Source organism: Rhodoferax sp., assembly GCF_010365055.1.
Lineage (GTDB): Bacteria > Pseudomonadota > Gammaproteobacteria > Burkholderiales > Burkholderiaceae_C > Rhodoferax.
Window position 1 is genome coordinate 1 of the sequence record NZ_JAAFHA010000024.1, and the last position, 42,057, is coordinate 42,057.

The following is a 42,057-nucleotide window of genomic DNA, read 5'->3' on the forward strand; positions in this document are numbered from 1 at the left end:
CGGCGGCCTGCGCGTGCTCAGTCTGGCGGCACTGCGCTCCCAGATATTTTTATAACAAATCAGCCTCTAGCCCACGTAGAATAAGCGCTTACAGCTACTATATATATAGCATCATGACAGACTCAAAAGCCCCTCCCCTTTTTCGCCGCGCAGCGGCGCCCGCGCCCCGGGCGCCACTTCCCGCCGGCCAGAGCAATACCGCTGCCATTGGCGCCAACGGGACCTTGCGCCTGAACAAGCGCATGGCCGAGCTTGGCCTGGCGTCACGCCGCGAGGCGGACGAATGGATTGGCAAAGGCTGGGTCAGGGTCAACGGCGTCGTTGCAGAGATGGGCATGCAGGTGAAGCCCGATGTGCGCATCGAGATCGACAAGCAAGCCCAGGGCCAGCAAGCCAAGCAAGTGACGATCCTGGTGCACAAGCCGATTGGCCTGGTCAGCGGTCAGGCCGAAGACGGCCACGTGCCCGCGATCACCCTGGTGCAGCCACAAAACCGCTGGCGCGAAGACAACGCCCGTTTTTTCTTCCACCCGAGCCAGCTCAAAAGCCTGGTGCCCGCCGGGCGCCTTGACATTGACTCGACCGGGCTGCTGGTGCTGACGCAAGACGGCCGCGTGGCGCGCCAATTGATTGGCGAAGACGCCGTGATGGAAAAGGAATACCTGGTGCGCGTGATTTACCAAGGGGATCAAGGCACCCCGGGGAGCACCGGCCAGCTCAGCCGCATTGACGAGGACGACCCCGTCAGCACCGATGTGCAGTCGGTGTTCCCGCGCGAAAAGCTCGCGCTCTTACGCCACGGCCTGAGTCTGGACGGACAAGCGCTGCAAGCCGCCAAGGTGGACTGGCAAAACCCCGAGCAACTGCGTTTTGTCCTGACCGAGGGCAAGAAACGCCAGATTCGCCGCATGTGCGAGCTGGTCGGCCTGAAGGTGGTCGGCCTCAAGCGCGTGCGCATTGGCAACGTGATGCTGGGCAATCTGCCGCTGGGCCAGTGGCGCTACCTGGCGCCGCATGAGAAGTTCTAAATATTGTGGGACAGACCAACGCTACACGCAGTGAGCGTGCTCTGTCCTCAAGTGATCGTCGGATGCAGGGAGTTCCGTCATGACCAAGCCGCCGTCCAAAAACCCTCCTAAACACCTCCACGCCTCGGACCTTCGCGGTGTAGCCCAACTGGCCACCCAGGCCACCCTGGGCGTGGCCCGCATTGCTGAAGGCGTGCACCAGTCGGTATGGAGCAGCCTCGGCGTGCCCGGCGGCAAGACGCCTGGAAAAACCCGCGGCGTCACGGGACTGGTCTACAAGAGTGTGCATGGCGTGACCCGGTTGGTGGGCAAAGGCGTGGACACCCTGTTGGCCCGGTTGCAGCCCGCGCTGGACTCGGCAACAGACGCCCCGGCTGGCAGCCCCCAACGCGCAGCGGTGCTGGCAGCGTTGAATGGCGTGATGGGCGATCACCTGCTGGAGACCCATAGCCCGTTTGCGCTCCCCATGACCCTGCGCTATCAAGGCGAGGCGCTGAACTGGCAGGCTCTGCCACCCATGCCGAACGCGACCGGCAAGGTCTTGCTGCTGATTCACGGCCTGTGCATGAACGACCTGCAGTGGCACACGCAACAGGGCGGCCAGGTGGTCGATCATGGCGCGACGCTGGCAACCAAACTGGGCTACACGCCGGTTCACCTGCGCTACAACACCGGTCTGCATACCTCGCAAAACGGGCACGCGCTCGCTGCCCTGCTGGAACAACTGCTCGCACATTGGCCCACCCCGATTAAAGAAATCACGGTACTCGCCCACAGCATGGGCGGCTTGCTGATCCGCAGCGCGTTCCATTACGCGCAACAGGCGGGTCTGCATTGGCCAGGTCGCCTGAAAAACATCGTGTTCCTGGGGACGCCGCACCATGGGGCACCGCTGGAGCGCGCCGGCAACTGGGTGGACTCCATCCTGGCCAGTACGCCCTACAGCGCGCCGCTTGCCAAACTGGGCCATCTGCGCAGCGCCGGCATCACCGATCTGCGTTGGGGCAATGTGCTCGACGTTGACTGGCAGGGCCACGACCGCTTTCAGCGCAAACCCGATGACCGCCAGCCGCTACCCTTGCCGGATGGCGTGGCCTGCTACTTTGTTGCCGCCACTGCGGCCGCCAAGCGCAGCGCCCTGGCAGACCGCCTGATTGGCGACGGCCTGGTGCCTCTGCACAGCGCGCTGGGGCAGCATGATGACCCCAAAAGAACCTTGTCGTTTGCCAAGACGTCGCAGTGGATTGTCTACCGGACCAGCCACATGGCCCTGCTCAGCAGTCCCGAGGTGACCGAAAAAATAGTGCAATGGTTGACGCCAGCGCCATCGGCGACTTCCGCCTGAGGCCTGGGGCTGCCAGCGCGCCGAGCTACGCCGCCCGATGCTGGGCAACGTCGTGCATGATCGAACTGACGTCCCGGCCCACACCCCGGTAGCCGGTAAAGCGGCCCGACACGTCAAACATCGGCTCCCCGCTGACCTGAAAATACTGGCGCTCGCCCGCATCATCAATCCGACTGAAGACAAAATCCAGAAACGGCCGCCGTGCCGCCACATTCGCTTTGAGGACCGCGCGCTCGGCCTCGTTCCAGCGCAGGGCCTGCTCTTGTTTGATTTCCCCCAGCAAGCTCTCCATCGAAATGCCCAGCATGTCCAGCACCGGGCCGTACACCTTGGTGAAGTGCCCTTGCGCGTCCTGCTCCCAGTACCAGTCGGACGCCAGTTCCGTCAAGCGGCGAAAGCGCGCCTCACTGTCGCTCAATTCGGCGGTCCGCTCCAGCACGGTCTGTTCCAGCATCCGGTTGTAATTTTGCAGTTTCTTGTACAACAGGCGCACTTCCAGCATGTTGTGAATCCGCGTCTTGACTTCGACCAGATCAAACGGCTTGGCGACAAAATCCTTGGCCCCCGAGGCCAGCGCCCGCAACTTGTGGCCTGGCTGCGCCGTGATCACCAGGATTGGTACATAGCCTTCTGGATCAATCTCCTTGAGCCCGTCCATCACCTGGAAACCGTCCATGCCCGGCATCTGCAGATCGAGCAAAATCAGGTCGTAGTGGTTAGTGCGATGCAACTCGCACACGGCAAACGGATCCATCGTCGAGGTCAGGCGCTGGTAACCGGCACCCCGCAGCATTTGCTCCAGCAACTGCACGTTGGCCTCCTGATCGTCCACGATCAGGATACGGGCATTGAGAATATCGGCAGTACTAACCATAAAAATTCGCTTTCTTGTCAATTTGCACTGAGACTAAGGTCCTATCACGACAGGTTACGTCAACTCTGGGTCACCGTCACAGGTCGGCGAGCCCTGAGATGCGATAGTCGTTCTTTCCTGCGTTTTTGGCCTCATACAAGGCCATATCCGCGCTCTTCATCAGCGTCTCCACGCTGTCACCATGCACTGGGTAAACACTGACACCGACGCTGGCCGTCACGGTCACGCTGCAGCCTTGAAGGCTGTAGGGCTGTGACACGGCTTGTAGCACTTTGGACACCAGCTCGGCCACATCGTCACCGTGACTCACTTCCGCCAACGCGATCACAAATTCATCGCCCCCCACCCGCGCCACCGTGTCCTCTTGACGCACGGCACCCACCAGACGGGTGGCCACCATTTTTAGCAGGGTGTCGCCCCCATCGTGGCCCAGGTTGTCGTTGATCTCTTTGAACCCGTCGAGATCCAGATACACGACCGCCATGTTGCCCTTGTTCCTGCGCGCATGGGCAATGCCAGACGACAGTCTGTCCATTAAGAGTCGTCTATTGGGCAGCCCGGTCAACGGGTCATGCAGCGCCAGGGATTCCAGCGCACGGTTCTGCTGTTCGAGTTGTTTGTACAACAAGCGCACTTCCAGCATATTGTGAATGCGCGTCCTGACTTCCATCAGGTCAAATGGCTTGCTGATGAAGTCTTTCGCGCCGGAGGCCAATGCCCGCAGCTTATGGTCCGGCTGGGCCGTGATCACAAGTATCGGAAAGTAGCCATCGGCATCGGCATCGGTTTCGTCTTCCTTCAGCGCTTCCATCACCTCAAAGCCATCCATGCCGGGCATCTGCAGATCGAGCAGTATCAGGTCGTAATGGTTGGCGCGATGCAGATTGCACACGGCATACGGATCCATGGTCGACGTCAGGCACCGATAGCCGGCTTCACGCAGTATTTGCTCCAGCAACCGCACATTCACCTCCTGATCGTCCACGATCAGAATGCTGGCACCAAGAATATCGGCGGCGTCGACCATCACTTGGCGCCTTCCACCGCCAAGTTGTCCAATCCGGTCTGCGCGAATTCCAGCGCCGTATCCAGCGCCGCCATGAATTCATTGACTTTAATCGGCTTGGTGAGATACGAGAAAAATCCGGCCTCCAGACCTCTTTCAATATCGCGGGGCATGGCGTTGGCACTGATGGCCAGCACCGGAATGTGCCGGGTCGCAGGGTCTTCACGCAGAATTTGCAGGGCCTGAAGCCCGCTGATTCCAGGCAAATTGATGTCCATCAAAATGACTTTGGGCAGATGAATGCGCGCCAGCGTAATACCTTGCATGCCATCCGTGGCACTCAACAAACGCATATCCGGACGCCGCGCGATGAGTTGCCGAACCAACTCCATGTTGGCCCGGTTGTCTTCGACATAAAGCAATGTGCTCAGCGCCGCGCCAGGCACAACCTGTGCCTGCAGCAACACCAGCGGCGCATCAGAATCGACGGCAAATTGCGGTGCCGCCACCAGATTCAACTCAAACCAGAACACGCTACCGGTCCCGACGATACTTTGCGCACCGATTGCACCCCCCATCAACTCGACCAGCCGCTTGCTCACCACCAAGCCAATGCCCGTGCCCTCTTCGGCGCCAACCTCTTGCCCCAGCCGATTGAAGGGTTGGAACAGTTGCGCCACTTTTTCTGCGGACAGTCCCTCGCCGGTGTCGCGCACGCTGATGCGCAGACGTTGCGGCGAAACCACCTTGCACGTCACAGCAACCGTTCCGCCTACGCGGTTGTACTTGATGGCGTTGGACATCAGATTCACGATCACCTGCTTGACACGCGTGCGATCGGCATTGACAAAGCACGGGCCACTGAACTTTGGAAAGCTGATGTTGATGGCACTCTTTTGGGCCTGCGGGTCGATCATGGCTTGACAGTCCAGCAACACGTCTGGCAGCGCGATCGGCTCCATTGACAGCGACAGCTTGCCGGACTCGATCAAGGCCAGATCGAGGATCTCGTTAATCAGCTCCAGCAGGTACCAGCCGCCATGCAGAATCTGGTCGATGCTGGCCCGCTGCGTGGCCGTGGGCGGCGGTGTGCCAGATTCCATCAGTTGCGCAAAGCCCAGGATGGCGTTGAGCGGCGAGCGCAGTTCATGGCTCATGCTGGACAAGAAATCCGATTTGGCCAGGTTGGCTTTGTCGGCCGCTTGCCGGGCGATCTCCAGCTCGACGTTCTTGTCGCGCAGCGCCTGATCGAGCACGGCGCGCTCGGCCTCGACGCGCTGGCGCGCGGTGTTATCGGTGCCAATCAACAGGTAGCCGATGATGGCGCCTTGGGCGTCGCGCAAGGCCGTGACCGACACCACCGCCGGGAAACGGCTGCCGTCTTTGCGGATGTAGCTCAGCTCATAAATATCTTCAATGCCACGCGAAGCCTTGAACACCAGGGCTTCAAAGCCCGGCTCAATCTGGGTGCCGAGTTCAAGACTGAGCGCTTTAGCACGCGCAACTACTTCCAGCGGATCAGAAATGTCGGCCGGGGTCACCTGGTTCATCACTTCCGAAGCGGTGTAGCCCAGCATGCGTTCGGCGCCGACGTTGAAAATCTGAATCACACCCTTGGCGTCGGTGGCGATGCTGGAAAAATTGGCGCTGTTGAAAATCGCGCTCTGCAAAGCTCCTGCCTGGAGCAAGGCTTCTTCGGCCTGTTTGCGCGCCGTGTTATCGGTGCCGATCAGCAGATAACCAATGATGGTGTTTTGATCATCGCGCAGCGCCGTGACCGACACCACCGCCGGGAAACGGCTGCCGTCTTTGCGGATGTAGGTCAACTCGTAGATGTCTTCGATGCCGCGCGCGGCCTTGAAAACCAAGGCCTCAAATCCCGGCGCAATCGGCGTGTCGAGCTCCTCGCTCAACGCCTTGGCACGTGCAATCACTTCCTGCGGATCAGAAATAATGGCTGGCGTAATTTTGTTCACGACCTCGTCCGCGGTGTAGCCCAGCATGCGCTCGGCACCCACGTTGAAAATCTGAATCACGCCTTGGGCGTCCGTGGCGACGCTGGCGAAGACAGCGCTGTTGAAAATCGCGTTTTGCAGGGCACCGGCCTGGAGCAGTGCCTCTTCAGCCTGTTTGCGTGCTGTGTTGTCGGTACCGATCAACAGGTAACCAATGATGGCTTCTTGCGCGTCGCGTAGCGCCGTGACTGACACCACCGCCGGAAAACGGCTGCCGTCTTTGCGGATGTAGGTCAGCTCATAAATGTCTTCAATGCCACGCGAGGCCTTGAACACCAGGGCTTCAAAGCCCGGTTCGATCTGGGTGCCGAGTTCAAGACTCAGCGCCTTGGCGCGGGCAATCACTTCCTGCGGATCGGAAATGTCGGCCGGCGTCACCTGGTTCATGACCTCCAGCGCGGTGTAACCCAGCATGCGCTCTGCGCCCACGTTGAAAATCTGAATCACACCCTTGGCGTCGGTGGCGATGCTGGAAAAATTGGCGCTGTTGAAAATCGCGCTCTGCAAGGCCCCGGCCTTGAGCAGCTCTTCTTCAACTTGTTTGCGCGTGGTGATATCGCGCAAGATGCCGGTGAAATAGCGCTCGCCGCCCAGCCACATCTCGCTGACCGCCATTTCCATCGGAAAGACACTGCCATCCTGGCGCAGGCCCAGCACCTCGCGCCCCAATCCGACGGCACGCGCTTCGTCGCTGGCACTGTAGTACTCCAGAGAGCCATTACGCTGGTCTTGATCCAGCTCAGGAATGAGCAGGCTGAAGTTTTGCCCGACCAGCTCGGCCGCGCTGTAGCCAAACATGCGCTCGGCCGCCGGGTTCACGGTCTTGACCATACCGCCGCGGGCGTAAATAGTGATGATGCCGTCCTCCACGGTATTGAGCACCGTCTGGATCAGGGCGTTGCTGTCACGCAGGGCTTGCTGCGCCGCATATTCTTCGGTGACATCACGAAACACCAGCACGGCACCGATCACGTCGCCATCGCGGTCACGGATCGGCGCGCAACTGTCGGCAATATCGCATTCGCTGCCATCACGCGCAATCACCACCGTGTGGTTGGCCAGTCCCTGAACCGTGCCGTGCATCAAGGTTTCTGCCACGGGAATGGTGGCGCTTTGCCGAGTTTCCTTGTTGATGATCGTAAAAATCTCGTCCACCGGACGACCAACGGCATCCTGCTGCGTCCAGCCGGTGAGGCGTTCCGCAAGCGGATTCAAGATCGTCACGCGCGCTGCCGCATCGGTGGCGATGACGGCGTCGCCGATGGAATGCAGGGTGACGGCAAATTTTTCTTCGCTTTCGCGCAAGGTCAAGTTGGCCTGATGCAATTGTTGATTGGTTCGGGCCTGAATCTCGATCAAGTGCTGCCGTTCGGCCTCCACCTGCTTGCGCGCGGTGTTGTCGGTGCCGATCAACAGGTAGCCAATGATGGCGTCCTGCGCATCGCGCAACGCCGTCACCGACACGATGGCGGCAAAGCGGCTGCCGTCCTTGCGGATGTAGGTCAGCTCGTAGATGTCTTCGATGCCGCGCGAGGCCTTGAACACCAGCGCCTCGAAACCCGGGTTGATCTGGGTGCCGAGCTCCTGGCTCAAAGCCTTGGCGCGGGCGACCACTTCGTCTGGATCGGAAATGTTGGCCGGCGTGATCTTGTTCAGGACGTCAACCGCCGCGTAGCCCAGCATGCGCTCGGCGCCAACGTTGAAAATCTGAATGACGCCGTTCGCATCGGTGGCAATGCTGGAGAAATTGGCGCTGTTGAGAATGGCGTTCTGCAAGGCCCCGGTTTTGAGCAAGGCCTCCTGTCGCCTGAACTCGGTGAGGCCTTCCGGCGTGCCTGCAACAGGCGTGGGAGAGACGGAGGCGGGGTCAATTTTCAACATGGTGGGGTTTTATTACAACGGGAACGAGGATATCGACCCAGCTCGCGCTGATCCGTGCGTTAACGCACATAGATCGACTTTCTTCATGAAACGGGGGCAATGGGGACTTCCTAGCGCTGACGACCAGCGCCCAGCAAACGGTCATGTTCATTTTTAACCACACCGTAGCATTCACACACGCGCGATTCCAGCCCGTGGCGATCCAGCACGGTGATGTGGCCCCGGCGGTAGCGGATGCACTGCGCTTGCTGCAAGTGCCCGGCGGCCGCGGTAATGCCTTCACGACGCACGCCAATCATGCTGGCGATCAGTTCCTGCGTCATGGTCAGTTCTGTCGACGGCAAACGGTCCAACGTTGCCAACAGCCAGCGGCACAGCTGCTGCTCCACCGAATGGTGCCGATTGCAGACGGCGGTTTGGGACATCTGGGTCATCAAGGCCTGGGTGTAACGCAGCAGCAGACGCATCGTCGGCCCGGCGCGATTGAATTCGTCCATCAGCAGATGGGCTTTGAGCCGGTAGCCGCTGCCGCCCGTCTGCACCGTGGCCGCGCTGGGCGTGCTGTTACCGCCCAAGAACAGCGAAACGCCGAGCATGCCCTCATTGCCGACACCCGCAATTTCGGCCGAAGCGCCATCCTCTGTCATATATTGAAGCGAGACGATGGCCGTGGTTGGAAAATAGACATGCGGCAGCTGGCCGCCGGACTCATAAAGTACGTCACCCAGCAGCATGGGAACCAACTCCAATTGGGGCGAGAGGCGCTCGAACTCAGCCGCGGGCAGAGCAGCCAGTAGAAAATTTTGTTTGGGGCCCTGCGGCGAATCCATATGCAGTCTCCGAAAGAGCGCCAAAGCGGCTGCGCATAACCGGTGCAGCATACACGCTTTGCCAGCGGCACTGGCTTTCGCCTTTACCGCCATCGGGCAGCGGACCGAGCAACCGCGGCATTTGCGGCTCAGCCCCTTGAAACTCCGCACCATCGCCCATAATTGAAGCCTTCAAGCATTGCGACTCGTCTCATCAGGCGCGCAATTTCATTTTTTCAGACAAATCTAATCCCATGACCAAACAAACCCTTTCCTTCCAGGCCGAAGTGGCCCAGTTGCTGCACCTGGTCACCCACTCGCTGTACTCGAACAAAGAGATCTTTCTGCGCGAGTTGATCTCCAACGCGTCGGACGCCTGCGACAAGCTGCGCTATGAGGCCATCAACGACAGCGGCCTGTATGAAGACGCGCCCAACCTTGAGGTGCGCGTGTCGTTCGACCCGGCGGCCAAAACGCTCACGATCTCCGACAACGGCATCGGCATGAGCGCACAGGAAGCCATTGACCACCTGGGCACGATTGCCAAGAGCGGCACCAAAGACTTTGTGAGCAAGCTCAGCGGCGACCAGAAGGCCGACTCGCAGCTCATCGGCCAGTTCGGCGTGGGTTTCTACTCCGGCTTCATCGTGGCCGACAAGATCACGGTCGAGTCGCGCCGCGCCGGCATGAAAGCCTCCGAGGGTGTGCGCTGGATCAGCGGCGGCGCCGGTGACTTTGAAGTTGAAACCATCGAGCGCCCGGCACGCGGCACCAGCGTCATCCTGCACCTGCGCGACGACGCCATGGACTACGCCAGCGCCTGGAAGCTCAAAAGCATCATCAACAAGTATTCAGACCACATCAGCCTGCCGATTCTGATGGAAAAAGAAGAGTGGAAAGACGGCGAGCTGATCAACCCGAGTGACGAAAAGGGCGGCCGCCAGCCCGGTGGCATGCTCAAGACCGGCGAGTGGGAAACCGTCAACAAGGGCAACGCCATCTGGGCGCGCGCCAAGAAAGACATCACGCCCGAGCAGTACACCGAGTTCTACAAACAGATCAGCCATGATTTCGAGGCGCCGCTGGCCTACACCCACAACCGGGTCGAAGGCAGCACCGAGTACACGCAACTGCTCTACCTGCCCAGCAAAGCGCCGATGGACTTGTTCAACCGCGAGAAGTCTGCGGGCGTCAAACTCTATGTCAAGCGCGTTTTCATCATGGACGACGCCGAGGCGCTGCTGCCCACCTACCTGCGCTTTGTCAAGGGCGTGGTCGACTCGGCCGACCTGCCGCTGAACGTCAGCCGGGAGTTGCTGCAGGAAAGCCGCGACGTCAAGGCCATCCGTGAAGGCTGCACCAAACGCGTGCTGGGCATGCTGGAAGATCTGGCCAAACATGACAAGCTGCCGGCACCTTCTGCTGACGGCGGGACGGACACCACCGCAGGGGTTTCCGATGTATTGAGTGAAGAAGACAAGGCCAACGAGGGCAAGTACAGCAAGTTCTACGCCGAATTTGGCGCCGTGCTGAAAGAAGGCCTGGGCGAAGACTATGCCAACAAAGACCGTCTGGCCAAGCTCTTGCGTTTTGCCTCCAGCACCACCGACACGGTGAGCGTGAGCTTCGCCGACTACAAGGCGCGCATGAAAGAAGGCCAGGAGGCCATCTACTACATCACCGCCGATACCCCGGCGGCGGCCAAGAACAGCCCACAACTGGAAGTGTTCAAGAAAAAGGGCATTGAAGTGCTCTTGATGACCGATCGCGTGGACGAATGGGCGCTGAACTACCTGCAGGACTTTGACGGCACGCCGCTGCAATCCGTGGCCAAAGGCGCGGTTGACCTGGGCAAGCTGCAAGACGAGGCCGAGAAAAAAGCGGCCGAAGAAGCGGCTGAAACCTTCAAGCCCTTGCTGGCCAAGCTGAAAGAAGCGCTCAAAGACAAAGCCGAAGACGTGCGCGTGACGACCCGGCTGGTCGACTCGCCCGCCTGCCTGGTGGTGCAAGACCACGGCATGAGCACGCAACTGGCGCGCATGCTCAAGCAAGCGGGTCAGGCCGCACCGGATGTCAAGCCGGTGCTGGAAGTGAATGCCGAGCACCCGCTGGTGAAAAAGCTCGACGGCTCGGTGCACTTCAACGATCTGGCGCACATCCTGTTTGATCAGGCCCTGCTGGCCGAAGGCGGTATGCCGGCTGACCCGGCGGCTTATGTCAAACGGGTGAACGCCTTGCTGGTGTGATTTTTATATGACAAATCAGGCTCTAGCCCCCGTCATCACTGCGTTATATACTACTTAAATAGTAGCGCCTCAAGCGCAAAATGCCCCGCAGGCAAAGCGACTGACGGGGCTTTTTCATGGGCGCTTGCGTCTCAGCGAGAATCTGCTGCCGTGTGACTCACTTCAACCCAGCTCAAATCTATGAAAACCATGCTCCCCCTTGCCGTTCTGGCCACCGCCCTGTCTTTCTTCAGCGCCGCTCACGCTGCCGATGCCACCCTGGAGGCCGCAGCCAAGGAAGCGGGCGCCGTGGTGACCTCCAGCGGGCTGGTGTACCGCTCGCTCCAAGACGGCGCCGGCGCCAGCCCCAAGGCCAGCGACACCGTCAAAGTCAATTACCGGGGTACCTTTCCCGATGGCAAGGAATTTGACAGTTCTTACAAGCGCAACCAGGCGATTGAATTCCCCCTGGGCAACGTCATCAAGTGCTGGACCGAAGGCGTGCAGCGCATGAAGGTCGGTGGCAAAGCCAAGCTGACCTGCCCGGCAGCCATCGCCTATGGTGAGCGTGGTGCCGGGGGTGTGATCCCGCCGAACGCCACGCTGCTGTTTGAAGTCGAGTTGCTGGCCATCAGCGGCAAGTAGCCTGACGCGGCATTGGCGCCGGCTTGTTTGGCGTGCGCTCGGCTACGCCACCAACAGCGTGCCCGGGCATTCCAGGTAGCCGCGCATCTTCTGGATAAATTCAGCCGCGTACATGCCATCGACCACCCGGTGGTCGAACGATGACGACAGGTTCATCATCTTGCGCGCCACGACCAACCCGCCTCTGATCATGGGCCGCTCCACGATGCGGTTGGTTCCCACAATGCCCACTTCGGGGTGATTGATCACCGGGGTGCTGACAATGCCACCCAGGGCGCCCAGGCTGGTCAGGGTGATGGTGGAGCCGCTCAAATCCTCGCGCGCAGCCTTGCCGCTGCGGGCGGCTTCGCTGGCGCGCAGCACGGCGCTGGCGGTGGCCCACAGGTCTAGCGTCTCGGCGTGGCGGATCACCGGCACCATCAGACCGCCGCTGGTTTGGGTCGCCATGCCCAGATGCACGGCGCCGTAGCGGGTGACCACACCGGCATCGTCGTCATAGCGGGCATTCACCTCGGGGTGCTCGCGCACCGCCAGCACCATGGCGCGGATCAAAAACGGCAACAGCGTCAGGCGACCGCGCGTCGCGCCGTACTGGGTGTTCAGCCGCGCGCGCAGGTCTTCGAGTTCGGTGACGTCGATTTCTTCAACATAGGTGAAGTGCGGGATGCGACGTTTCGCATCCTGCATTTTTTGCGCGATCTTGCGGCGCAGACCAATCACCGGGATGACTTCTTCGGCGTCGCGTTGCGCGTAGCGCTGGTCAGAGCCCGCGCTGGCAGGCGCGTGGCCCCCACGCTTGGCGTGGGCGTCCAGATCGTCTTGCGTGATGCGGCCGGCCGGGCCGGTGCCCGTGACGGTGCCCAGGTCAATGCCCAGTTCCCAGGCCTGTCGCCGTACCGCGGGGGAAGCGATGGACAACGCGCCACGTGGTCGGCTGGCCTGCGCTGGCGCTGTCAGCGCAGACTTGGGCCCTGCTGCGGTTGCAGCCGCCGCTGGCGCTGGCGCCGTGGTGGCCTTGGCCGCAGGGGCTGCTGCGGCCACGGGGGCAGCCACCGCAGGAGCTGCAGAAACTGCAGAAACTGCAGCAGCTGCAGGCGCTGGCACGACTGCCGCGCCGGCGGCGGGCTGAGCCGATCCCTGCACCTCAATGTGAATGATCTCCGTGCCTACCGCCACCACTTGCCCGGCGGTGACGTTGAGCGATACCACGGTGCCCGCCACCGAGGACGGGATCTCGACCGTGGCTTTGTCGGTCATCACGTCGGCCAGAATCTGGTCTTCAGCGACCACGTCCCCCACCTTCACATGCCAGGCCACCAGTTCGACCTCGGCAATACCTTCACCAATATCGGGCATCTTGATTGTTTGAATGCTCATCTCAGGCCTCCATCACACGTTTGAACGCCGCTGCAACCCGCGCTGGCCCGGGAAAATACGCCCACTCCTGCGCGTGCGGGTACGGCGTGTCCCAGCCCGCCACGCGCTCGATCGGCGCTTGCAGGTGGTAGAAGCAATGCTCCTGAATCAGCGCCGAGAGTTCAGCGCCCAGGCCGTTGGTGCGGGTGGCCTCATGCACGATCACGCAGCGGCCGGTCTTTTTCACCGACGCCACGAGCGTGTCGAGGTCGAGCGGCCACAGGCTGCGCAGGTCGATGATTTCGGCGTCCACCCCGCTCTCATTCGCCGCCGCCTCGGCCACATAAACCATGGTGCCGTAGGCGATGACCGTCACGGCCGACCCCGGCCGAAACACCGCCGCCGAGTCCAGCGGCACGGTGTAGTAGCCCTCGGGCACCAGGCCCAGCGGATGCTTGGACCAGGGCACCACCGGCTTCTCGTGGTGGCCATCAAAGGGCCCGTTGTAGAGCCGCTTAGGTTCCAGAAAGATGACCGGGTCGTCGTTCTCGATCGAGGCGATCAGCAACCCTTTGGCGTCATAGGGGTTGGACGGCATCACAGTGCGCAGACCGCAGACCTGCGTGAACATGGCCTCCGGGCTCTGGCTGTGGGTTTGCCCGCCGTAGATACCGCCGCCACACGGCATGCGAATCGTCATCGGGCAGGTAAAGTCGCCGGCCGAGCGGTAACGCAGGCGCGCCGCCTCAGACACAATCTGGTCGGTGGCGGGGTAAACGTAGTCGGCAAACTGGATCTCGACCACCGGGCGCAGCCCGTAGGCGGCCATGCCGACGGCGGTGCCGACGATGCCGCCCTCAGAAATGGGGGCATCGAACACGCGCTGGTTGCCATACTTCTGCTGTAGACCTTCGGTGCAGCGAAACACGCCGCCGAAATAGCCCACGTCCTGGCCGTACACGACCACATTGGGGTCACGCGCGAGCATCACATCCATGGCGGAGCGCAGCGCCTGGATCATGGTCATGGGGGTTTTGTTGGGAGTGGTGTTGTCGGTCATGATCAGGCTCCCAATTCCTGGCGCTGCGCGCGCAGGTGCGCGGGCATCTCTTTGTAAACATCTTCAAACATCGCCTCCAGGCGTTGCGGGCGGCCGTCGGCCAGGGTGCCGTAGCGCTCGGCCTCCTTTTGCGCCGCCGCCACCTGCGCTTCCAGCTCAATTTTTGCCGTGTCGTGTTCGGCCTCCGACCAGGCACCCAGTTTGATCAAATGCTGTTTCAGGCGCGCAATCGGGTCGCCCAACGGAAAGCGCGCCGCGTCATTGGCCGGGCGGTACTTGCTGGGGTCGTCCGAGGTTGAATGCGGGCCAGCGCGGTAGGTGACCCACTCAATCAGCGTCGGGCCGAAGTTGCTGCGGGCGCGCTCCAGCGCCCATTGGGAGGCCGCATAGGCGGCCAGAAAATCATTGCCGTCCACGCGCAGCGAGGCGATGCCATTGCCAACGCCACGCGCAGCGAAGGTCGTCCCCTCGCCCCCGGCGATGGCCTGAAAGGTGGAAATCGCCCACTGGTTGTTGACGACATTGAAGATCACCGGCGCGCGGTACACATGGGCGAAGGTCAGTCCGGTGTGAAAGTCAGCCTCGGCGGTAGCGCCGTCGCCAATCCAGGCGGAAGCCACCTTGTCATCGCCCTTGATGGCCGAGGCCATGGCCCAGCCTACGGCCTGAATCACCTGCGTCGCCAGGTTGCCGGAAATTGAGAAAAAGCCCTGCTTCTTGCTGGAATACATCACCGGCAGCTGGCGCCCCTTCATCGGGTCACGTTCATTGGAATAGAGTTGGCAGATCATGTCCACCATGTTGTTGTCCTCGCGCGCCAGTAGCAGGCCTTGCTGGCGGTAGGTCGGAAAGCACATGTCGCCCTCGCCCAACGCCATGGCTTGGGCGGTGGCAATGGCTTCTTCACCCAGACACTGCATGTAGAACGACATTTTTTTCTGCCGCTGCGCGATCAGCATGCGGGCATCGAATGCGCGCGTAAGCATCATGGCGCGCAGGCCCCGGCGCCACAGCGCCACATCGACTGGCGGCGCCCACGGCCCCACCGCCTGCCCCGCATCATCGAGCACGCGGATCAGCGCAAACGCCAGATCACTGGTTTGCGCCGCCGCCACATCCACGGGGGGGCGGCGCTTGGCGCCGGCGGCTGACAGGGGAAGGTAAGAAAAGTCGGTGTCATGGCCAGGTCGCCCGGTGGGCTCTGGCACATGCAGATGAAGGGTTTCGCGCTTGGGCATTGGTTTGTCTCCTTGCAAGATTGTGTCCGGCATTAGATTCTCTAGGGGTCAGCTCAAAGCCTGGCGGGTGGCCGCAGCATTGAGCCAACAATGCTGCAATGCTTGCAGGATCACCGCGGGCATTGCTTGGGATTCGAAGCATAACGGATTTATTTCACCGCCCTTTGCGCCTCGACAATATTTTCCTGCGTCTGATTTGAGCGCCTTCAGCCGCGAAAGCGCTTGCGCGTGAGCGCCAGCGCGATCCAGAAACCAGCCACCGTATACGCCACCAGCACCAGCGTATGACGCAGCCAATGCGTCGGCCACTGATCCATAAACAGCGGGCGTACCAGTTCCACCGCGTTGGTCAGCGGCAGCCACTGCGAGATCGTTCGAACCACGGCGGGCAACTGCTCCAGCGGAAAGAAGATGCCGCTCAAGAACATCATCGGTGTCAGAAACAATGTGAAGTAGTAGGTGAAAAAGTCGTAGCCCTTGGCCAGCGCATTGAAGATCAGCGCCAGGCAACTGAAGGTGATGCCCACGCCCAGCAGCACCGGCCAGGCCACCAGCAGCTTCGGGCTGTAGCTGATGCCCAGGGCCAGCATCACGCCCAGAATGGCCGTGACGGTGAACAGCGCCTTGAACGCCGCCCACAGCATCTCGGCCAGCACGATGTCGTCCAGGTTGACCGGCGCGTTCATGATGCCGTCCCAGGTTTTTTGCACATGCATGCGCGAAAAGGCCGAGTACAGCGCTTCAAAACTGGCCGCCTGCATGGCGCTCATGCAGATCGAGCCACTGGCCAGGAACAGGATGTAGGGCACCGGCGTGCCGTCGACGCTGATTCTCCCCACCAGCGCGCCCATGCCGTAGCCAAACGCCACCAGCCACATCAGAGGTTCGGCAATATTGCCCACCAGACTGGGAATGGCCAGCTTGCGCCAGACCAGCAGGTTGCGCAGAAAGACCGGCCACCAGCGCATGGAGAGCTCGGGCGCACGCCAGACGCTGCGGGATTTGACTATTTCCATTTGAATTTGAGTGCTCATCTGAGTGCTTTCAGAAATTCAGATTTTCGGGATGAAGTGCAAGGCGCCCGGAGCGCAGCCACCGCAGCGTACTTCGGTACGTGAGGATGGCGAGCACCGCGCAACGCGGCAATTCGCCCGAAAAATGGATTTATGAAGGCACTCATGCGTCCTCCCTGATCTGGCGGCCTGTCAGTTTGAGGAACAGGTCTTCCAGATTGGCTGGGCGGTGCAGCGTGCGCAGCTGCGGATAAGCCACCAGGGCTTGCATCAGCGGCTTGGCATCTAGCGTGTAGAAAAACACCGTCTCGCCACTGACTTCAACCCGCGCCGCCAGGGCTTTCAGGGGCGACTCCACCAGCCCCAGAGCGCCCGTGCCGAAGACCTCGACGACATCGGGCTCCAGATGCTGGGCGATCAAATCACGCGGCGATCCTTCGGCAATCTTCTTGCCATGGTCGACCACCAGCAGCCGGTGGCACAGGCGCTCGGCCTCGTCCATGAAGTGCGTGGTCAACAAGATGGATTTGCCCTCACTCAGCAACATCTGCAGGCGCTCCCACATCAGGTGGCGCGCCTGCGGGTCCAGCCCCGTGGTGGGCTCGTCCAGCAGCAACAGGCGCGGGTTGTTGACCAGCGCGCGCGCCAGGCTCAAGCGCCGTTTCATGCCGCCCGAGAGCTCCCCTGGTTTGGCATTGGCCTTGTGGGTCAGCGACGCAAATTGCAGCAGAGCCGGGATGCGCTCCTTGATCTGCGCGTCTCTCATGCCGAAATAACGGCCGTAGACCAGCAGGTTTTCAGCACACGAAAAGTCGGGGTCGAGCGTGTCCATCTGGCTCACCACGCCCAGCTGCGCCTTGATGGCCAGCGCGTCACGCGGCATGTGCAGGCCAAACGCCGTGACCAGCCCCGCGTCGGGCACCGTTAGCCCCAGGCACATGCGGATGGTGGTGGTTTTGCCCGCACCGTTGGGGCCGATCACGCCCAGGCACTCGCCCGGTGCGATGTCAAAGGACATGTCGCTCACTACCGTGGCATCACCGTAGCGTTTGACCAGGTGTTGTGCAGACAGGATGGATTCACTCATGGGCGGCATTGTCGCCCAGCTGTCGCGGGCGGCGGACGCCTGCGGCAAATCCACGGCGGCCATGGCCACAAGGCCAGAGCCTTGGCTACGCATAGAAGCACCCGGTTCATTGATGATGACAGGCCTTGATAAAAGCCGTGCTCGGCCGGGCCGCTGCCTCGATAGAATTTGAGCGTCAGCCCTCATTGATTCCCAAAACGGACGCCCCCACGCGCAAACCCCATGACCACCATCGGCACCCCCCTGTCCCACCACGCCACCAAAGTCATGCTGCTGGGCAGTGGGGAGCTCGGCAAAGAAGTCATCATTGCGCTGCAGCGCCTGGGCGTGGAGACCATGGCCGTGGACCGCTACAACCACGCGCCCGGCCAGCAGGTGGCGCACCACGCGCGCACCATCGTCATGAGCGACCCGGCGCTGCTCAGAGAGCTCATCGAACACGAAAAGCCCGACCTCGTGGTGCCCGAGATTGAGGCCATTGCCACCCCGATGCTCGAAGTACTGGAAGCCACCGGCGTCGTGCGCGTGATACCAACCGCGCGCGCCGCCCGCCTGACGATGGACCGCGAAGGCATTCGCCGCCTGGCCGCCGAGACGCTGGGCTTGCCGACCAGCCCGTACCGGTTCTGCGACTCGCTGGCCGAGTTGCAAGCCGCCATTGACGGCGAGAACGGACAAACCGGCGTGGGCTACCCCTGCATCGTCAAGCCGGTGATGAGTTCGTCGGGCAAGGGCCAAAGCAAGATCAGTGGCGCCGCCGATGTACTGAAAGCCTGGGATGACGCCATGGCCGGTGGCCGCGTCAGCCACGGCCGCGTCATCGTCGAAGGCTTCATTGACTTTGACTACGAGATCACCCTGCTCACGGTGCGCGCCAAGGGTCTTGAGGGCCAGATCGAAACCCATTTTTGCGAGCCCGTGGGCCACTTGCAGGTCAACGGCGACTATGTCGAAAGCTGGCAGCCGCACCCGATGCACCCGGCGGCCCTGGAAAAGGCCCGCCAGATTGCCAAGACCGTCACCGATGACCTGGGGCTGGGTGTGGACGGCCAGCCCTCGGGCCTGGGGATTTTTGGCGTGGAACTGTTCGTCAAGGGCGATCAGGTGTGGTTCAGCGAGGTGTCACCGCGCCCGCACGACACCGGCCTGGTGACGCTCACCACCCAGTGGCAAAGCGAATTTGAGCTGCACGCCCGCGCCATTCTGGGCTTGCCGGTGAACACCGCGCTGCGCAACCCCGGTGCCAGCGCCGTGATCTACGGCGGTGTTGATGCCAAGGGCATCGTGTTCGACGGCGTCGCCGACGCCCTGCGCGTGCCCGGTACCGACCTGCGCCTGTTCGGCAAGCCCGAGAGCTACGTCAAGCGCCGCATGGGCGTGGCGCTGGCCGCGCATGCGGACGTGCAGCAGGCCCGGGTCAACGCGAAGCTGTCGGCGTCAATGGTGAAACCGCGCGCAGCGTGAGTTTTATGCTTCTTTATCAGTAGCTAGTCGCGCTTATTTGACGTGGGTTAGAGCCTGATTTCTTATAAATTTAAACAGGTAATCACCCGGCTTTGCCGTTGAGACCGTAGACGTTTTACTTATTCGAGGTAGGGGGGCCTCTCATGGAAACTCTCAATCGTGTGCCGCCAAGCAAACGAAAGGAGAAGCCAGATGGACAAGCCAGGAGGCCTAAACCACACGAAATCGGATTGCAGCTACCACGTTGTGTTCATACCGGCAAGCAATTACTTGCTGGGCTGTAGGTCTGTGACGATCATCTGCCCATTTTCGTGAATGACCATGAAGCGCACCTTGTCGCCAGCCTTGATTTTGTCGAGCATGGACTTGTCCTTGGCCACAAAGACCATGGTCATGGGCGGCATCTCCAGGTGTTTGATCTCGCCATGCCTGATGGTGAGTTTGCCCGCTTCTTTGTCTATTTTTCGTACCTCCCCGTCGGTCAAGCCAGGCTTGGAAGACATCTCCATCGTTTTTTGGTCAGAGGACGCTTGCGCAAAAACTGCCCCTGAAAACAGGGACGACAAGGCGATGGCTGTTGCCACCAGCATGGGATTGGTTTGTTTCATAAATTTTTTCCTGAGAAAAGTAACAGTTAGGGACTAATGGCGGCTTGCGCCTACTTGGCGGCTACGATGACTTGGCCCTTCATGCCGGCGTCGAAGTGACCTGGGTGCAGACACGCAAAGTTGACCTCGTTCGCTTTGGTGAATTGCCAGATGATTTCTCCCCGCTTACCTGGCGCCAGACTGATCTTGTTCGGCTCGTCATGTTCCATGTCGGGAAACTTCTTCATCACTTCGTAGTGTTCCAGCAATTCCTTTTCTGTCCCCAGGCTGAATTCATGTTTGACGCGATCGGTGTTTTTTAAGACAAAGCGGATCGTTTCGCCCTTTCTGACCTGAATTTCAGAGGGTTTGAAGCGCATGCCGTTCGCCATTTCCACATGGATCGTGCGACTGACCTTGGACGCGACGCCGGGCTTGCCAATGGGCGAGTCACCATGCCCGCCATCGTGAGCGCCTGCGGCCGATGCGGCAGAAGATACCGCAAGCAATGCGATAGAAACTAGTGTCGATGACTTCGAGACGAGAGATTTTTGGAATTTCATGTTTGCTTTTTGATGGAAGGTTGATAACGCGAACGGGATTGGGTTGAAGACGGCTGCCGCGGTGTTTGACAGTCAGTGCGACATGCCTTTGCCACTGGGTTTGATGGCGCTTGCTGCAGCAGGCGCAGTCTCGGTGCCGCCAGTTGGGCGCGTGGTCTGGGGTGTGGACCCATGCCACTCGTAGGCCACGGTACCGGCTGGAAACTTGTAGGGTCCGGGGTCGCTGTAGTCCCCCGGTTTCTGGTCTTTGCGGACCTTGAACACGGTGAACATGCCGCCCATTTCCAGTGGGCCAAACTGGCCTGTGCCGGTCATCATGGGGGCGGTGTTGTCGGGGATGGGCATCTGCATGTCACCCATATCTGCCATGCCGCGTTCGCCCATCAACATGTAGTCGGGCACAACTTTCTGGATTTTTTTGACCAGTCCGCGGTGATCCACGCCGATCATCGTGGGTACCGCGTGCCCCATGGCGTTCATGGTGTGGTGGCTCTTGTGGCAGTGCATGGCCCAGTCGCCTTCTTCATCAGCAATCAGTTCGATTTGGCGCATCTGCCCCACCGCCACATCCGTGGTGACCTCATACCAGCGTGTGCTGGGCGGTGTCGGACCACCGTCTGTGCCGGTGACCAGAAATTCATGGCCATGCAGGTGAATCGGATGGTTGGTCATGGTGAGATTGCCAATCCGAATGCGAACGCGGTCATTCAGACGGACGTTCAAGGTGTCGATTGCCGGAAAGACACGGCTGTTCCAGCACCAGATGTTGAAGTCCGTCATGGTGTTGATCTTGGGCGTTTTGCTGCCAGGCTCCACGTCAAAGGCGTTGAGTAAAAAGCAGAAATCCCGGTCCACGTCGCTGATGTGGGGGTGTTTGGCCTTGGGGTGGGTCACCCACATGCCCATCATGCCCATGGCCATTTGCACCATCTCATCCGCGTGGGGGTGGTACATGAAAGTGCCTGGGCGACGCGCCTCGAACTCGTAGACAAAGGTCTTACCCACCGGAATGGCAGGTTGCGTAAGCCCGCCGACACCGTCCATGCCGTTGGGCAGGCGCTGGCCGTGCCAGTGGATGGTGGTGTGCTCGGGCAACTTGTTGGTGACAAAAATGCGCACGCGGTCACCTTCAACCACCTCGATGGTCGGGCCCGGGCTTTGGCCGTTGTAGCCCCACATATTGACCTTGAATCCCGGGGACACCTCGCGCACCACCGGTTCGGCCACCAGGTGGAATTCCTTGACGCCGTTGTTCATGCGCCAGGGCAAGGTCCAACCGTTGAGGGTGACTACCGGGTTGTAAGGCCGACCCGTGGTGGGGACCAGCGGCGGCGCGGTTGCCACCGAGGTCTGGATCACCGGCTCCGGCAGGCCCGCCAGTGCCGACCGCGCGACGGCCAAACCAGCCACCGAGACGGCAGCACCGGCAAAAAATTGTCGACGTGAATTGAAATTCATTTTCTTATTCCTTATGCCAGTCAGTGCGCCGCAGAGGCAGCGGCCTCACCACCACCTCCCAGTGATACAAGACTGTCGGGCTCGCCACCTTGCAGCACCCACTGCAGGTCGGCCTCGGCGATCCAGAAGTCACGCTGCGCACCGATGGCATCAATCAAGGCCTGTGACTGACTGCGCGCTGCATCCAGCACATCCCACACACTGCTCAACATGCCGTTGTAGTGCAATACCGTTTCCTCATTGATGAATGCGCGCGTCTTCAGCGCATCGCGGCTGCCTTTGACCAGCGCGTGGCTGGCCTGATAAGCCGCCAGCGCCATAGTTATGTTGGCTTGGTTGCGCAGGCCTTCAGCCCCAGGCAGTTGCGCCTGGAGCGCCAGCGCTTTGTTCTGCCATGCATCAAGCGGGACAATTTGGGGGGGAACCTCTGGCAAGGACTCGGGCAGCGTCACGCTGGCGACTTGGCCCGTTAACCCCAGTGTCTTGATCAGACGGGCCTGGGCCTGAGTTGCCGCATGCTGCGCTCGCGTCAGGTTCATTTGGGCCGATGACTGCACCAATTGCACGCGGGCTTGTTGCAGCGCGCTCCAGTTGCCCACATTCACCATGCGCTGACCCAGCTCGCTCGCGGCTTCGGCTGCGTCCAGAATGGACCGGTACTGCGCCAAAGCCTGGCGTGCAGCAAGCGCCTGTAACCACGCTTTTCTGGCTTGCACGGCCACGCTCAACACCTCGTCCATGCCGTCCACCCGGCGCTGCAGGCCTGAATCAATTTCTGTCCAGCGCCCCGCAGCGATAAGTGCCACATTGGCCGCGCCAAGGCGAGCCAACGAACCAGCCAAATCGCGATGATTACGCCAAGCCTGACGAGTGACATCCTCGATCGTCAACAGTTTGAGCCCCTCTGCGACCGTGTCTTGCACCGCCGGGGGCGGCACATTTGCTTGCTCCCATTTGAGTACGTCCGCATGGCCGCGTTTGAGTGAGCCAACTGCATCGTTGGCATTTCGCCAGGTTTGCGCCGCACCAGATGAGCTGGTCTGTGCTGACAATGTCAATGGGATCGACAGGAAGCCGAAAACGATAACCTGCCACACGTGTTGTAGTCTAAATTTGACAGTCACTATTTAACTTTCTTTTGATATGGGTCAAACAGGTTTTATTGTGCAGGTTGACGAATGTCATTTGAATGTCTCCAAAATTACAAAACCGTAATCTTGATTAGTGATGTGTTGGGCAGCCACCAGAATTCTTGCCAAGGTAGGGTGCGGTCTGCACGCACCGTTGCCACGACCGATATCTGACGGAAAAACTTGCTATGAATTGGCGCGTTAGATTTGATCTCCCGACAGCGGTCGTTCGTGACCGACAGGAGTTGGCGCTGCATTGCGGGAAAAGAACGCCCTCCAAGCCGTCCTTCTGATTCAAGCATTTGCTCTCGCATTTTGGCCGAAAACCTTTGAAGAATTTCCCTCGCTGCGCCCGTCACCAACTGTGATCCCTATTGCCAATGAGATTTTTTTTGATCACACGCACAGCACCAATTGCCCCATTCAATTGCCGACTGTCGAACAAGCCCGCGTCAATGCCAAGCTGGCGGCATCGAAGGTGAAGCTGCGGGTTGCCTGAGTTTGTTGCTATTTAAAAGTTAGCTACTCAGTCTTATTCGACGGGGGCTAGAGCCTTATTTCTCATAAATTTAAACAGTCGTTGCGCAGCGCTTGGGCATGATTTTTAACGCCTGAACTGTCCGGCGCGGATTCTTGCGCCCGCACCAGTCAATGGGTCGGCGGCCTGAGCATCGGAGTGCTGCCTGCGGAGGGTCATTTCAGGTGGCGGAATCCGCCGACTCGCTCAAGGCCTGACTTACGGATTGGTAGCGATCTTCCACCCTTTTGCGGTCCTCTCGTTCAGGCAGTCCCTCACGAGCGCCCCGGGCGATCATTTTGGCGTGACGCAAGAGCGCGTCGCGGTCCTCTGGCCGATGTGCAAATCGCGCTACGACGGCGATGGTTTCCAGCTGACGGATGGTCAACGCAGCGCTGGAACGGCCATATTGCCGGATCTGGTTGAACGCTGCGTCCATGGCATCTGGAAAAGTGACGACGAGCGCAATGACCCGAAGCTGTTCCTGAGTGTCATAGCGAAAAGGCGACGGCATGTCTTGCTGAACCAAACGGCACAGAGCAGACCCCAGGTGGTCCACACAGGTCACCGCCGTGAAGGGGTCATTCACCCCAGGGGAGAGGGCTCGTACCGCGATTTCGACGAGTTGGTTGATCACGAACTCAATGTCCTGACCAGACGTTCGCTGGCTACCCATGACGAACGCGGAATTGATCCGCTCCGCAATGGGGTCGGTCATCCGGGTTGCTGGCCAGACCAGCGCCAGTGGGCTCCCGGCGACAACATAGTGTCCGGGTCCTCCCGTCAGCCGAATAATGACATCCTCTTGCATTGCCAACGCCATCAAGGCGTCGCCATCGATGAACTGGATGTAGCCATCCCCGGTCGCGTCAACAGGACAGGCATCCCGCTCCAACGCGTCAAGAAAACTGGCGTCGGGTGGCTCTATCGGAGCCCGTCGTTCTCCCTGTCCAAGGTCTTTCGGGAAAAGATGGTTGATCTCCCCGATCAACTCCTTTGCGACCCGCGCCACGATCTCGTTGGCCTGGATGGAAATGGACACGTGATGGATGAAGTAGATCAACACCCCCACACTCAGGACCGCGAGCAGCACGCCGAGGCTGACCGAGAGATGCGGGACGAAGGTAACCTCATCAGCGCGGCGGATGGTGCGCAGGACGATCAAGCAGTACAGGAAGGTGGCGACGAAGACGCCGAGTACCACTTGGGTTGTTGTGTCGCGCATGAAAGTGCGAAGCAGACGGGGTCCGAGCTGTGACGAGGCCAGCGACAGCGCGACCAGCGTCATCGAAAAAACCACCCCGGCGATGGTGATCATTGATCCGGCGATGACCCCCAACAAGGAACTCGCTCCTTCCGCGCCACCGGTGAACGTCCAGCCCCAGTTGGCCGTCAACCAGTCCGTTGCCCGCTGATCCAGTGCGACGGTTGTGAAGGCTAGCGCCACCACCCCGGCGATCATGACTGCCGGGAGAAACCAGAAACTGTAACGAACATAGTTCCATGTTTTGAAAATCTGTACTTTCATGATCGTGGTAACTCAGTCATTCGCACGTCCTGCGCAGCCGAATTCCATATAGGGAGACACGCCTTTGTCTCCCTACCTTCGCAATTGCCGCCCTGACACGGGCAAGCGATATCCTTGCAAACCCGCTTGCAACAAGGCTTGCAATAAGGCTTGCAGACGGTATTCTGTATAAATGAACACTCATAAAAATCCCGGAAAAAACCAGCATGCCGGTTTTCAAGTCAACCCGGCGGCTGGATCAGTTATGTGAGCAGATTCGCTACCTGCACTATAGACTCAGAACCGACGAGGCTTAGGTCTACTGGGTCAAGACCTACATGCGGTTTCACGGCCTGAAGCCTCCGCGCCACAGGGGGCAACCCGAGATTGCAGCGTTTTTGTCATACCTGGCCACTCAACGCAAGGTGAAGGATGTGGACTTCGCCCGCCATGTGATCATCGTGCGTGCATTAAAAGTGAATCCGCGCGCAGCCTTAATATTTTGCTATTTAATATATAGCTACTCAAGCTTATCCGACGGGGGCTAGAGCCATATTTAATAAATTCAAGCAGTCGCTACTGACGAATCAAACACGAAGCGATGGAGCGATAGAGTCGACTTCTCGTCGACTCCAAGAGACTGGGAAGCGACATCAAGTTATCCAAACTGCTCGTCCCAAACGCGACGATGGCATCGACCTGTCGACGCATCATCAAGCCAACCCCATACTGATGCAAGAAGCGTTTCTTTCAAGACTGGCCCGATTCACCCTGCGCGTCGCGCCGCTCCACCACCTTGAGCACGAACAGCAGTCCGACGCCCAGCACCATGACACTGGCCGCCACATACAGGCCAGCGTTGTAACTGCCAAACTGCGCCCCAATCATGCCGGTGATGGCCGGGCCCATGATTTGTGCCACACCGTAGGACAGCGTCATCTTGCCCATCATCTTGGCGGGCATGGTGGGGTAGTAACGCCCGGCCATGCTCAGCACCAGGCTGACCATGCCGATGAAGGTGCCGCCAAACAGCAAGGCACCCAGCATGGCCGCCCACACGCCAGGCACCAGCACCGGCAACAAAATACCGACAATCTGCAGCACGGCGGCCAAAATGAGCGCGTTCAAGTCACCGGTGCGCCGCGCGATCAAATCCCAATTGATGCAGGCCGGTGCCGCGCCGATGCCAATGGCCAGAAACGCCAGATTGCCCCATCCCGCCAAGCCAGGCAAATGGTTCACGATGGCCACGATAAAAGTCACGCTCACCACGTAGCCAAAGCCGGCACAAAAATAGGCCGCCATGAACACACGCAAATACAAGGGGCTCGGAGGCTTGTCTTGCAGCTTCTGGCCGCTGTTGGTGAGGCCACTGGTGTCTGGTGGGGGCAACCAGCGCAGCGCAGGCACAAGCAGCACGCAGCCCAAAGCAGCAAACGCAAACCATTGCTCGCGCCAGTCGAGCCAGGGCGTGAACAACATCACTGCACCCGCACAACCCGCAATGCCCAGCCCAATGCCGGCAAAGTGGATGCCCATCTCGCTGCGGTGGTTGTGGCGGATGAGCCAGTTCATGATGAGCCCGGTGCCCAGCAGAATGGCCGCCGCGCTGGTCAGTCCCGCCACATATCGCGACAGCGCCCACACCACCACATTGGTGCTCAAGCCCATCACCAGCGTGCTGACGATGGCCAGCACCATGCCGATGCGGTAAAGCCGATCTTTGAGAACCAAGCTGCTGATGCGCGATGCAATCAACGCACCGGTCAAATACCCCGCGTAGTTAACGGCTGCCAGCCAACCGGCTGCGGCCACTCCCAGGCCGGCTTGTTGCTGCATCAGTGGCAGTAGCGGAGTGTAGGAAAAGCGGGCCACGCCCAGCGCCAGGATCAAGCTGAAAATGCCGGCACTTAGCACCTTGAGGCGGGTGACGTGGTGAGTCATGGACGAACTTGTCTGGAGTTGAGCGGGTAGGCATCGTACATGTAAGGCATGTTGCCTTGGGGACCAGGCTGCACTGGCGACACCCACACTCGAACATAGACCGGTACAGTTCAATGGATGCTCTATGGCTTGCAATGACGGTTTCACACCGGAGTGGATGATCTACGCCTGAAGTTGAAGCTGCCAAACTTGGCATACGATTGCCTCGGGAATCCGTTGATTCCACGGTTGACGCGGCCATCTTGGTAAGGAGACGATACATGTTTATTCTAGAAATTGGGCACCTTGCATCCAGACTTCTCTTGACCTTCACACTGGCAGCCTTGTCAGTATCTATGGCCTGGGCCCATCAAACCGTGCCTGCGGCACAAAGGCCGACCAACGAAAAAACGCTGGACAAACTGCAAACCTTCCCTTCTGAGGGCAGATATCACCTGGAACCGGGAGAGAAGTGGGAATATGGTCAGACTCCGCCCACGTCAGGCCCTCACGATCCGGTGCCGATCAAGCCAGGGTTCTATCAAACCAGACAAGCGCCAGAGAAGTTGGTGCACTCGCTAGAACATGGCAGTGTTGTCATCTACTATGAAACACTCACACCATCGGCGCTACGGCAACTCAAAGGGTGGGCAAAACGGTATCACGGCAAATGGGACGGAATCATTGTCACCAAACTGCCCGGCCTTGGAGGCGCGGTAATTCTCACCGCATGGACCAAGCTGTTCCGTTTGGATTTCTTCGATCCGGACAAGGCCTTGGCATTTATTGACACCTTTCGCGGCCATGGCCCCGAGAACGGCCAGGATGACATGTAGATGGCCTCAGGCGGCGCGCCTGAGTTCTCCCTTGAGCTGCACTGTCAAGCGGCTGACTTCATTGGAGGCTTGAGAAAAGCCGGTGCCACTCTCCAGCATTTGTGTTGCCAGCGCCCCATCACCCTGGTTGATCGTTTGGGCGACTTTGCCCGCTTCGGCGTGGAAGTCCTGATGCGCATTGATCAGGTTCACAAACGTGGGTTTGCCGCCAACTTTCGAGGCGCCCGCACCATGCAGCCAATTGCCCATCTCGCAACAGTTGTCCCGGCTGATGGTTTCGGCATTGAGCTGTTCATGCCGGGGGGCTGCTGCCTTCAGTTTGGTGCGTCAAACCGCGCCGCTCTTCGCTCTTGTACCCGACCGCCGAAGTCTGACGGGATCGCGCCGGCACCGCCATCCCGATGCCTGATTGACCATCATTGGCGCCAAGCTTGAACACCGCCACCGTCTGCACCAGTTCCTGTGCCTGCGATTTGAGGCTACTTGCTGCCGCTGCCATTTCTTCAACCAGCGCCGCGTTTTGCTGCGTGGCCTGGTCCATTTGCGTGACCGCCTCGCCCACCTGGCTCACGCCCTGGCTTTGCTGGTTGCTCGCCGCGCTGATCTCTCCCATCAGGTCGGTCACGCGCTTGATGGAGCTCACCACTTCGGTCATGGTCACGCCGGCCTGATCGACCAGGGTGGTGCCTTGTTCGACCCGCTCCACGCTAGTGTTGATCAGGGTCTTGATTTCCTTGGCCGCATCGGCCGAGCGACCGGCCAGCGAGCGCACTTCACTCGCCACGACAGCAAAACCGCGCCCGTGTTCACCGGCGCGCGCCGCCTCCACTGCAGCATTCAAGGCCAGGATGTTGGTCTGGAAGGCGATGCCGTCGATCACGCTGATGATGTCCGAGATCTTTCTGGAGGCATCGTTGATGCCTTTCATGGTCTCTACCACCTGGCCCACGACTTCACCTCCCTTGACGGCCACGGTGGAGGCGCTCTGGGCGAACTGGTTGGCCTGTTTGGCGTTGTCGGCGTTTTGCTTGACGGTGGCGCTGAGTTCCTCCATGGAAGCGGCGGTTTCTTCCAGGGCGCTGGCCTGCTGTTCGGTGCGGGCCGAGAGGTCGTGGTTGCCTTGAGCGATCTCGGAAGAGGCGGTGGCTACGCTCTCGGAGCCCTGACGCACGGAGCCGACAACTTGGGCCAGGTTTGACTGCATCTCCTTGAGAGCGGTCAGCAGCTGTGCGGTTTCATTTTTTCCTTCTGCATCGAACTCCACACTCAAATCGCCTGCGGCCACAGCACGCGAAATGCCGACAGCACGGTTGATGGGGCGTGTGATGGCGCGAACAATCCACAGGGACATCAAAATGCCAACGGCCAGCGCGACGGCAATGACGATCCAGATTACCCTCTGCAGATCATTGGCGGCGGTCTGGGTAGCTAAAGCGTTTTCCGTCACCACTTTGTCCTGAAACCAGAACAACTCGTCCAGCGCATCCACATAATCCTGCTGGGCTGGTCCGATACCGAGCTGAACAGCAGTCTTAGCTTCAGTCATCTGGTCCTTGGTGGCCAACTCAACCGCTTCGTTCAACGTCGCTTCGTATTTGGTGCGCGCTTCCATCACGGCAGCCAGGACCGTCTTGCCTTCCTCCTGTGTCAACCGTTTTTGCAGGTTTTCCATCCGTTTGCCAGTATTCCCCTTGGCCACCTCAATCATCTGGGCTTGCTTGGCCACGAGATCCTTGTCCTGCAGGATGACCATGTTGCGCACCGCCACGGCGGTCACGTTGATATCGTTCTTGATATCGGTAATCGTCACAATTTTTGGGAAGTTGTCGTCCTGAAGCTGTCTGAAGCTGCGAGCCATAACATCGACCTTGAACAGCGAAATCCCACCCATGAATATGATCAGGAGCACAAGGATTCCAAATCCAAGATTCAGCCGGTTGGCGATTTTCATGTCTTTGAGGTTCATCATGGTGCGTATGTCAAGTGAAAACATCGTCAATTTCCTCGCAAAATTGATCGCTCGGCACCCTCAGGGCCGCTAGAAAAAACCGGGAAGGTGCCAAGAAATCGGGCCTTGGCGGTATAGAAAAACCGCGATCCTTCGCAGACCCGGTCACTCACATCGTCAAGGGTATACGCTAGTATTTCATGCTCATTGAGGGAGGAGAATCATTGAGCGAGGAGACTCTTGATCCAAGTCAGTCAAACGTGCATCTTGGCGCAGCCGCAGCGTTGTGCACGCCTAAAAATGCTCCCAATCTCCATCGGATCGTGGTGTAGCCTGGGCCGTGGGCCGCCCAGCGTCGGGCCTGGTCGCGAGTTGCTTGACCTGTACATGTGCGCGGGGCCTTACAGATGCCTGGCATGCAACATCATGCGGCTAGGTCACACGCACAGCACCAATTGCCCCCTTCAAATACCAACTGTCGAACAAGCCTGCGTCAACGCGAAGCTGGCAGCATCGAAGCTGAAGCCGCGCACAGCCTGAGTTTTTTGCTATTTAATAAAGAGCAACTTAGGCTTATTCGACGTGGGCTAGAGCCTGATTTGATCTAAATTTCTGCGAATACCCCTGGCGTCTGCCGCGTCCCAGTCATGGCGCCTCATGGCGCACAAAACGCGCCATCTGGGTCGAACTCCCCCGCGCCGGGTCGGGCGGGCCGAGGTCGGCAAAGCTGACGGTGTAGCCGTGGCGCTGGGCCACGCCAGCGGCCCACTTCTGAAACTGCGTGCGGGTCCACTCAAAGCGGTGGCCCGGGTGGCGTTTGCGCCCGGCCTGCATGCCGTGCAGCACGTTGTATTCCTGATTCGGCGTGGTCACCAGCACCAGGCCCGGGTGCATGCTGGCGAAGACGGCGCGCTCCACCCGGGGCAAGTGGCCAGGGTCGATGTGCTCGATGGTTTCCAGCAGCACGGCGGCGTCGAAGCCCGTCAAATCCCGATCAACGTCCTCGAAGGAACCCAGGCGTACCGCCAGCCGCGGGTCGGGTCGCAGCCAGTCCAGGTCCAGCGCAAAACGCGCATCGGCCAGTGCGCGCTCGTCGATGTCGATGCCTAGCAAGCGCACAAACTGCGCATGCGTGCGCAGGCGCAGCAGCAGCACGCCAGGTCCGCAGCCCAGGTCCAGCACACTGGTGGCGCCGCTGGCCAGCAGCGCGCACACCACCGCGTCCAGCCGCTCGTCATGCAAGGGCGTCGTCACTGTCTTCTACTGAAACGCCACCTCGGCAAAGCTGCGCAGCTTGCGGCTGTGCAGCTGGTCGACGCGCTGCTCACGCAGCAATTCGATCGCCCGGATGCCGATGCGCAGATGCTGGTCCACGCGTTCGCGGTAGAAATGATCGGCCATGCCCGGCAACTTGATCTCGCCGTGCAGCGGCTTGTCGCTCACGCACAAGAGCGTGCCGTAGGGCACCCGAAAGCGAAAGCCGTTGGCGGCGATGGTGGCGCTTTCCATGTCGAGCGCCACCGCGCGGCTCTGGCTGAAGCGGCGCTGTGGGCCGTTGTCGGGCAGCAGTTCCCAGTTACGGTTGTCGGTACTGGCCACGGTGCCGGTGCGCATGATGCGTTTGAGCTCTGGCCCGGTGAGTTGCGTGACATCTGACACCGCCGTGGTCAGGGCGACCTGAATCTCGGCCAGCGCCGGCACCGGCACCCACAGCGGCAGCTCTTCGTCGAGCACATGGTCTTCACGCACATAGCCGTGCGCCAGCACGTAGTCGCCGAGCTGCTGGGTGTTGCGCAAACCCGCGCAGTGGCCCAGCATGATCCAGGCGTGCGGGCGCAGCACGGCAATGTGGTCGGTGATGGTCTTGGCGTTGGCCGGGCCGACGCCGATGTTGACCATGCTGATGCCGGCGTGGTCAGCGCGCAGCAGGTGGTAGCCCGGCATTTGCGGCAGCCGGGGCGGCACCTTGCCCAGTTCATCACCCGTGAACGGGGCGATTCCCACACGGCGCGTCACCACGTTGCCGGGCTCGACAAAAGCGATGTAGTCGCTGGCCGGGTCGGCCATGGCCGCGTGGCCGAGCCGCACAAATTCATCAATGTAGAACTGGTAATTGGTGAAAAGCACAAAGTTCTGAAAATGCTCAGGGCCCGTGCCGGTGTAGTGGCGCAGGCGGTGCAGCGAATAGTCGACCCGCGGCGCCGTGAACAGGGACAAGGGTTGCGGCTCACCCGGTCGCGGCTCATAGGTGCCGTTGGCGATGCTGTCGTCCATGGCGGCCAGGTCGGGCAGGTCGAACACATCGCGCATGAACTGGCGGCGTTGCGGGCTCAAAGTGCCTTCGACGTGGTCATGCTCGGCAAACGAGAAATGCACCGGAATCGGCTGCGCGCTGGTCCCCACCTCCAGCTCGACCTGGTGGTTTTGCAGCAGCAGCGTGAACTGCTCCAGGTAGTAGCCAGCATACAAGTCCGGGCGTGTGAGCGTGGTCTCAAAGCGGCCCGGCCCGGCCACAAAGCCAAAGCTCAGGCGAGAACTCTCCGGCGAGCTCTGACGCGACACGGTGTCGGTCTGCACCCGCACAAAGGGGTAGCAGGCGCGCACATGCCCGGGCAGGTCCTCCCCCGCGACGAAGCGCTGCATGGCCTCGCGCAAATGGCTGATGTTGGTGTCATAGATTTCACGCACCCGGGCCAGCGCGCTAGCCGGGTCGGTGAAACGGGCGGGGGCAATAAAGGCAGGCAGATAGGGCATGCAGCTATTGTCCACGCTCTGCAAGCTCGCCCTGTGGACCTGCCCAAATGGGGCGATACTGCGTGCCTCTCCACGTGTTGGGGGCTGCCCCACCCGGTTTCAGAAAGACAAGATTTATGTTGAAGTTCACCTGCTGCGATGCGGTCAAACAGTTTTCCGGCCACGTCACGGCGCCGTTACTGCGCGGCATCACGCGCGGCTACGAGCGCGAGTGCCTGCGCGTGGACCGCAACGGCACGCTGGCGCAAACCCCCCATCCGCTGGCGCTGGGCTCCAAGCTCACGCACCCCTGGATCACCACCGACTATTCGGAGGCGCTACTCGAATTCATCACGCCGCCATCGCAAGACCCGGCCTTTCCGCTGCAGTTCCTGCGTGACATTCATCGCTACAGCGCCCGGCAGTTGCAGGGCGAGTACCTGTGGGCCGGCTCCATGCCCTGCGTGCTCAGCAGCGGCCAGGAGATTCCGATTGCCGACTACGGCCCCTCGAATGCCGCGCGCTTCAAATACGTCTACCGCGAAGGGCTGGGACTGCGCTACGGCCGCCAGATGCAGACCATTGCCGGGGCGCACTACAACTGGTCCCTGCCGGCTGATTTCTGGCTGGCGCTGCAAGACTGCTGTAGCGCGGGCAGCTGCGGCCAGGACTTTGTGAGCGAGCGCTATTTCGGCCTGATCCGCAATTTTCTGCGCTTTGGCTGGCTGATTCCCTACCTGTTTGGCGCCTCGCCTGCCATCTGCGAGTCCTTTCTGCAAGGACATCCGTCCGATTTGCCGGAACTGGTCCCGGGAACCCGCTACGGGCCTTATGCCACGAGCCTGCGCATGAGCGACCTGGGCTACCAGAACCGCGCCCAGGACAATCTGCACGTCAGCGTCAACTCACTGCTTGAATACACGCAGGCGCTGGAAGCCGCCATTCGCACGCCCGACCCGTTCTACGCGCAACTTGGCGTACGCGACGGCGAGCACTGGAAGCAGCTCAATGCCAACCTGCTGCAGACCGAGAGCGAGTACTACGCCGGCATGCGGCCCAAGCGCGTGGGCAAGCTCGGCGAGCGTCCGGCCAAGGCGCTGCAGACCTACGGCGTGGAGTACGTCGAGATGCGCCTGTTTGACCTCAACCCCTTCATCGACATCGGCATTGCCCCGGAGCAAAGCACTTTTGCCGACGTGCTGCTGCTGATGTGCCTGTTTCGCGACAGCCCGCCGATTACCAGCCGCGAGCAAAGCGAAAACGACGAGAACAAGCACCGCGTCGTCAACCGGGGCCGCGAGCCCGGCTTGCAGCTGCTGGTGTACAACCGCGAGCAACCGTTTCGCGCGCTGGCGCACGAGCTGTTCGACGACATGCAGCCTTTTGCCGAGATGCTTGACGCCGCCTATGGCGGCCAGCGCTACAGCAGCACGATGCAGGGTTTGCGCACGCGCATTGACCAGCCCGACAGCACACCGTCAGCGCAGGTGCTCGACGCTGCCCGCACCCAGGGCGGGTTTTTCAACTTCGGCATGCAGATGGCGCGCCAGCACACCCAAGCCCTGCAGGCGCAGACGCTGGATGCGGCAACGCTGGCCAAGTTTGCCGCCAGCGTGAAGGACTCGCTGCAAGCGCAGCAAAAGATCGACGGCGCCGAGCAAGGCAGCTTTGAAGACTTTGTGGCGCAGTACTACGCCTGACGCAAGCCATACGGCTTTTCTTGCCTAGCATCAAGATTCACAGGCAACATTGGCAGCTAGACTGCCATTGCTGAATGCCAGATCAATGAGGCCGCATCGGCAGCGATAGCGCACAGCCATCACCGATGAAAGCCCGCATGAACTTGAATCCTTTTCAGTGGCAGTCACTCAAGACCAGAGTGACCCTGTTCACGCTGGCGATTTTCCTGATCAGCATCTGGTCGCTGACGTTCTACATCAGCCGGATGCTGCGCGAAGATATGCAGCGCCTGTTGGGCGAACAGCAGTTCTCGACGGTGTCTTACATCGCGGCGGAGGTCAATGATGCGTTGGGCGAGCGGCTGAAGGCGCTGGAAGCGGTTAGCAGAGACCTTGCCCCGACCCTGCGGGGCAATCCAACGGCCTTGCAGGCAGAATTGGAGAAGCAAACGGTGTTCCAGAGCCTGTTCAATGGTGGCACCTTTGTCACCGGGCTTGAGGGCAGCGCGATTGCCTCTATTCCGCTCGCGGCGAAACGGGAAGGCACCAACTACATGGACAGAGATTTGGTCGCCGCCGCGCTCAAGGCCGGGAAGTCGACGGTCGGCAAGCCGGTCATCGGCAAGAATCTGAACGCGCCCATTATCAGCATGGCGGCGCCAATTCGCGATACCCGGGGCAAAGTGATTGGTGCGCTGATGGGGGTGACTAACCTGGGCCGGCCCAATTTTCTGGACAAAATTACGCAGCATCGTTACGGCAGGACCGGCGGCTATCTGCTGATCGCACCGCAGTACCGACTGATTGTCACCGCCAGCGACAAGAGCCGCATCATGCAACCGCTCCCGCCTTCCGGCGTCAATGCGCAAATCGACCGTTTTGTGCATGGCGACCAAGGCACCGTCCTTTACATCAACGCCCTTGGTGTGGAAATACTCAATTCGGTCAAGGCCGTTCCGGTGGCGGCCTGGTACTTGGCGGCCAATCTGCCCACGGCAGAGGCCTTTGCCCCGATTCGTGCCTTGCAGCAGCGCATATTGGTCGCCACGCTCTTTCTTACCCTGCTGGCGGGCGTCCTGACGTGGTGGATTTTGAAACGCCAACTGGCACCGATGTTTGATGCCGTCAAGATGATGACCACCCGCTCGGCGTCAGACCAGCCTGCGCAGCCCCTGCCCATCACCCGTCAAGATGAAATCGGCGAACTGATCGGCAGCTTCAATCGTCTGCTGGGAACCTTGGCGCAACGGGGAGAAGCCTTGAAGGAGAGCGAAACCTTCAAGAACATCATCCTCAATTCCATGCCCGCCGAAGTCGCCGTGCTGGACCGCGACGGACTCATCGTGGCGGTTAACCAACCGTGGCGGCAGTTCTCTTTGAAGAACGGCCTCACACCCGGCCAGTCGACGCCGCATACCGGCGTGGGGACCAATTACCTGGCGATCTGTGAGACCGGAGCGCATGCCGCAGTGGACGATGATCCATCCAAGGTCAGCCAGGGCATCCGGGCCGTGCTGGCGGGCAGCTTACCCAGCTTCACCCTGGAATACCCCTGCGATTCACCAGAGCAACAGCACTGGTATAGCCTGGTCGTCACCCCGCTGGGCCCGGACCGCCAGGGCGTGGTGGTCTGCCATAGCAACATCACCCAGCGCAAGCAGGTGGAGGCGGCGCTGAGTTTGACCCGCATCAGCGTCGAAGCAACGTCCGAAGCCCTCTTCTGGGTGACACGGGACGCCCGCATCGTCGATGTCAATGCCGCGGCCTGCCGCCTGCTCGGTTATTCCCGGGAGGAGTTGCTTCAGCTGCACGTGGCGGACGTGAATGTCAACCCGCAATTCGACGTGGATCAATGGTCGCAGTATTTTGCCGAACTCCGCCAGCGCGGATCAAAGAAATTTGAGACCGAGCATCGCGCCAAGGACGGCCGACAGATCCCGGTGGAAGTGGTCTCCAATTACGTTCAATTTAACGGCCAGGAGCTCAACTGTGCTTTTATTCGGGACATCACCGACCACAAGCAAATCGAAGCGGCACTGAGGGCCGCCAGGGCCGAAGCCGAAAATGCCAACCACGCCAAGTCGCGCTTTCTGGCGGCGGCCAGCCACGACCTGCGCCAGCCGCTGGCAGCGCTCGCGCTGTACGTCGGCGTGTTGAAGAGCCGGGTCATGCCGGAGAACGTTGATTTGGTGGTCAGAATTCAGGACTGCTGCGATAGCCTGAGCGAACTGCTCACGGATCTGCTGGACGTGAGCAAGCTCGACGCGGGCATCGTCACGCCCAAGTTGTCTGACTTTGCCGTCGATGACTTCCTGAGCGCCCTCGTTGCGATGCATTCGGCGGAGGCGGCACTCAAAGGCATGCGCCTGCATTGGCGACGCAGCGGCATGGTCACACGCACCGATCACCAACTGCTGACTCGGATCGTCCGAAATCTCGTCGCCAACGCCATTCGCTATACGGACCAGGGTGGCGTTCTGATTGCGTGCCGGCGCCATGCGGGCACGCAGTGGATCGAGGTTTGGGATACGGGCGTAGGCATTCCTGCGGACAAGACCGAGCTTGTTTTTGAAGAGTTCAGGCAGCTCGGCAGCGGTTCACGCAGCCGGGGCAGCGGCCTGGGTCTGGCCATCGTGGCCAGAACGGCCGCCTTGCTGGGCCTGCAAATCCGCCTGCGCTCGCGGCCGGGCCGTGGCTCCATGTTTGCCATAGAGCTACCGGCAGGCCGGGCCATGGTGCCCGCCGAGCCGCCGCCCCAACCTGAGGCAAGACATCTCAGAATTGGCCTGGCTGAAGACAATACGCAAGTCCTGCGGGCGTTTGTCCTGGCCCTGGAAAACGCCGGCCATGAGGTCATCTCGGCCACCAGCGCGAAAGAGCTCCTCGAACGCCTGGGCCAGGACACGCCGGATATTGTCATTTCGGATTACCGTCTTGGCGCCGCTGAGACCGGCTTCAATGTGATCGAGCTGCTCAGAACCGCTTTTGGGGCCGATCTGCCGGCAATCATCCTCACCGGCGATACCGATCCGGCGCTGATCCGCAGCATGGCCAACCGCGGCATTGCCGTGTACTTCAAGCCGGTGCAGATTGACACTTTGCAGACCTTCATCCGACACGCCACCGAACGGAGGTCAACATGAAGGTGCGCGTCATGCTGGCCGATGACCATGCGGTGTTTCGCGAGGCGCTGCGCATGTACCTGGAACTGGCCCCTGACATTGAGGTGGTGGCCGAGGCAACCGACGGCCGCAACGTCCTTCAGAGCGTCGATCGGGCCAGGCCGGATGTCGTGTGCATGGACTTGAACATGCCTGGGCTCAGTGGCATTGAAACGACGCGACAACTGCTGATCATCCAGCCCACTGCGAAGGTCATCGGTCTGTCGGCCTCGGTCGACCTGGTCCGGGTGGCCGAAATGTTCAGTGCCGGTGCCCTTGGCTATGTGCTCAAGGGGAGTGCTGGCGAGGAACTGCTTGCGGCCATTCTCAGCGTTAGCAACAACCAGAGCTATCTCAGCCCGGAACTCGGCCTCAAGGACGTGGCTGAACTGGCGCGGTATGCGATGCGCACGCCTACCCCTCTCGTTCCGCCGGCACCGATTTGTCCTGAGGGCTAGCGAGTGCTATTTTGCGCTCGGTGATGTCGCAGACGCTGATCACGTAGCCGGATGTTGGTCCCAGTTGATGGGGGCCGAGCGCAACTTGGCCCAGGTCGATGGAAAGCTCCGCCACGATGACCACCAGCATTAGCCGGATGTGCACGCCGAGCGGGGTCAGACCTGATGTATCGAGAACAATTTTGACCATCGGCGGCGCCGGATGATTGCCCAAGAGTTTATATAAAAATAGGCTGTAGACCCCTTATTTCCTGCATATACTGCTATTAAATATATAGCTATTGGCGACGACTCCGGGACGGCCAGATTGGTGCGGTGGCCCAGGTCCGCGTCAAAACAAGGTGCCTAGCGCAGCTGGTGAGAAATCCAGCAACTCACCCTGACGACCGTCGCGAATCTTTTGCACCCACTGCGGGTCGTTGATCAAGGCGCGGCCGACCGCGACCAGATCAAAGTCACCACGGTCGAGTCGGCGCAGCAGTTCATCGAGCGAAGCGGGTTGGGACGACTCGCCGCCAAAGGCCGCGATGAATTCACCCGTCAAACCAACCGAGCCAACCGTGATGGTGGGCTTGCCAATCAGCTTCTTGGCCCAACCGGCAAAGTTCAGGTCCGAGCCGTCAAATTCCGGTTCCCAGAAACGCCGCTGCGAGCAATGAAAGATGTCAGCACCGGCGTCGGCCAGCGGGCGCAGCCAGGCTTCCATCTCTTGCGGGGTTTTGGCGATCCGGGCCGTGAAATCTTGTTGCTTCCACTGCGACAAACGAATGATCACCGGATAGTCGGGGCCGACCGCGGCGCGCACGGCGCGCAAAATTTCGGCCGCAAACTGGCCGCGCTGCACCAGCGTGCCACCAAAACGGTCGGTGCGCGCATTGGTGCCATCCCAGAAGAACTGGTCAATCAGGTAACCGTGCGCGCCGTGCAATTCAATCGCATCAAAGCCGAGCCTTTTCGCGTCCAGGGCGGCCTGCGCAAAGGCGGCGATGGTGTCGGCAATGGCGGCGTCAGTCATCGGTTCGCCAAACTGCTTGCCCGGTGACGACAGGCCCGAGGGGCTGTCCACCGGCCCCGGTGCCACCCAGTTGGAGCGCCGGTTGCGCGCCGCGCCCACATGCCAGAGCTGCGGCGCCATCACGCCACCGGCGGCGTGCACGCCGTCAATCACCTGCTTCCAGGCCGCCAAGGCGTCCTCGCCCCAGAAACGCGGCACGGCCGGGTCGTTCGACGCGGAGGGCCGGTTCACCACCGTGCCCTCCGAAATGATCAGCCCGACAGCGGCCTCAGCGCGGCGCCGGTAGTAGTCAGCCACCTTGGCCGTAGGCACGCCCCCGGGCGAGAACGAACGCGTCATCGGCGCCATCACCACCCGGTTGGGCAGTTTCAGGGTCTTGACTTGAAATGGTTGAAACAGGGAATCGAGTGACATGAAAGTCCTTTGCAGCGTCGGTCAGAATAAGGGTTCTGGATTGTAGGATTCGCGGCTGGCGCTGCGGCCACCGACCAAGCGGCCCGGGTCGCGCAGGCGTCCCGGCCTGATTTGAAACAGCTGCTTGCCAGTCAGCGCACCGTTTGCTTTGCCACCTGAATGACCCAATATTTGTACGTTTTTGGCCTGTAGCCCGCATGAAATATGCGTCATCAGCTATTAAATTTGAGTCAATGCCGCGGCGACCGCCAGCCAGGCGCGTCAGCGCAATTGGTCCAGCAACGCCAAGATCGGCAGCAGCACGCTGGCGCCCAGCCGCTTCGAACGCTCGCCGTTCCAGCCGACCCACAGGTCCGGCAGATCGGCGTTGTCCTTGAACGGCATCTCGATGGTGAAGGAGAGACAGTCAAAGTGTTGACCGACCCACTTGGTGGCCAGCGTCAGGTTGGACTCGCCCGGTGGCGTGCGGCCGTAGCCGTGCGCGGTCTGAAAATCAGGGCAAGTGGCAAGCCAGGCCGCTTTGAAGCTGTTTTCCAGGGCTTCGAGGCGCGGCGTGTAACCGGGGTTGCCTTCGCAGCCGGCCACAAAGTTGTAGGGCAGGCCCTCGTCGCCATGGGCATCCAGACACAGATCGACGCCGACCTGCTGCATCTTCTGGCGCACCAGGAACACCTCGGGCGACTTGTCCAGGCTCGGCGTGGCCCACTCGCGGTTCAGGTTGGCACCGGCCGCATTGGTGCGCAGGTTGCCGCGCACGGCGCCATCGGGGTTCATGTTCGGCACGACGTAAAACACGCATTGGGTGAGCAAGACCCGCGCCACCGGGTCGGCGCCATCGAGCAGACGCTGCAAAAAGCCCTCGGCAAACCACTCGGCCATGCTCTCCCCGGGGTGCTGGCGCGCAATCAGCCAGACCTTCTTTTTCTGCGCCAGGGGCATGGCGCTCTGCGCATCCGTCACGACCAGCAGCGTCATGTCGCGACCGTCCAGCGTGCTGCCCAGGCGCTCTTGCGTGACCAGCCTGGAGCGCGTCAGCGAGGCCAGCAGGTCCAGATGTCGCTCGTAAGAATAAGGCTCAAAATAGGCGAAATAGACGCAGGGCGCCTCGGGCGTGAACTCACAAGACATGACCTGGCCGTCAAACCCGGTGTCGATGCGAAACCAGTGTTGGCGGTCATAACTGGCGACCACGCGGTAGCCCTCCCAGCCTTTGGGGTAGGCCGATTGACCGGCATTGAGAAAGCGCAGCCGCACCGCGAGGCCGCAAGCGCCTTGCAGCGAAAAATGAAACCACTGCGCAAAGTCGCTGGCGCTGTCGCTGCGGATATGGAGTTGAATATCCTGCGGGTCCGCCAGGCTCAGCACCTCGATGGCGCCGGAGTCGAACCGGGTTGAAATGTAAAGGGGGGTCATGGTCTGGGCCTGTGGCGTTGCGTCATTTCATTTTGACACGGCCCAGTCTCAAGTCGCGCAGCCAGCGCCTGCCCAGACCGGGGTCCAACGGCAGGCTGCCGAGGCCCCGTGGCAAGCCTCAGATCAAGCCGTAGGCAGAGGCCAGCAAATATCCCACCAGGCAGGAGGTGGAGACACCGATCAGGCCGGGCAAGATGAAGCTGTGGTTGATCACATACTTGCCGATGCGCGTGGTGCCGGAACGGTCAAACTGGATCGCGGCCAGGTCACTCGGGTAGGTCGGCAAGATGTAGTAGCCATAGGAGGCGGCGGCAAAGGCGACAATGTAGCCCGGGGGCACGCCAATCGCCAAGCCCACCGGCACCATCGCGCTGATGGCAGCGGCTTGCGAGTTGACCAGTTTGGACACCAGCAGTAGCGCAATCGCGTAGGTCCAGGGTTGCGTCTTGACCAGCTCGGTCAGTGCTGCCTTGAGTTCGGGCAGGTGCGCCTCGAACACGGTGTCGGCCATCCAGGCGATACCAAACACCGCCACCACGGCGATCATGCCGGCGCGAAACACCTCGGTCTTGCCAATGATGGACGGGTCCGTCTTGGTGAACATGATCATCAGGGCGCCGGCCAGCAGCATGAACATCTGGATCGTGAGCACCATCGACATCGGCTTGCCGTCGAACATGGGACGCAAGGAAGGAAAGGCGCCCAGAAAGGCTACGACCGCAATGGAGCCCAGAAAGATCCACATCGCCGTCCATTGGCTGCGGGTCAGGGTTTTGCCCATCAAGGTGGTGCCTTCGCCATAAATCAGCTGACGCTGCTCCGGGTCGGCAATGCGCTTCTGGAATTCGACGTCATCAATCAGGTCCTTGCCGCGGAACCAGCTGAAGATGCCGATCAACAGCACACCGGCCAGCGTCGAGGGAATGGTGATGGACAGCACCTGGATGAAGTCAATGACCTGGCCATTGACCGGCACTTTCGCCAGAAAGGCCACCAGGGCCACCACCGCCACCGACACCGGGCTGGCCAGAATGCCCATCTGGCTGGAGACGGACGACGCTGCCATCGGGCGTTCAGGCCGGATGCCATTCTTGATCGCGATGTCGTAAATGATCGGCAGCATCGTGTACACGACATGCCCGGTGCCACACAGAATCGTCAAAAAGCAGGTGGTGAAGGGCGCCAGAATCGAGACATATTTGGGGTTGCGGCGCAGCATTCTTTCAGCGCCCTTGAGCAGCACTTCCAGCCCGCCGGAGGCTTGCAGCGTGGCCGACGCCGCCACCACGGCAATGATGGTCAGCATCACGTCCACCGGCGGCTTGCCGGGCTTGAGCCCGAACACAAAGGTCATGATGACGATACCGATGCCGCCGAGCAGACCGAGCGCAACGCCGCCTTTGCGCGCGCCATAGAACAGGCATACGAGAATGACTGCGACCTGCAGCAGAATGTCCATGATGGAACCCTTTAATTAATTAAAATTAAAATGTAATCTGAATTAGGGTAAACCCTTACTTTTTGGATTCGGACTTGTTGATTCAAATCATCCCTTCGCACGATTCCGCAGTGCGCCGTAAGCGGGTGGCCATTACACCTTGACGCCAGTGGTGCCGTGATGGCACGAGGTCGCAGTTAAGGATTTGTCGGCTGCCAGCGATGTGGCAAC

General features: G+C 60.5%; 33 protein-coding genes and 1 pseudogene. 11 read left to right on the forward strand and 23 right to left on the reverse strand.

All coding sequences use genetic code 11. The features are described from left to right. Nucleotides 1-113 precede the first annotated feature (113 nt). Together GZ093_RS07770 and GZ093_RS07775 are read left to right on the forward strand one after the other, a co-directional pair. Nucleotides 114-1,028, forward strand: coding sequence for a pseudouridine synthase (locus GZ093_RS07770; protein ID WP_296484420.1), 915 nt, complete (start codon nucleotides 114-116; stop codon nucleotides 1,026-1,028). Between the two features lie 79 nt (nucleotides 1,029-1,107). Then, complete coding sequence (locus tag GZ093_RS07775) at nucleotides 1,108-2,373, forward strand: alpha/beta hydrolase (RefSeq protein ID WP_296484423.1); 1,266 nt, start codon at nucleotides 1,108-1,110, stop codon at nucleotides 2,371-2,373. A 25-nt stretch (nucleotides 2,374-2,398) separates the two neighbouring features. Here the strand turns inward: GZ093_RS07775 and GZ093_RS07780 are convergent, their stop codons facing one another. The 4 genes from GZ093_RS07780 to GZ093_RS07795 form a co-directional block, all read right to left on the reverse strand. Beyond that, nucleotides 2,399-3,247, reverse strand: a complete 849-nt coding sequence (locus tag GZ093_RS07780) for a response regulator (protein WP_296484425.1) — start codon at nucleotides 3,245-3,247, stop codon at nucleotides 2,399-2,401. 76 nt (nucleotides 3,248-3,323) lie between these two features. Further along, nucleotides 3,324-4,274, reverse strand: coding sequence for a diguanylate cyclase (locus GZ093_RS07785; protein ID WP_296484505.1), 951 nt, complete (start codon nucleotides 4,272-4,274; stop codon nucleotides 3,324-3,326). After that, nucleotides 4,274-8,149: a PAS domain S-box protein gene (locus GZ093_RS07790; protein ID WP_296484427.1), complete on the reverse strand. Its 3,876-nt coding sequence runs from the start codon at nucleotides 8,147-8,149 to the stop codon at nucleotides 4,274-4,276. The genes GZ093_RS07785 and GZ093_RS07790 overlap by 1 nt, the downstream gene beginning before the upstream one ends. Nucleotides 8,150-8,259: 110 nt before the next feature. Then, a complete protein-coding gene (locus GZ093_RS07795; protein WP_296484429.1) occupies nucleotides 8,260-8,979 on the reverse strand; it encodes a Crp/Fnr family transcriptional regulator in 720 nt (239 codons plus the stop codon). Nucleotides 8,980-9,212: 233 nt separating this feature from the next. Here GZ093_RS07795 and htpG point away from each other — a divergent pair, with 233 nt between their 5' ends. Continuing rightward, on the forward strand, nucleotides 9,213-11,204 hold the full coding sequence (htpG, locus tag GZ093_RS07800; RefSeq protein WP_296484431.1) for a molecular chaperone HtpG: 1,992 nt from the start codon (nucleotides 9,213-9,215) through the stop codon (nucleotides 11,202-11,204). Between the two features lie 180 nt (nucleotides 11,205-11,384). Beyond that, on the forward strand, nucleotides 11,385-11,828 hold the full coding sequence (locus tag GZ093_RS07805) for an FKBP-type peptidyl-prolyl cis-trans isomerase (RefSeq protein ID WP_296484433.1): 444 nt from the start codon (nucleotides 11,385-11,387) through the stop codon (nucleotides 11,826-11,828). 42 nt (nucleotides 11,829-11,870) lie between these two features. On the opposite strand, the gene GZ093_RS07810 is transcribed toward GZ093_RS07805, so the two are convergent. The 5 genes from GZ093_RS07810 to GZ093_RS07830 form a co-directional block, all read right to left on the reverse strand. Then, the gene (locus GZ093_RS07810) at nucleotides 11,871-13,205 is read right to left on the reverse strand and encodes a dihydrolipoamide acetyltransferase family protein (RefSeq protein ID WP_296484434.1); all 1,335 of its coding nucleotides are present in this window, start codon (nucleotides 13,203-13,205) and stop codon (nucleotides 11,871-11,873) included. A gap of 1 nt (nucleotide 13,206) precedes the next feature. Then, complete coding sequence (locus GZ093_RS07815; protein ID WP_296484437.1) at nucleotides 13,207-14,244, reverse strand: alpha-ketoacid dehydrogenase subunit beta; 1,038 nt, start codon at nucleotides 14,242-14,244, stop codon at nucleotides 13,207-13,209. 2 nt (nucleotides 14,245-14,246) lie between these two features. After that, nucleotides 14,247-15,482 (reverse strand): 3-methyl-2-oxobutanoate dehydrogenase (2-methylpropanoyl-transferring) subunit alpha, encoded by a 1,236-nt coding sequence (locus tag GZ093_RS07820; protein ID WP_296484440.1) that lies wholly within the window; start codon nucleotides 15,480-15,482, stop codon nucleotides 14,247-14,249. A gap of 206 nt (nucleotides 15,483-15,688) precedes the next feature. Further along, nucleotides 15,689-16,516, reverse strand: coding sequence for an ABC transporter permease (locus tag GZ093_RS07825; RefSeq protein WP_296484443.1), 828 nt, complete (start codon nucleotides 16,514-16,516; stop codon nucleotides 15,689-15,691). 142 nt (nucleotides 16,517-16,658) lie between these two features. Beyond that, nucleotides 16,659-17,582 carry an ATP-binding cassette domain-containing protein gene (locus GZ093_RS07830; protein WP_296484448.1) on the reverse strand — a complete coding sequence of 308 codons (924 nt, stop codon included), beginning with the start codon at nucleotides 17,580-17,582 and terminating at the stop codon, nucleotides 16,659-16,661. A 222-nt stretch (nucleotides 17,583-17,804) separates the two neighbouring features. On the opposite strand from GZ093_RS07830, the gene purT reads away from it, so the two are divergent. Then, the gene (purT, locus tag GZ093_RS07835) at nucleotides 17,805-19,046 is read left to right on the forward strand and encodes a formate-dependent phosphoribosylglycinamide formyltransferase (RefSeq protein WP_296484451.1); all 1,242 of its coding nucleotides are present in this window, start codon (nucleotides 17,805-17,807) and stop codon (nucleotides 19,044-19,046) included. Nucleotides 19,047-19,312: 266 nt separating this feature from the next. Here purT and GZ093_RS07840 read toward each other — a convergent pair whose 3' ends face one another. The 4 genes from GZ093_RS07840 to GZ093_RS07855 all read right to left on the reverse strand — a co-directional run bounded on the left by GZ093_RS07840 (nucleotide 19,313) and on the right by GZ093_RS07855 (nucleotide 22,751). Further along, nucleotides 19,313-19,654, reverse strand: a complete 342-nt coding sequence (locus GZ093_RS07840) for a copper-binding protein (protein ID WP_296484453.1) — start codon at nucleotides 19,652-19,654, stop codon at nucleotides 19,313-19,315. Between the two features lie 50 nt (nucleotides 19,655-19,704). Next, entirely contained in the window at nucleotides 19,705-20,196 is a 492-nt protein-coding gene (locus GZ093_RS07845) for a cupredoxin family protein (RefSeq protein ID WP_296484456.1), read from the reverse strand. A gap of 72 nt (nucleotides 20,197-20,268) precedes the next feature. Next, nucleotides 20,269-21,654, reverse strand: a complete 1,386-nt coding sequence (locus tag GZ093_RS07850) for a copper oxidase (RefSeq protein WP_296484458.1) — start codon at nucleotides 21,652-21,654, stop codon at nucleotides 20,269-20,271. Nucleotides 21,655-21,674: 20 nt separating this feature from the next. After that, nucleotides 21,675-22,751 (reverse strand): TolC family protein, encoded by a 1,077-nt coding sequence (locus tag GZ093_RS07855; RefSeq protein WP_296484461.1) that lies wholly within the window; start codon nucleotides 22,749-22,751, stop codon nucleotides 21,675-21,677. A gap of 289 nt (nucleotides 22,752-23,040) precedes the next feature. Here GZ093_RS07855 and GZ093_RS07860 point away from each other — a divergent pair, with 289 nt between their 5' ends. Further along, complete coding sequence (locus GZ093_RS07860; protein ID WP_296484464.1) at nucleotides 23,041-23,283, forward strand: hypothetical protein; 243 nt, start codon at nucleotides 23,041-23,043, stop codon at nucleotides 23,281-23,283. A gap of 199 nt (nucleotides 23,284-23,482) precedes the next feature. On the opposite strand, the gene GZ093_RS07865 is transcribed toward GZ093_RS07860, so the two are convergent. After that, the gene (locus tag GZ093_RS07865; RefSeq protein ID WP_296484467.1) at nucleotides 23,483-24,829 is read right to left on the reverse strand and encodes a DUF2254 domain-containing protein; all 1,347 of its coding nucleotides are present in this window, start codon (nucleotides 24,827-24,829) and stop codon (nucleotides 23,483-23,485) included. Between the two features lie 308 nt (nucleotides 24,830-25,137). On the opposite strand from GZ093_RS07865, the pseudogene GZ093_RS20825 reads away from it, so the two are divergent. Next, nucleotides 25,138-25,356: pseudogene (locus tag GZ093_RS20825) on the forward strand (hypothetical protein); the annotation flags it as partial. A gap of 202 nt (nucleotides 25,357-25,558) precedes the next feature. Here GZ093_RS20825 and GZ093_RS07870 read toward each other — a convergent pair. Next, entirely contained in the window at nucleotides 25,559-26,752 is a 1,194-nt protein-coding gene (locus tag GZ093_RS07870) for a YbfB/YjiJ family MFS transporter (protein WP_296484471.1), read from the reverse strand. 260 nt (nucleotides 26,753-27,012) lie between these two features. On the opposite strand from GZ093_RS07870, the gene GZ093_RS07875 reads away from it, so the two are divergent. After that, nucleotides 27,013-27,567: a DUF3105 domain-containing protein gene (locus GZ093_RS07875; RefSeq protein ID WP_296484474.1), complete on the forward strand. Its 555-nt coding sequence runs from the start codon at nucleotides 27,013-27,015 to the stop codon at nucleotides 27,565-27,567. Nucleotides 27,568-27,573: 6 nt separating this feature from the next. On the opposite strand, the gene GZ093_RS07880 is transcribed toward GZ093_RS07875, so the two are convergent. The 4 genes from GZ093_RS07880 to GZ093_RS07895 all read right to left on the reverse strand — a co-directional run bounded on the left by GZ093_RS07880 (nucleotide 27,574) and on the right by GZ093_RS07895 (nucleotide 32,269). After that, nucleotides 27,574-27,816, reverse strand: coding sequence for a hypothetical protein (locus GZ093_RS07880; RefSeq protein ID WP_296484477.1), 243 nt, complete (start codon nucleotides 27,814-27,816; stop codon nucleotides 27,574-27,576). 43 nt (nucleotides 27,817-27,859) lie between these two features. Continuing rightward, nucleotides 27,860-29,560: a methyl-accepting chemotaxis protein gene (locus GZ093_RS07885; RefSeq protein ID WP_296484479.1), complete on the reverse strand. Its 1,701-nt coding sequence runs from the start codon at nucleotides 29,558-29,560 to the stop codon at nucleotides 27,860-27,862. A gap of 600 nt (nucleotides 29,561-30,160) precedes the next feature. Next, nucleotides 30,161-30,769: a methyltransferase domain-containing protein gene (locus GZ093_RS07890; protein WP_296484481.1), complete on the reverse strand. Its 609-nt coding sequence runs from the start codon at nucleotides 30,767-30,769 to the stop codon at nucleotides 30,161-30,163. Between the two features lie 6 nt (nucleotides 30,770-30,775). Further along, complete coding sequence (locus GZ093_RS07895; RefSeq protein WP_296484484.1) at nucleotides 30,776-32,269, reverse strand: AMP nucleosidase; 1,494 nt, start codon at nucleotides 32,267-32,269, stop codon at nucleotides 30,776-30,778. Between the two features lie 116 nt (nucleotides 32,270-32,385). Here GZ093_RS07895 and gshA point away from each other — a divergent pair, with 116 nt between their 5' ends. From gshA to GZ093_RS07910, 3 genes are all read left to right on the forward strand, one after another. Further along, on the forward strand, nucleotides 32,386-33,948 hold the full coding sequence (gshA, locus tag GZ093_RS07900; protein WP_296484487.1) for a glutamate--cysteine ligase: 1,563 nt from the start codon (nucleotides 32,386-32,388) through the stop codon (nucleotides 33,946-33,948). A 137-nt stretch (nucleotides 33,949-34,085) separates the two neighbouring features. Beyond that, nucleotides 34,086-37,070 (forward strand): PAS domain S-box protein, encoded by a 2,985-nt coding sequence (locus GZ093_RS07905; RefSeq protein ID WP_296484491.1) that lies wholly within the window; start codon nucleotides 34,086-34,088, stop codon nucleotides 37,068-37,070. Then, a complete protein-coding gene (locus GZ093_RS07910) occupies nucleotides 37,067-37,546 on the forward strand; it encodes a response regulator transcription factor (RefSeq protein WP_296484493.1) in 480 nt (159 codons plus the stop codon). Before GZ093_RS07905 ends, GZ093_RS07910 begins: the two co-directional genes overlap by 4 nt. Here GZ093_RS07910 and GZ093_RS07915 read toward each other — a convergent pair. The 4 genes from GZ093_RS07915 to GZ093_RS07930 all read right to left on the reverse strand — a co-directional run bounded on the left by GZ093_RS07915 (nucleotide 37,503) and on the right by GZ093_RS07930 (nucleotide 41,847). Beyond that, on the reverse strand, nucleotides 37,503-37,760 hold the full coding sequence (locus tag GZ093_RS07915; protein ID WP_296484496.1) for a hypothetical protein: 258 nt from the start codon (nucleotides 37,758-37,760) through the stop codon (nucleotides 37,503-37,505). The genes GZ093_RS07910 and GZ093_RS07915 overlap by 44 nt on opposite strands. A 117-nt stretch (nucleotides 37,761-37,877) precedes the next feature. Further along, nucleotides 37,878-38,975 carry an NADH:flavin oxidoreductase gene (locus tag GZ093_RS07920; RefSeq protein ID WP_296484499.1) on the reverse strand — a complete coding sequence of 366 codons (1,098 nt, stop codon included), beginning with the start codon at nucleotides 38,973-38,975 and terminating at the stop codon, nucleotides 37,878-37,880. A gap of 261 nt (nucleotides 38,976-39,236) precedes the next feature. Beyond that, nucleotides 39,237-40,388, reverse strand: a complete 1,152-nt coding sequence (locus tag GZ093_RS07925; RefSeq protein ID WP_296484501.1) for a M14-type cytosolic carboxypeptidase — start codon at nucleotides 40,386-40,388, stop codon at nucleotides 39,237-39,239. Between the two features lie 118 nt (nucleotides 40,389-40,506). After that, nucleotides 40,507-41,847: an anaerobic C4-dicarboxylate transporter gene (locus tag GZ093_RS07930; RefSeq protein WP_296484503.1), complete on the reverse strand. Its 1,341-nt coding sequence runs from the start codon at nucleotides 41,845-41,847 to the stop codon at nucleotides 40,507-40,509. Between the last annotated feature and the right edge of the window lie 210 nt (nucleotides 41,848-42,057).

What these genes read in the sequence shown, in the direction of transcription:
- GZ093_RS07810 (WP_296484434.1), bottom strand. Translation starts at nt 13,205, where the DNA reads ATGAGCATTCAAACAATCAAGATGCCCGATATTGGTGAAGGTATTGCC.
- GZ093_RS07905 (WP_296484491.1), top strand. Translation starts at nt 34,086, where the DNA reads ATGAACTTGAATCCTTTTCAGTGGCAGTCACTCAAGACCAGAGTGACC.
- GZ093_RS07875 (WP_296484474.1), top strand. Translation starts at nt 27,013, where the DNA reads ATGTTTATTCTAGAAATTGGGCACCTTGCATCCAGACTTCTCTTGACC.
- GZ093_RS07920 (WP_296484499.1), bottom strand. Translation starts at nt 38,975, where the DNA reads ATGTCACTCGATTCCCTGTTTCAACCATTTCAAGTCAAGACCCTGAAA.
- GZ093_RS07820 (WP_296484440.1), bottom strand. Translation starts at nt 15,482, where the DNA reads ATGCCCAAGCGCGAAACCCTTCATCTGCATGTGCCAGAGCCCACCGGG.
- GZ093_RS07850 (WP_296484458.1), bottom strand. Translation starts at nt 21,654, where the DNA reads ATGAATTTCAATTCACGTCGACAATTTTTTGCCGGTGCTGCCGTCTCG.
- GZ093_RS07785 (WP_296484505.1), bottom strand. Translation starts at nt 4,274, where the DNA reads ATGGTCGACGCCGCCGATATTCTTGGTGCCAGCATTCTGATCGTGGAC.
- purT (WP_296484451.1), top strand. Translation starts at nt 17,805, where the DNA reads ATGACCACCATCGGCACCCCCCTGTCCCACCACGCCACCAAAGTCATG.
- gshA (WP_296484487.1), top strand. Translation starts at nt 32,386, where the DNA reads ATGTTGAAGTTCACCTGCTGCGATGCGGTCAAACAGTTTTCCGGCCAC.
- GZ093_RS07925 (WP_296484501.1), bottom strand. Translation starts at nt 40,388, where the DNA reads ATGACCCCCCTTTACATTTCAACCCGGTTCGACTCCGGCGCCATCGAG.
- htpG (WP_296484431.1), top strand. Translation starts at nt 9,213, where the DNA reads ATGACCAAACAAACCCTTTCCTTCCAGGCCGAAGTGGCCCAGTTGCTG.
- GZ093_RS07775 (WP_296484423.1), top strand. Translation starts at nt 1,108, where the DNA reads ATGACCAAGCCGCCGTCCAAAAACCCTCCTAAACACCTCCACGCCTCG.
- GZ093_RS07780 (WP_296484425.1), bottom strand. Translation starts at nt 3,247, where the DNA reads ATGGTTAGTACTGCCGATATTCTCAATGCCCGTATCCTGATCGTGGAC.
- GZ093_RS07840 (WP_296484453.1), bottom strand. Translation starts at nt 19,654, where the DNA reads ATGAAACAAACCAATCCCATGCTGGTGGCAACAGCCATCGCCTTGTCG.
- GZ093_RS07805 (WP_296484433.1), top strand. Translation starts at nt 11,385, where the DNA reads ATGAAAACCATGCTCCCCCTTGCCGTTCTGGCCACCGCCCTGTCTTTC.
- GZ093_RS07825 (WP_296484443.1), bottom strand. Translation starts at nt 16,516, where the DNA reads ATGAGCACTCAAATTCAAATGGAAATAGTCAAATCCCGCAGCGTCTGG.
- GZ093_RS07795 (WP_296484429.1), bottom strand. Translation starts at nt 8,979, where the DNA reads ATGGATTCGCCGCAGGGCCCCAAACAAAATTTTCTACTGGCTGCTCTG.
- GZ093_RS07880 (WP_296484477.1), bottom strand. Translation starts at nt 27,816, where the DNA reads ATGGGCAATTGGCTGCATGGTGCGGGCGCCTCGAAAGTTGGCGGCAAA.
- GZ093_RS07770 (WP_296484420.1), top strand. Translation starts at nt 114, where the DNA reads ATGACAGACTCAAAAGCCCCTCCCCTTTTTCGCCGCGCAGCGGCGCCC.
- GZ093_RS07870 (WP_296484471.1), bottom strand. Translation starts at nt 26,752, where the DNA reads ATGACTCACCACGTCACCCGCCTCAAGGTGCTAAGTGCCGGCATTTTC.
- GZ093_RS07930 (WP_296484503.1), bottom strand. Translation starts at nt 41,847, where the DNA reads ATGGACATTCTGCTGCAGGTCGCAGTCATTCTCGTATGCCTGTTCTAT.
- GZ093_RS07910 (WP_296484493.1), top strand. Translation starts at nt 37,067, where the DNA reads ATGAAGGTGCGCGTCATGCTGGCCGATGACCATGCGGTGTTTCGCGAG.
- GZ093_RS07885 (WP_296484479.1), bottom strand. Translation starts at nt 29,560, where the DNA reads ATGTTTTCACTTGACATACGCACCATGATGAACCTCAAAGACATGAAA.
- GZ093_RS07865 (WP_296484467.1), bottom strand. Translation starts at nt 24,829, where the DNA reads ATGAAAGTACAGATTTTCAAAACATGGAACTATGTTCGTTACAGTTTC.
- GZ093_RS07845 (WP_296484456.1), bottom strand. Translation starts at nt 20,196, where the DNA reads ATGAAATTCCAAAAATCTCTCGTCTCGAAGTCATCGACACTAGTTTCT.
- GZ093_RS07830 (WP_296484448.1), bottom strand. Translation starts at nt 17,582, where the DNA reads ATGAGTGAATCCATCCTGTCTGCACAACACCTGGTCAAACGCTACGGT.
- GZ093_RS07895 (WP_296484484.1), bottom strand. Translation starts at nt 32,269, where the DNA reads ATGCCCTATCTGCCTGCCTTTATTGCCCCCGCCCGTTTCACCGACCCG.
- GZ093_RS07815 (WP_296484437.1), bottom strand. Translation starts at nt 14,244, where the DNA reads ATGACCGACAACACCACTCCCAACAAAACCCCCATGACCATGATCCAG.
- GZ093_RS07790 (WP_296484427.1), bottom strand. Translation starts at nt 8,149, where the DNA reads ATGTTGAAAATTGACCCCGCCTCCGTCTCTCCCACGCCTGTTGCAGGC.